Genomic DNA, 56,955 nt, shown 5'->3' with positions numbered 1-56,955 from the left:
GTATGCGATTTTCGTACCGCCGTTTTGCGTGGCATCGTCCATTGCACAAGGCTCATCGTGGAAGCCGTGCCTTGTCAAGCACTTGACGCCATCGGCGAATGCGCGGACCATCTGCCGCAGCCAGTGACGTCGATGGGACTTGCAGGGAGGCAAGGGCGATGGATGACGGCGGATCGTCCTATCGGGGCCCGGCGCGCCTGCTGCACTGGCTGGTGGCCCTGCTTGTCTTCGCCATGATACCCGCAGGGCTTACCATGGCCGGCGACGACGTGTCGCGAAGCCTTCGCGACATGCTGTACCTCTTTCACAAGAACACCGGGGTACTGATCCTGCTGCTGGTGGCAGCCCGGCTGGCCTATCGGGTTGCCCGCCCCGCGCCGCCACTGCCCGCCTCCATGCCGGCATGGCAGGTGGCCGCGGCCCGCGCCAGCCACGGCGCACTCTATACCCTGCTCGTCGTCATGGGTCTCAGCGGCTACACTTACGTCAAGGCAGGCGGCTACCCGGTCGAGGTGCTGGACGCCTTGGGCGTCCCTTCCCTCGTACCCCGCTCGGACGCCATTTCAGGCGTGGCGGAGTCCGTTCACGTCTCGGCCTGGATCGTACTGGTGGCGTTCATCCTCGTCCATGTGGCCGCCGCGCTCTACCACGGCATCGTGCGGCGCGACGGCGTTCTATGGCGGATGCGCCCATGGTGATGCGGCGTCAGCGCAGGTCCGGGCGCGCGGCCTCCAGTGTGCCGCCCGTCGCCTGCGCCGCGGCGTCGAACTGATCGCCGAGGTTGCGGCGCGTCGTCGGATCCACCACGGCGATCGGAACGCTGATCGCAGCCGAGGCGGTCTGTCCCACGGCCTGCGTGGCGCCGACCGCCACCGCTCCGATTGCCTCACCGACACCGACGCGGGAATCCGTCACGGTCTGACCGTTGACGAGCCGCTGGCCGATCAGTTGCACCACCTGCGGGCTCTGGGCGAAGCGCGAATGGTTGAGGAAGTCCGCCGATCCTTGCCCGGTCAGGTCGTAGACGTCGATGCCGGCCAGCTCGAACTCCGTTCGGTAGGGTTCCTCCGCCGGGTTTACTGCGCCCAGCCGTCCGCGATTGCCCGAGATGATCCGGCTGACGGCGAGCGCCTTGTCGTCCGTCGAGACGAAGACCGTGAACTTCGGGCGGTACGCACCGAACTGTATCCATTGTTTGCGGAAGACGTCGATATCGATGTCCGGCGAAGCGAGAATGACGTTCTTGATCTTCGGCGCAATCCGCCCATCGCGGATGGCCATCTGGCGAAGCGCCTCGACGGCAAGCCACGTTCCCATGGAATGCGCCATGATGGTGATTTCGCCGACATACCTGTCGTTCGATAGGGCCTTCATCAACTGCTCCAGCGAGTCGCGGGAAAAGTTGGTGCTCTCCTTGTCGTAATTGTAGCCGAAGACGCTGGCGCGGGACGGCCATGTGAACAGGACGGGCGTTACCTGCGACCGGGAATCGTGGACGATCTGGGCGTAGCGGTAGACCGAGTCCTCGAAGCGGTTGTTGAATCCGTGCACGAAAACCATGACGTGCCGGCTGGGCCCCAGATTTTCATGCATCCAGCCCCGGCTTTGTTCGATCGAAAGCCGGTCCGCCTTGACGATCGCGAAGTCCGTCGCCGGATTGGCGGGCAGGCGGCGGGGCCATTGCACCTCCCCGATGCGTCTGCGGTTATCCGGCGGGATGGAGATTTCCATGTCGGTGAGGCTCAGATCGGGTCCGCGCTCGCCGGAAAACAGGAAAGCCGGATCTTCCACCGCCTCGCGTGTGGTGGCCACCAGCATGTCCACCTTGGTCGCCCCGTAATCGGCGGGGTTGGCGGAAATCGGCGCCAGGACCCCTTCGGGACCGCCGGCGCAGCCCGCCAGTACCATCAAGGAAAACAGCGCCGAAAGGCGCGTCGCACTGTGGCGGATGGTCTGCACGCGTATCGTCCCCTCGTCTTGCGGCGGGCGTCAGCCTTTCGGTTGGCCCGGCATCGTATCGAAGGCGACGACCGCGCGCGTGCCGACGCCGGTTTCGGCGTAGACGAGCTTGCTATCCAGGCTGCGCGTCAGCGCCACGATGATCCGTGCGCCGAGGCCCGTGCCCTGGATCTGCCCTTCGCCACGCCAGCCGATCCCGTCATCCTCGACCGACAGTTCGGCCATCCCCTCGGCCGTCTTCGTCAGTCTTACGCGGATATCGCCCTTCTTGTCAGGATAAGCGTATTTGATCGCGTTCGTCATCAGTTCAGTCGCGATGACGCCGATCGACACGGCCTTGTCCGGTGAGACGGTCACCGGATCGGCCTCGAAGCGGATCGGCATCTTGTGCTGCTCGTCGGCCGTGGACAGGGTAAGCTCGCCCACCAGCCGGCCGAGATAGGTCTTCAAATCCACGCTGCGGACATCTTCGGACGTGTAGAGGCTGCGGTGCAGATTGGCGATCGCGGTGATGCGCGCCTGCACCTCGGTCAGTGCCTCGCGTATGGCCGGGTCCTCGGTGCCGTTGGTCTGCATGCGAACGAGAGATCCGACAAGCGCAAGGCTGTTGGCGACCCGGTGGTTCACCTCGGCCAGCATGGCCACGGCGCGGTCGCGGGCCTCGCGCACTTCCTGCTCGGCCCTCTCCTTGGCGCGCCTCAACGTCGCCTTTTCCACCGAGGCTCGAATGGCGTTGGCCAAGAGCAGCTCGAACTCCGACCCGACCGTCTTGACGACGTAATCCACCGCGCCCGCCTTCAGCGCGTCGACGGCGATGGACAGCTCCGTCGATGCCGTCACGTAAACCGCCGGAGGCGCGTTCTCCATGGCGCTCATGTCGCTCAGAATATCCAGCCCGGACCCCGAGCCGAGGTCGTGATCCAGGATGACGGCGGAAAAGTCGCGATCGTTCAGCAGTTGCAGGCCGGTGGCGGCGTCGGCAGCATGCACCACGGATATGCCATGGCGGCTCAGCATCCGCTGGGCAAGACGGCCGGCCACGACATCGTCGTCGATGTACAGAACTGTGACACCGGCCTCGCCCGGCTGGCTCCCGCCCGCAGCCATCGTCATTCCGTTTCCGGCACCTGCATCACCGAGAAGAACAGGCCGAGCTGCCGGATGGCGTTGGCGAAGCCTTCGTAATCCACCGGCTTGGTAATGTAGACATTGGCGCCGAGATCGTAGCAGCGCTGGATCTCCCGGCTGTCGTCGGTCGTCGTCAGCACGATGACGGGCGAAAGCTTGGTATGCGGGTTGGCCTTCACCTTCTCGAGGATGTCCACCCCGCCCATGTCCGGCAGGTTCAGGTCCAGAAGGATCAAAAGGTGCCGTCCGGCGCTGTCCTCGCCCGAGCCGTCTGCGCCGAACAGAAACGACAGCGCATCCGTGCCATTGCCGAACGGCAGGATCTCGTTGTTGACGCCGGCACGCCGGATGTTCTTCTCGATCAGCCGGGCGTGGCCCTCGTCGTCCTCGATCATGACGATCTGGACAGGCTTTGCGGTCCTGCTCACGATTCCATGCTCCGCTTCACGTTTGAAAGATTGGCCGGCAGGACGAGCGTGAAGGTCGAGCCCGTGCCGAGTTCAGATTTGAGGCCGATGTCCCCGCCCAGGTTGCGCGCCAGCGTCCGCACATGCGCCAGCCCGATCCCCTCACCCGCAGTATCCTGTTTTCCCGACCGTCGGAAGAGCTCGAACACCCGTTCATTGTCAGCCGGCGAAATGCCCCTTCCGTTGTCCTCGACCTCGATCACGACGCGGCCGTAGGAATCGTTCCGTGTACGGACGGATATCCGCAGAGGGCGCGACGGCTCGCGATACTTGATTGCGTTATCAAGCAGGTTTCCAAGGATCTGATCAAGCGAAAGACGGTCGGTGACGATGGACTTCGCCTTGACGTCGGTTTCGATCTCGCCGTCATTCTCGGCACTTTGATGGTGCACGGCATTGGTCGCCGTTTCCACCAGGGCACGCAGATCCACCCTTTCGGGCTTCAGGCTGCGCCGCCCTTCCCGCGATATCTTCAGGATGGCGTTGATGAGGCCGTCCATCTTGCGGGTCGACGAGCGGATGAAGGATATGGCCTCCGGTACTTCCTGTTCGATCGCCTCTTCGGCCTGGCGGCGCAGCGTATCCTCGCCGGGTGGCAGGCTGGCCATGTAGTCGCGCACCGGCGCAAACGTCGCCTCGAGCTCGCTCGTGAAACCCATGATGTTCACAAGCGGTGCGCGCAGATCGTGCGTCACGATGTAGGCGAAGCGCTGGATCTCCTCGTTCGCCTTGATAAGGTCGGTCGTGCGCTCCTCGACCCGGGCTTCCAGAGCTGCATTGGCGGACTCGATTTCGGCGCGGGCTTCGGCGACTTCCCGCGTATAGCGCAGGATGGTCCAGGCGGCGGCGGCCGCCATCAGGACGATGGCGAGTGCGCCGACCACCGTCACGTGGCGCAAGGTGGACCCGATGCTTTCCTGCCGCTCGATGCCGGCCCGCAACTGCGCTTCCGTCTGATCGAGAATCGTGCCGAGCTGGCTGCGAATCTCGTCCATGAGCGCAAGGCCCGCGCCGCCGGCCACCTCCGCGACGGCCGCGTCGTACTGGCCGTCGAGCGCAAGCGAAACCGTCGAATCGAGTTCCGCCGTCTTGGCCGTGACACGCTGGCTCAGCTCCGACAGGTCCACGCGACCGCCCATCATCTGGTCCATTGCCACCTGCAACTGCTCGAGCCTCGGCGCGATGGCCCCGACCTGCTCGCGATAGGGCTCCAGGTAGCGCTGGTCCCGCGTCAGGAGATAGCCGCGCTGCCCCGTTTCGGCATCGATGATGCGGGACAGAAGGTCGGCCGCCGCGCTGCGCACCGAGCGCGTCATGACCACCTTGTCGAAATTCTGCTGGGTCAGCCGCGTCAGGTAGAGCGAACCGCCGACGATCGTCAGTAGCAGAAGCAGCGCGGCAGCCAGGAAGGCGAATGTGCGGGCATAGAACTGCTTCTGGGTGATCGCCATCGGAACCAAGTCATTGTTGCAACGATGCACTCAATGCCGCAGCACGGGGTGAACCACAATCAGGAATTTGCCCGGCGGCGTCGGCACGGTGGAAAACCCACCGAGGTGGATTGACAATGACTGCCGCATAAAACAATCTGTTGTGGTCACGGTCTTCCACAGACACAAGATATGGAAGCTAAGAGGGAATTCGGTTCTCCACGCAGGTGGTCAATCCGAAGCTGCCCCCGCAACTGTAGGCGGGTAGTCCGCACCCAAACGCGCCACTGGAGCCTCGCTCCGGGAAGGCCGGGTGCCGGGCGACGACCCGTAAGCCAGGAGACCTGCCGTGTCGACGAACCTTTCCCTGGGCGGGGTGTCCCGGCGGATCGTGTGGCTTGCCCGGCGTCTTGCGGCGCCGGTATGCAGCACGTGTCCGCCTGGCCTGTCCATACTCTTCGACAGGAACAGCCGATGTCACTTTCCGCAGAATTCCCGACAGTCCGACCGGGCTCAGAGGTTCAGGCCAGTCCCCTGCGCGTCGTCAAGCGCAACGGCCAGAGCGACGTCTTCGATGCCGGCAAGATCAGCGTCGCCGTCACCAAGGCGTTCCTGGCCGTCGAGGGCCGCGAGGCCGCCGGTTCGTCGCGCGTTCACGACACCGTCGACGAGCTGACGGACCAGGTTGCCTCGGCGGTGCAGCGCCGCGCCGGCCGCGACCATGTCATCCACATCGAGGACGTGCAGGACCAGGTCGAGCTGGCGCTGATGCGCGGCGGCCATCACAAGGTGGCCCGAGCCTATGTCCTGTACCGGGAAGAGCGCGCCAGGGCCCGACAGGAAACGCAGGCTGCGCCTGCCGCACCGGCGATCATGGTGCGCGAGCCGGATGGCGGCGCCACGCCGCTCGACATGGACCGCCTGTCGGCCGTCGTGGCCGAGGCGGTCGAAGGCCTGCCGGGTGCGGATGCGGCGCGGATCGTCAGCGAAACCCGGCGCAACCTCTATGACGGCATCTCGCGTGAGGAGCTGTCCGACGCCCCGATCCTGGCGGCGCGGGCGCTGGTCGAGACCGATCCGGACTATGCCTTCGCCAGTGCCCGCCTGTTGATGGACAAGCTTCGGGCCGAGGCGCTCAGCTTCGTCAACGGCGCGCGGACAAACGCCACCGCCGCCGACATGCAGGCCGCCTATGCGGACTACTTCCCGCGCTACCTTGCCCGCGGTGTCGAGGAACAGTTGATCGACCCCGAGCTAGCGCGCTTCGACATTGCCGTTCTCGGCGTGGCGCTGAAGCCGGAGCGCGACAGGCAGTTTCAGTTTCTGGGTCTGCAGACGCTGTACGACCGGTATCTTCTGCACAGCGACGGCACGCGCTTCGAGCTGCCGCAGGCATTCTTCATGCGGGTGGCCATGGGCCTTGCCGTGCGCGAAACCGACAGGGAAGCCCGCGCCATCGAGTTCTACGAGCTTCTGTCCAGTTTCCGCTTCATGGCGTCGACGCCGACGCTGTTCAATGCGGGCACGCCGCGCCCGCAATTGTCGTCGTGCTTCCTCACCACCATCGGCGACGATCTCAGCCATATCTTCAAGGCGGTGCGCGATAACGCCCTTCTGGCGAAATATTCCGGCGGTCTCGGCAACGACTGGACGCCGGTGCGGGGCCTTGGCGCGCATATTCGCGGCACCAACGGAAAAAGCCAGGGCGTTGTGCCCTTCCTGAAGGTGGCCAACGACACCGCCATCGCCGTCAACCAGGGCGGCAAGCGCAAGGGGGCGGTTTGCGCCTACCTTGAAACCTGGCATGTCGACATCGAAGAGTTCCTCGATCTGCGCAAGAACACCGGCGATGACCGCCGCCGCACGCACGACATGAATACCGCCAACTGGGTGCCCGATCTGTTCATGGAACGGGTCGAGGCCGATGCGGAATGGACCCTCTTCTCTCCGGATGAGGTGCCCCACCTCCACGATCTGTACGGCGCGGAGTTCAAGGCGGCGTATGAGGCCGCTGAGAACGATGCGGCAAGCGGGCGCCTGCGCGTCCATCGCAAGGTGCGCGCCGTCGAATTGTGGCGGCGCATGCTGACCATGCTGTTCGAGACGGGGCATCCGTGGATCACCTTCAAGGATGCGTGCAACATCCGCTCGCCGCAACGCCATGCCGGGACCATCCATTCGTCCAATCTGTGCACGGAAATCACTTTGAACACGTCCGCCGACGAAGTGGCGGTCTGCAATCTCGGGTCGGTCAACCTCGTCGCGCACCTGTCCGATAACGGGCTCGACGCGGACCTTGTCGCCGACACCGTGCGCACCGCCATGCGGATGCTGGACAATGTGATCGACATCAACTTCTACACCATTCCGGAAGCACGCCGCTCGAACCTGCGGCACCGCCCGGTGGGCCTTGGCCTCATGGGTTTCCAGGATGCGTTGCAGGCGCTGCGCATTCCCTATGCCAGCAAAGCCGCGGTGCGGTTTGCCGACGAAAGCATGGAGTTGATCTCCTGGCACGCCATCGCCGCCTCCAGCGACCTGTCCGCCGAGCGCGGGCGCTACGAAAGCTATGAGGGCTCGCTCTGGTCGCAGGGCATCCTGCCGATCGACTCCCTGCCCCTTCTTGGCGAGGCGCGCGACGCCACTTTCGACAGTTCGGCGCGGCTGGACTGGGATGCCCTGCGCCAGAAGGTTCGCACCCAGGGCATGCGGAACTCCAACTGCATGGCCATCGCGCCCACGGCCACGATTTCCAACATCTGCGGCGTCTCGCAGTCGATCGAGCCGACCTACCAGAACCTGTTCGTCAAGGCGAACATGTCGGGCGATTTCACGGTGGTGAACCCCTATCTCGTCCGCGACCTGAAGGCGCGCGGCCTGTGGGACGACGTGATGATCTCGGATCTGAAATATTACGACGGCTCGCTCGGGCCCATCGATCGCGTGCCCGACGACCTTCGGCACCTGTATGCCACGGCCTTCGAAATCGAAAGCCGGTGGCTCGTGGAGGCCGCGGCGTGCCGCCAGAAATGGCTGGATCAGGCGCAGTCGCTGAACCTCTATCTGGCAAACCCGTCGGGCAAGGCGCTGGATTCCCTCTACCGCTCCGCCTGGAAGTCGGGCCTCAAGACGACCTATTACCTGCGCACGCGCTCGGCCAGCCATGTGGAGAAGTCGACGCTGACACGCAGCGACGGAAAGCTGAATGCGGTTGCCGTGTCTGCGCCGATGGCCTGCGCCATCGACGACCCGGACTGCGAAGCCTGCCAATAACGTCTTTCTGCCAGACACTTGGGATAAAAATCTAATGCTCGACTTTATCGAACGAACGGACTCCGCTACGGCCGAGTCCGCCACCGGCCTCGGCCAGATCGACCGCACGGGTGGCCGCGTCGCCGTCGACGAAAAGCGGATGATCAACGCCCGCGCCGACGTCAACCAGCTCCTGCCGATGAAATACCGGTGGGCCTGGGAGAAGTATCTGGCGGCCTGCAACAACCACTGGATGCCGACGGAAGTGTCCATGCAGGCGGACATCGCGCTTTGGAAGTCGGCCGACGGGCTGACCGACGACGAGCGGCGGATGATCAAGCGCAACCTCGGATTCTTCGCGGCATCCGAGTCGCTGGTCGCCAACAACATCGTCCTGGCCATCTACCGCCACCTGACCAATCCGGAATGCCGGCAGTATCTGCTGCGGCAATCCTTCGAGGAGGCGATCCACACCCATACCTTCCAGTATATTGTCGAAAGCCTTGGCCTCAACGAGGGCGAGTTGTTCAACATGTACCGCGAGGTGCCCTCCATCACCGACAAGGCGGCGTGGGCGCTGGCCTATACGCAGAGCCTTGAGGACCCGGCCTTCCGCACCGGCACCGAGGAGACCGACCGCGCGCTCCTGCGCGATCTGGTGGCCTTCTACGTCGTCTTCGAGGGGATGTGGTTCTATACCGGCTTCGCGCAGATCCTGTCGCTGGGGCGGCGCGGCAAGATGGTGGGCATCGCCGAGCAGTATCAATACATCCTGCGCGACGAGAGCCTGCACCTGAATTTCGGTGTCGACGTCATCAACCAGATCAAGGTGGAGAACCCGCATCTCTGGACGGACGCCTTCCAGGAGGAAGTGCGCGGGATGATCCGCGGCGGCGCCGAACTGGAAGCCGCCTACGGCCGCGATACGATGCCGCGCGGCATGCTGGGGCTGAACTCTGGCCAGTGCGAAAGCTACATGCGCTTCATCGCCAATCGGCGCTGCGCGCAATTGGGCCTGGAGGCGGTGTTCGCACCGACCGAAAACCCGTTCCCCTGGATGAGCGAGGCCATGGACCTCGGCAAGGAGAAGAACTTCTTCGAGACCCGCGTCATCGAATACCAGAATGGCGGCGCGCTGAGCTGGGATTGAGAAATCTTCGACGGACTGCCCAAAAGCCGCCCGTCGAGGCGGCCTTACGGCACGAAGTAGAAGTTGACGAGGTGGAAAAACAATGGCGCGGCGTAGGTTACGGAGTCCATCCGGTCCAGCGCCCCGCCATGGCCCGAGATCATCGTGCCCCAGTCCTTGGCGCCCATGGACCGCTTGACGGCCGACAGCACCAGCCCGCCGCAGAAGCCCGCCAATACGATGGCCAAGGCCAGCCCGGCTGCCTGCAGCGGCGTAAACGGCGTTGCCCACCACAGGCATGCGCCTAGAAGCGTAGCCGTGGCGCCGCCACCGACGAAGCCTTCCCAGGTCTTGTTGGGGCTGACGACCGGCGCAATCGGGTGGCGGCCGAACAATTTGCCGAACACATATTGCAGCACGTCGCTCGCCTGGACCACGAAGATCAGGAAGAACAGCAGAAGCACGTTGCGCCCTTCGAACCCCGGTATCTTCAGCAGCAGCAGCGCCGGCGCATGGCTGATGCAATAGACGGTCAGCATCAGGGCCCATTGCACCTTGGCGCTGCGTTCCAGGAAACCGTCCGTTTCGTGCCGCAGAACGGCCAGTGCCGGGAGGGCCAGAAAGGCATAGACGGGGATGGCGATGGAAAAGAGCGTCTGCCAGTCGATCCCGATCAGGATGTATTGTAGCGGCAGGAACACGTAGAAGGCCGCCGCCAGCGCCGCATGATCGGCCGGCCGCGTCGGCGTCAGCGATATGAACTCGCGCAGGCAGTAGAAGGACGTCAGCGCGAACAGGACCAGCGTGACCGCCTTGCCGAAGAAGAACGCGATGGCCAGCACGGCGACCATCAACCACCAGGCGCGGATGCGCTTGTTGAGATTGTCCATCGTTGCGATGGCGCTGGCCCCGCTGGCCCGCTGCGCCAGCATCTGCCCGACCACCGTTGCCACCGCCAGAAGGATGACGAGGCCGAGAAGCAGCCAGAGAAGCGTCCTGTCCATCACCTGTCCTCCGCCAGCGCCACGACGGCGCCGCGTGCACGTTCGAGGAACGTGTCCTTGTCTTCGTTTTCGATCCGCTCCAGCGGCGCGCCGAACCGGACCCGGCACGAGATGGGGACCGGCAGGAACGCCCCGCGCGGAAAGGCGCGGGATAGGTTTTCCAGATAGACGGGTATCAGTTCCGCTTGCGGATAGGCCTGCGCCAGCCGGTAGAGGCCGCTCTTGAACGGTCCGGGCAGGCGCTCCGCGCCGCGCGTCCCCTCTGGAAAGAGAATGAGGGAGTGGCCTTTGGCAAGTTCCGCTTCCAGCGGAGCCAGAACGTCCGCGCCCCCACGCCTGTCCACCAGCACCGAGCCGAGAACGCCGAGCGAGATAAAGCGCGTGAGGCGATTGCGCCCCCAGTAATCCGCCGCCGCGACGGGATGGGTGCGCGGCCGGTAATGTTCCGGGATCGCAGCCCACAGAAGCACCGTATCCAGATGGCTGCCATGATTGGCGAAATAGATGCGCGAGCGGCCCGATGGCAGGGAGCCCACCCATTCCGGCCGCCCGCCCACCAGAAAGCGCGCCAGTCCGACGACGAGCGCTCCGATCATCGCGGCTGCCCGTGCAGCATCGCCGATATCCGGTGCAGCCGCCGGATGCAGGTGACGGCCGTGCCGAACAGGATCACCACCAGTGCGATCTGGATGGCGTAGAGGGTGCCTGCGAAGCTGATCTCGAAGAAGCCGACAACGCATCCCACCGTCAGCGCGGCCATGCGATGCTGCTTGGCCATCGGGCCGCGATAATCCTGCCCGAAACCGAGCGAGGCGCCGAAGGCCCGGATATAGGCCGTACCGACCGCGCCCAGCGCCGCCAGGTAGCCAAGCTCCGGCATCAGCGCCGCATAGCCGCAGCCGATCAGGAATGCGGCATCCTCCAGCCTGTCCGGCGCCTCGTTGTAGAGGGCCCCGGACGGAGAATGCCGCCCGCCCTCCACCGCAACCATGCCGTCCATCAGATTGCAGAGAAGGCGAAGCTGGATCATCAGGACGGCCAGCAGAAACAGCCAGGCATGCAGCGGCGCAAGCGACAGGGCGAAACCGCCGATCAGGGCAAAACCCATCCCCGCCACGGAAATCGTATTCGGCGTGACCGGTGTTTTCAGAAGCAGCCTGGCAAGCGAGCCGGCCCATGCCGTCTGCCGTGAGGCCAGCGGCCGCCTGTCGCCGGAATCATCAATCATCGGTAGCGCCCCTCCGCATCGACCCTCCCCTGACACTATCGTGATTCTACACGTGATTGACACCAGTGGTTCGGCCTCGATCGAGGAACGAATGCGCGGGATCGCCTGTTTTAGAACCGTGTCAAACAGGAGGCATCCATGACCCTTTCTCCACCCGTCGCATACCGGGACGATGTCGAGGACATTCTCGAGGGAGAGGACGAGACGGTCGCATCCATCAACAAGACATTCGATCATGTTCTGGAAACCACGGCGACCGACTATGGACGCGCCGTCCGTGCGGTGCATGCCAAGGCCCATGGCATCATCGAAGGGCGCATGACGGTGCTGGACGGCCTGCCGCCGGAGCTTGCGCAAGGCCTGTTCGCGACATCCGGAACCTATCCCGTCATCCTGCGCCTTTCCACCAATGCCGGTGACATACTGGACGACGCCATCTCCCTGCCGCGCGGTCTGGCGATGAAGGTCGTGGGTGTGAAGGGCGAGCGTCTGGCCGGTGCCGAGGGCGAGACGCAGGATTTCGTCATGGTCAACGGCAAGGTCTTCCAGGCCAAGACCGCAAACCAGTTCCTGCGCAGCCTGAAAGGGCTGGCGCTGACCACCGACAGGCTGGACGGCACGAAAAAGGCCGTGTCCACGATATTGCGCGGCGTCAGCGCAGCCTTGAAAACCCTTGGCGTCGAGAGCTCGGCGATCAACTCTTTGGGCGGGGCACCGAATGTCGATCCACTCGGCGAGACCTACTACAGCGTCACGCCGTTCAGGTATGGCGACTACATCGCCAAGTTCAGCCTGGCGCCGGTTTCCGACGACCTGCTGGAGTTGAAGGGCAATATCGTCGATACGGACGGACGGCCCGACGCCATCCGGGAGACCGTGCAAGCGGAAATGAAGACCCGCGCGCCGGTCTGGGAGTTTCGGGTGCAACTTTGCCGCGATCTCGACAAGCAGCCGGTCGAGGATTCGACCAAGGCGTGGACCGAGGACGAGGCTCCCTTCGTCACCGTTGCGCGCATAGAGGCCGGCCCGCAGGACAGCTGGTCGGATGACAAGGTGGCGTCGGTGGATGCCGGAATGCGCTTCAGCGTGTGGACCGGTCTGTCCGCGCACCGGCCCCTCGGCAACATCAACCGCGCCAGGCGCCTTGCGTATCTGCATTCGTCGGAATTCCGCCAGAAATACAATCGCTGCCCCATCCACGAGCCGACAAAGCTGTAGATTCTTCGTGAGTCCGTTGACGCACGGTTGATCGAAACGGTACGTCCCGTCCTATCGGGAACGGGATGTACTGACCGGCGTGGCCATTAGCTTATTCCTGCTGTTCGTTGTTTCAGGCGCAAGTTTCTGGCTGCTTCGTCTCGTGTCCGCACGGCTCGGTGCGGTGGCGGCACTCGTCCCGTTTGCGCTGTTCGTCTGGTACGGCGCCTACCTGCCCGGCATCGGCAGTGATTTCGAAGTTACCCAGACCATTGCCTGGGTGCCGGCGCTGAATGTCGATCTGGCGTTCCGGCTGGACGGTTTCTCCCTGCTGTTCACGCTGCTCGTCACCGGTATCGGTACGCTCGTCGTTCTCTATGCCAACGCCTATTTCGCCGATGCGCCGGCCCCACGCCGCGCCGGTTTCATCGCGCTGATACTCATGTTCATGGGGGCGATGCTGGGCACCGTATGGTCCGATAATCTCATCGGCCTCTATGTGTTCTGGGAGCTGACGAGCCTTTTCTCCTACTTCATCATCGGCTTCGACTCGAGCAAGAAGGATGCGCGCAAGGCGGCGCTGCAATCGCTCATCGTCACAGCCGGCGGCGGGCTTGCGCTTTTCGGCGGTATCCTCCTGATCGGGCTGGAACTCGACACTTGGTCTTTGTCGGAGATTGCCGTGCGGGGGCCGGAGCTGGCCGCCTCGCCACTGGCCCCGGCCATCCTGGCGCTGGTGCTGATCGGCGCGTTCACCAAGTCGGCACAGTTTCCCTTCCACTTCTGGCTGCCCAACGCCATGGCGGCGCCCACGCCGGCCTCTGCCTTCCTGCATTCGGCCACAATGGTGAAGCTGGGGGTCTATCTGCTGGCGCGGCTGGATGCGCCCCTGTCGTCCATGCCGGCCTTCGGACCGCTGCTCGTCGCCTTCGGCGGGCTGACCCTGCTCATCGCCGGCCTGCGCGCGCTGATGCAGGGCGGCTTCAAGGCGATTCTGGCGCAATCCACCGTCGGCTCGCTCGGCTTGCTGGTTCTGCTTATAGGCCTCGGGGGCGAAGCCGCCAGCGTCGCGGTGGTGACGTTTATCATTGCCCATGCCCTGTACAAGGCGGCGCTCTTCTTCTGTGCCGGCACGGCCATCCACGCCACGCACCAGCCCGATGTTCTGGCCATGCACCGGCTTGGCAAGGGCCTGCCGCTGACGGCAACCGCCTGCGTGCTCGCGGCTCTCGCGATGGCCGGCCTGCCGCCACTCTTCGCTTTCATCGCCAAGGAAACCATTTTCGAGGCGATGCTGGACGATGGCGCCAGCGCCATGCTTCTGGCGGCCGTGGTTGTGGGCAATGCCGCCTTCGTCATGATCGGCATGACGGCTGCCCTGCGCCCGTTTTTCATGGGATCGGGCGCGCCGTCGAAGATCCATCACGCGGAGTCGCCCGGCCTTGTCGCAGGACCGCTGGTCCTGGGGCTCGGCGGCGTCCTGTTGGGCCTGTTTCCGGGCATCGCCATGCCGCTGACGAATGCGGCGGCAACCGCCATTACAGGCGCGCCGGTCGATTTCCCCCTGTATGTCTGGCACGGCTTCACCCCGATGCTGATGCTCAGCCTTGCCGTGGTGGGGCTGGGAGCGGTCCTGTTTTTCGCCTGGCCGTTGGCGCTGCGCACGATCGGCCGAAGCCACCTATTGGCGACGCTTCTGGGCGATGCCGGCTACAATAGGGTTTTCAATGGTACGCTGGCCTTGGCCGGCGCCTGCACGCGCTTCCTGCAGAATGGCGACCAGCATCGCTATACCGCAACCGTCATAAGCACAGTTCTGGCCGTCGCCGCCGGGGCAATTGCCCTCAAAGCCCCCGCCCTGCAACTGGACCTGTCCCTGGATGGGTTCCGCCTCGCCCCGGCGGCCGTGCTGGTGCTGATGGTGGCAGGCGGCATCGTCGCCGCCAAGGTGCGTTCGCTGATGGCATCCGTCGTGTCCATGGGGATGATCGGCTTCGGCTCGGCGCTGATCTTCCTGATGAACGGCGCGCCGGACCTTGCCCTCACCCAGTTCTCGGTCGAGGTGCTGGTGGTGCTGATCCTGACGGCGCTTCTGCTTCGCATGCCCGCCCGCACCGCCGCCTCACGTACCATCGCCGAGCGCCGCCTGGATGCGGTCCTGTCCATCGCTTTCGCCGGCCTCGTCTTTACCGGCCTCGTCGCCATGACGGGCGCACCGCTGGACACGACCCTGTCGGAGTTCTACGGGCGGACCTCCTATGTGGAAGCCTATGGCCGCAACGTCGTCAATGTGATCCTGGTCGACTTCCGGGCGCTGGATACGATGGGCGAAATCGCCGTCATCGGCTTCGCCGCCATCGGCGTATGGGGCATGCTGCGCGTCCGCGCTACACGCAGCGGAAAGCGCCCCACATGAACTCGCTCATCCTGTCGGCGCTGTCGCGCATCCTTTTCGCCGTTATGTTCGGCGTCTCGCTGTTCATTCTCTATCGCGGACACAACTTTCCTGGTGGCGGCTTCGTCGGCGGGCTTGTCGCGGCTTGCGGCTTTGCCGTGCTGGCGCTGGCCAACGGCGCGGCGGCGGCGCGCCACGCGCTGCATTTCCACCCTATTGCCCTTGCCGGCTGCGGCCTCGTCATGGCGGTCGCCAGCGGATTGCCGGGCCTCGTCACCGACCGATCCTTCCTGACGCATTGGTGGCTGCATATCGGCAGCTTCCACACCGGTACGGCGCTGATCTTCGATATCGGCGTCTATCTGGTCGTCATCGGCGGCGTCATGGCCATGGTGCTGCGCTTCTACGAGGAAACGGACGCATGAACCTCACCTTCGCGCTGGCCATCTCCGCGCTGGCAGGCTGCGGTGTCTACATGCTCCTGTCGCGCCACGTCATCCGCATCATCATCGGTGTCGCCATCCTGTCGGCGGCGATCAACCTGGCGATCCTGTACAGCGGACGCATCGCCAGCGCCCTGCCGCCCGTCATTCCGGCCGATATCGCCGAGCTGGGCCTGGATACGGCCAATCCGCTGCCGCAGGCGCTGATCCTGACGGCGATCGTCATCGGATTTGCCCTCACGGCCTTCGCCTCGGCGCTGGCGCTGCAGTTGTTCCGATCCAACGCGACGCTCGATACGGACGACCTCGCCGATGCCGAACGCCTCGGCAATCCCTTCACCGACAAGGACGACCGGGCGTGAGCGGCTGGCTGATGGCAAATGCCGTCCTCTGGCCGGTTCTGGCACCCATCGCCACGGCCGGGCTTGCGGCCCTGTTCTGGAACTTCCGGAAAACCCAGAAGGCCGTGTCGTGCGCCGGCACGCTGCTGACCTTCGCTGCCGGGCTGTATCTCCTTGCGCGCGTCGATGCCGAGGGTGTCGTCGCCGTGCAGTTCGGCGCCTGGGCGGCCCCCTTCGGCATCACCTTCGTGGCCGACCGGCTTGCGGCGGCCATGGCGGCCATCACCGGGCTGATGGCTCTGGCCACGATGATCTTCGGCGCGGCCGACATCCGCCGTCGGGAAGAGCGCGCCGGCTTCCATCCGCTGTTTCACGGCATGCTGGCAGGGGTCAACGGTGCGTTCCTGACAGGGGATATCTTCAACCTCTATGTCTGGTTCGAGATCATGCTCATCACGGCGATGGGCCTTCTCGCCATCGGCCGCACACGGGCCCAACTGGACGGGGTCTTCAAATACGCGGTCCTGAACCTCTTCTCGACGCTGCTGTTCCTACTGGCCGTCGGAATGCTCTACGGTGTCGCCGGATCGCTCAACATGGCCGACATCGCCCTGCGCCTGCGGGAGCAGGAGCCGTCGCTGACGCTCGTCATCGTCGGCGTTCTCCTGTTCTGCGGCTTCGGCATCAAGGCGGGCTATTTCCCGCTCTTCTTCTGGCTGCCGGCCTCCTACCATACGGCGTCCGTCACGGTGGCGGCCATCTTCGCCGGCCTGCTCACCAAGGTCGGCGTCTATGCCTGCTTCCGCGTCTTCACGCTGGTCCTGCCCATGGAAACGTCCGGCCTTGCACCCGTCATGGCGTTCATCGCAGCCGGCACCATGCTGTTCGGCGTGTTCGGCGCGGCGGTGCAATGGGATGTGCGGCGCATCCTGGCGTTCCACATCGTCAGCCAGATCGGCTACATGCTGCTGGGGCTGGCGCTGGCCACCCCCGCAGCCCTTGCCGGCGGCATCTTCTACATCGTCCACCACATCATCGTTAAGGCCAATCTGTTCCTGCTAGCCGGGGCGATCCATCGCGGCTCCGGCAGTTTCGACCTGCGCAAGGGTGGCGGCCTTCTGAAAAGCCATCCCGCTCTGGCCGTCCTGTTTTTGATACCGGCGCTGTCGCTGGGTGGCATCCCGCCTCTGTCCGGCTTCTGGGCGAAGTTCATGGTCATCGACGCCAGCCTCGATGCCGGCGCCTGGTGGCTGGCTGGGCTGGCGCTCTTCGTCGGTTTGCTGACCCTCTATTCCATGAGCAAGATTTGGGCGGAGGGGTTCTGGAAACCGGCGCCGCAATGGCACAGGCGCAGGCGGACGATCCCGCCGGCATTCTATGCCGCGATCGCCCTTCTGGCCGGTCTTACCGTCGTCATCGGCCTGTTCGCCCAGCCCTTCGTTGCCTATGCGCAGGCTGCCGGGCAACAGCTCGCGGATCCGACGCCCTATATCGAGACGGTCTTGGGAATGAGGCTCGGCTGATGGCAAATTCCATGATCTCCCGCGCCGGTGCCGGCATGGTTCTTTCCGTCGTGTTCTGCCGCGAGTTGATCACCTCGTCCTATGCGGTGGCGCGCGCCGCTTTTGCCCGCGTTCCGCAAACGCGCTCGGCCATCGTGGCGGTTCCCGTCACGCTCAAAACGGACCTCGGCATCGCCACGCTCGCCAACATGGTTACCCTGACCCCGGGCACCTGCTCGCTGCATGTCAGCGACGATCGCAAATGGCTCTACGTCCACGCTCTCGACGCGCCCGATCCGGAAAGCGTCGTCAGTTCGATCGTCTCGACCTTCGAGGACCGGATACGGAAAATGGAGCCATGATCGAACAGCTCGACCAGATCCTCGACATCGTGGATGGCGTCCTGATCGCCGCCCTCGTCGTACCCCTGGCAATGACGTTCTGGCGCATGGCGCGTGGACCCGGCTTTGCCGACCGGTTCATCGCCGTCGACATGCTGACGGGCATCGCCATAGCGGTCGCCGCCCTGACCGCCAGCCTTTCAGGCCGGCGCGAGTTTCTCGACGTCGCCGTGGGCGTCGCGCTGATCTCCTTCGTGGCCACATGCGCCTTTGCCGCCTTCCTGGAGCGGAGACGCTGATGGAAACCACGCTGCTGCTCGCCGCCGTCATCTTCAAGCTCGTCGGGGTCGTCTTCATCTTCGGTGCTGCGGTGGGCCTGATCCGCTTCCGCGATCCGTTCCAGCGCATGCACGCGGCTACGAAGGCCGGCACGGTCGGCGCCATCTTCACCGTCCTCGGCACCATGTGTTCATTGCAGAGCGTCGGCCCGACGCTCATCGGCCTGTTCATCATCGCGTTTCTGCTTCTGACCGTCCCGGTGGCCGGGCATCTGCTGGGCCGGGCAGCCTACATGTCCGGCGGCAGCATCGACGGGCTGGACGGCGAAGACGCGCTGCGCGGTGTACTGGAGCGTCAAGATCTTCCGCTGGAAGATCGGATCACGCCCCAAACACGGCATCCTCAAGTAAATGTGAGCCGGGAAAGTTCGGATCGGTAATCGGAATCTGCAAGGATTGCTGTGCATTTCAGTCCTGGGAGGGGATTCTGTTGCCGCAATCCGCGTTATTCATCATGGCGCTTCTGCCGATCGCCATCGTTCTCGTTCTGCTTGTCATCATGCGGCGCTCGGCAAAGCTGTCGATGCTGGTGGCATATCTGGTGACCGTCGTTCTGGCGGTTGCGGTATGGGGGCTCGACTTTTCCGTCGTCGGCGGCGCAACCGTGAACGGCCTCGTCACCGCGCTGACACTGCTGTTCATCATCTTCGGCGCCATCCTCGTGCTGCAGACCGTGCAGGAAAGCGGCGCGGTCCGCGCGATCCGGCAGGGCTTTACCGATCTATCGCCCGACAGGCGCGTTCAGGCGGTCATCATCGCCTGGCTGTTCGGCTCCATGATCGAAGGCGCCTCCGGCTTCGGAACGCCGGCCGCCGTGGCAGCGCCCCTGCTGGTGGCCATCGGCTTCCCCGCGATGGCGGCGGTTCTGGTCACGCTCATCATCCAGTCGACGCCGGTATCCTTCGGTGCGGTCGGCACCCCGATGCTGGTTGGCGTTCATACGGGGCTGGCCAACAACGAAGGCGTCGCGGCCAGCATCGCCCCCATGGGCCTGCCGGAATACATCGTGCAGGTGGCGGCCAATGTGGCGCTGGTCCATGCGCTGGTCGGGTTCATCATCCCGCTGATCATGGTGGGCATGATGACGCGCTTCTTCGGCGAAAACCGGTCCTTCCGCGAAGGTTTCGCCATCTGGCCCTTCGCCCTGTTCGGCGGCTTTGCCTTCGCGGTGCCCTACTATCTTGTCGCACTGCTGCTGGGGCCGGAATTCCCGTCGCTCCTGGGTGGCCTTCTTGGCCTTCTGATCGTCATCCCCGCTGCCCGGCGCGGCTTCCTGCTGCCGAAGACCACCTTCGAGTTTCCCAAGCGCACAGGGTGGAACGAAAGCTGGTTCGGCTCCATGACATCGTCCGAGCTGGGAACCGCCAAAAGTGGCGAGGGCACTCAGATCGGCCTGTTGCGGGCATGGTCGCCCTATGTTGTCATCGCCGCGCTGCTGGTTGCCACGCGCACCATCGCCCCGCTGAAAGAGGCTCTGACATCGGCGGCGGCAACCCTGTCCCTCACCGACATCTTCGGCTCGGGCATCGAAGCCAGCGCTCAGCTTCTATATTCGCCGGGATCGATCATGATCCTGACGTCGCTTATCGCCTTCTTTATCTTCGGCATGAGCGGCAAGGCGTATGGCCGGGCGTGGAGCAATTCGGCGCGCACCATGGTGGCGGCAGCCCCGGCGCTGCTGATCGCCGTTCCGATGGTGCAGGTGTTCCTGAGCACCGGGCGCGGCGACCTTGAGTCCATGCCGCTGGTGCTGGCGGAAACCATCGCCACCGTCACCGGCTCTCTCTGGCCGCTCTTCGCACCGCTGATCGGCGCGATGGGCGCCTTCATCGCCGGCTCCAACACCGTGTCCAACATGATGTTCTCGCTGTTCCAGTTCTCGGCGGCGGAGCAGATCGGCCTGACCGGCCTTGGCACCATCGCGGTCGTCACGCTGCAGGCGGTGGGCGGCGCGGCCGGCAACATGATCTGCGTGCACAATGTGGTCGCAGCCAGCGCCGTGGTGGGCCTGACCGACCGGGAGGGCGACATCATCCGCATGACGTTGATCCCGATGGCCTATTACACGCTGCAGGCAGGCCTGATCGGCATGGCCCTCATCAGCGGCGGTATCTGGTGGGTGCTGGCGGCCGCCTGGCTTGCCGTCGTGCTGGTGGCGATGTTCGCCAATCGCGGTGCGCCACTGCACGTCAGCCGCGCTACCGCCTGACCGCCGTCTCATGCGTGGCCGGGCTTCGGCTCGGCCACCCTGTAGCCGACGCCCGGCTCCGTCATGATGATGGATGGGCTTGCCGGATCGGCCTCCAGCTTGGCCCGCAACTGGCCGATATAGACGCGCAGATACTGCACGTCGCTTTCATGCGCGACACCCCAGACATGCTTCAATATCTGCCTGTGGGTCAGCACCTTGCCCGCATGGCGCACCAGATAGGCCAGCAACGCAAATTCCCGCGGGGTAAGCTTTACCTCCGTTCCCGCGTTGGTCACGCGGTGGCGCGGCAGATCGATCACGAGATCGTCGAGCTGCAGGAGCGGCGCTTCCTCCGGACGCGTCGCGGTATGACGCAGCGCCGTCCGGATACGCGCCATGAGTTCGCCGATCCCGAACGGCTTGTTGACGAAATCGTCGGCGCCGAGGTCCAGTGCCTCGATCTTCTCGGCTTCCCGGTCGCGCGCGGACAGGATGACGATGGGCAGGGCCGTCCAGCCGCGGAGCTGTCCGATGACGGCCTTTCCGTCCATGTCGGGCAAACCCAGGTCCAGGATGACCAGGTCGGGGTGCTGCGTTGCCGCCAGAAGGACAGCCTGGCGCCCGGTGGTGGCGGCAACGACGTCGTAGCCGGCAGCCGTCAGCGTCGGCTGCAGAAATCGATGGATGGCCGGTTCGTCGTCCACCAGCAGAATCCGGACGCGGCTCATGGCGTATGCACCCTTTCGTCGATGGGCATGCGCAGCGCAAAGCGCGCGCCCGTGCCTGTCGGCTCCAACGTCGCGCTGCCGCCATGGGCCTGCATCACGCCGCGTGCGATGGCAAGGCCCAACCCCGCGCTCTCGCTGCCGTCGGCTGTACGCGTGGCGCCACCGCTGACGAATTTATCGAAGATGCGCTCGGCCATGTCCGGCGCGATTCCGGGCCCGTCGTCGGCAACGGTCATGATGATATCGCGCCCCTCATGCGTCGCCTGCAGCACGATGTGCGCAGTTTCACCGGCATGGCGTAACGCGTTGCCAAGGACATTGCCCACCGCCTGCTCGAGCAGGCTCTGGTCTGCGTAGGCCAGTGGCAGGCCGGGCGGCACGCAGACCAGCATGGTCTGCACAGCGCCGCGCCTGCGCGCGGCGGCAACCGCCCGGTTGAGGATATCGGCGATATCCACCCAGTCCCGGCGAAGATCGAGCGAGCCTGCCTCCAGCCGCGTGATCGCAAGGAGGTTGCGCACCATGCCATCCAGATGGCCGGCCTCGTCCCGGATCTGGCCAAGAAGGTCCGCCTGCGTGGCGGCATCCATATGGCTTCCGTAGTCCAGAAGGCTGGTCGCCGATCCAAGGATCGACGATAGCGGAGTGCGGAAATCATGGCTGATCGAGGCCAGCAGCGTATTGCGGATACGCTCCGTCTCGGCCTCGGCCTTCGCATCGCGGATCTCGGTCGACAGCCGCGCCCGGTGCAGGGCGGCGGCTACCTGCTCGCCCAGCGTCTGCAGCAGGATCTGCCCCTCCCCATCCAAAGGCGCTGTCGCAGGGTCGTGTTCGATGCCGAGAACGCCGACACGCCGGCCATCGGCATTGAGCGGATGGAAGAGCCAGTTGCATCCGGGCAAGGTCTCGGTGCCAGATCCCGCCGGTTCATCATGCTCGAAGGCCCATAAAGCGGCCATTCTGGACGGCATGTCCAACCTGTCTTCCGGCGGCCAGGCGGCGACAATGGAAATGCCGCCATCATCGTCCGGCCCAAGCAGGATGGTTGTACGCTCCAGCGCCGCATGAACCTCGTAGACGGCGGCCTCACCCACCGATTCCGGGTCGGGCAGCGCGGAAAGCCGCCGCGTAACCTGGTACAGCCGCCGCGCGGCCCGCGTGCGCCGCACGGCAGAGCGGTTCTGCTCGCGCAGGCGGCCGGCCAGCGTCGCCATGCTGACGGCGATGATCAGGAAGATCGCCAGCGCCAGAAACTCGTGCGGGCGCGCGATCGTCAGCGTTCCGGTCGGCTGGATAAAGACGAGATTGTAGGCCAGGAACGACAGCAACGAGGCGAAGATCGCCGGAAGGACACCGTGGCGGATGGCCGGAATGACGACGGCCAGAAGATACAGCATCGACAGGTTCGGCAAATCCACGACATGGCCGACGCCGACGCCTGCCAGCGTTGCCAGCAGCACGCAGGCCGCGGCGACGAGATAGCCTCCCGAAGGTCCAAGATCTGGTCGAACGAGGCGGCGGGGTACGGAGGCTGTCGGCGCGCTCGTCAACACGTGGACGGCAATGCCCTCGGCCCGCCCGACGAGCGCTTGCGCCAGGGTTGCCCGCGGCAACAACGCGGCAATGCCGGGCCGGCGCGCCTTGCCGACGACGATCTGGGTAACGTTCTGCACCCGCGCGAATTTCAGGATCGTGCCGGGAAGATCGGTGCCGACAAGGTTGACCGTCTGGGCCCCAAGGTCTGCCGCCAGCTTCATGGCTCCGTCTATGCAGCGGCGCTGCTCGTCGCTCCATTGGTGGCCGGGCCTGTCGATGGTGACGGCAAACCAGTGTGCCCCGAGAAGATCGGCAAGCCGCTTTGCCTCGCGCACCAGCCCCTCGGCCGCGACATCGCCGCCGATCGCCACCAGCAGGCGCTCACCGGCCGGCCAGGGCCCCTCGATGGCGCTTCCCTGCATACGCTCGATCAGGTCGCTGTCGACGCGCGAGGCAACCTGCCGCAACGCCAGTTCGCGCAGCGCCGTCAGATTGTTCGGCCGGAAGAAGCTCTGCTTGGCGCGGGTTGCCGTATCTTCCACATAGACCTTGCCCTCGCCCAGCCGCCGGATCAGCTCGTCCGAGGGAAGATCAACCAGCACGATCTCGTCCACCGCCTCTATGCGGCTGTCGGGCACCGTCTCCCGCACGCGAACCCCGGTAATGCGCTGAACCACATCGTTCAGGCTTTCGACGTGCTGGACATTCATCGTCGTCCAGACGTCGATGCCCGCCTTCAGGCAGTCCTGCACATCGCGCCACCGCTTCGGATGGCGGCTGCCCGGCACGTTGGAGTGCGCATACTCGTCAACCAGCAACAGTTGCGGCCGGCGCTTCAGGGCGGCATCCAGGTCGAATTCGGGTATCAGCCGCCCGCGATAGGCGATGCCCTTGCGCGGGATGATCTCCAGCCCCGCCAGCAGAGCCTCGGTCTCGGGCCTGCCATGCGTCTCGACCACACCGATGGCGACATCGCGCCCGGCAGCCACGGCGGCGCGTGCGGCCTGCAGCATCGCATAGGTCTTGCCGACGCCGGGTGCGGCGCCGAGAAAGATGCGCAACCGGCCGCGCCCCTCGCGCTCGGCATCGGCCAACAACGCGTCGGCCGATACCCTGGGCCCGTCATCATCCACCATCGCGGCCTGCCGCCATTTCGTCCAAAGCCAGATTGACCGATAGCACGTTCACGCGCGGCTCTCCCAGAAAGCCGAGGGTGCGGCCCTCCTGCGCGCGGTCGATCAGCCGTAGCACGTCTGTGCGCTCCATGCCCCGGGCCTCGGCGATGCGCGCCGCCTGCAGGCGCGCGTATTGCGGCGATACATGCGGGTCGAGCCCGCTTGCCGAAGTCGTCGCGGCATCGGCCGGGATGGTCGATACCCCGTACTGAGCCTGCAGTGCCGCGCTGTCGGCGCCGAGCCTTTCCTGCAGGCGCGCGCTGGCAGGACCGAGATTGCTGCCGCCGGAGGCCGAGGCGTCGTAGCCGCCGGCGGCCGCCGACGGCCTCGGATGCAGGTAGCCCGGGCCGCTGAAGGCTTGCCCGACAAGGGCGGAGCCGACGATACGCCCGTCGCGCTCCACCAGGCTGCCGGCCGCCTGCTGCGGAAAGACCGCGCCGGCAAAGCCCGTCATGGCGAGGGGGTAGACAAGTCCGAGCATCAGGGTGAACAGCGCGACAAGCGTCGCGGCGCTGCGAAGATTGGCAATCATGGCCCTGGCCTCCTTATGCCATGCCGATGGCCGTGACGGCCATGTCGATGAGTTTGATGCCGATGAACGGCGTCACGAGGCCTCCTGCACCGTAGATGGCCAGATTGCGCGCCAGCGCCGAGGAGGCGCTTGCCGCACGATAGGCCACGCCGCGCAGGGCAAGCGGTATCAGCGCTATGATGATCAGCGCGTTGAAGATCACCGCCGACAGGATGGCACTCTGCGGAGACGCCAGCCCCATGACGTTCAGCACCCCGAGTTCGGGAATCGCCGCAACGAAGAGGGCCGGAATGATGGCAAAGTACTTCGCCACATCGTTGGCGATCGAAAATGTCGTCAAGGCACCGCGCGTCATCAGCAACTGTTTGCCGATGCCCACGATCTCGATCAGCTTGGTGGGGTCGGAATCCAGATCCACCATGTTGCCGGCCTCGCGGGCTGCCTGCGTACCCGTCTGCATGGCCACGCCGACATCCGACTGCGCCAGCGCCGGAGCATCGTTGGTGCCGTCGCCGCACATCGCCACAAGCCGCCCCTGCCCCTGCTCGGCGCGGATATAGGCCAGCTTGTCCTGGGGCGTCGCCTCGGCGATGAAATCGTCGACGCCGGCTTCCGAAGCGATCGCGGCCGCGGTGACCGGGTTGTCGCCCGTCACCATGACCGTGCGGATGCCCATGCGGCGAAGCTCGGAAAACCGATCCTTGATGCCGGGCTTGACCACGTCCTTCAGGTGGATGACGCCGACGATGCGCGGCCCGTCGGCCAGCGCCAGCGGTGTGCCGCCCGAGCGCGCAATGCGCTCCACCGCCGCGTCGAAGCCATCGGGCGCGGGCATGGCCCCGGCCTCCTGCCCTACGAAGGCGCGGATGGCGTCGACCGCGCCCTTGCGAATGCGCCGTCCGTCCATATCGACGCCGGAAAGGCGGGTTGCCGCACTGAACGGGACGAAGCGAATTGCCGGATCGTCCGGGCGGTCGATCGCCACGTCATGAGCCTGCCGGGCCAGCGCCAGGATGGAGCGCCCCTCCGGCGTTTCGTCCGCAAGGCTGGCGAGGCTGGCAATCTGTGCCGCCTCGCGCGGCGATGCACCGCCCAAGGGCACGAACTCGGCCGCCATACGGTTGCCGAACGTGATCGTTCCCGTCTTGTCGAGAAGCAGGGTGTCGACATCGCCGGCTGCCTCCACCGCCTTGCCGGACATGGCCAGAACGTTGTGCCCCAGCAGCCTGTCCATCCCGGCGATACCGATGGCCGAAAGGAGCCCGCCGATGGTCGTCGGGATCAGGGTGACGAGCAGTGCGACAAGGACCGGAACGGAGACGAGGACGCCGGAATAGGAGGCAAACCCCGCCAATGTCACGACAGCCACCAGGAAAATCAGCGTCATGCCGACCAGAAGGATGGTCAGTGCCAGTTCATTCGGGCTCTTCTGGCGCTCCGCCCCTTCGACCAGCGCGATCATCCGGTCCAGGAAGGAAGAGCCGGGCGCAGCGGTGATCCGCACCACGATCCAGTCGGAGACCACGCTCGTGCCGCCGGTCACGGCCGAGCGGTCGCCGCCGGACTCGCGAATGACAGGTGCGGATTCCCCCGTCACCGCCGCTTCGTTGACCGAGGCGATGCCGTCGACGATCTCGCCGTCTCCGGGCACCAGCTCCCCGGCCTCCACAAGGACGTGATCGCCAGGCTTCAGGTCGAGCGCCGAGACCATGTCGAAGGCGGTTCTGTCGGCCGCATTGGCAAGGCGCTTCGCCATCGTATCGGTACGCGAGCGGCGAAGACTATCGGCCTGCGCCCGGCCGCGCCCTTCGGCTACAGCCTCGGCGAAATTGGCGAACAGAACGGTGAACCACAGCCAGGCAGCAATCTGCCCGGTGAAAGCGATGGCATTGCCGGCGCTTATGTCACGCAGGAGAAGCAGCGTCACCGCAAAGGCCACGACCTCTGTCACGAAGATGACGGGGTTGCGGATCAGCGCAGCCGGGTTCAGCTTGCGGAACGCTTCCAGCGCCGCCTGCATCAGAAGGTCCGGCTGGGCAATGGATATGCGAGCTCTTGAAGGCATTGTCGGGTGCTCCGTTGCGCCTTTGTCAGAAGGTCTTTCCGGCCGACATCTGGACCTGTTCGGCAATCGGGCCGAGCGCCAGCGCGGGAAAGAACTGCAAACCGCCAAGGATGAGGATGACGCCGGCCAGAAGGCCGGCAAACAGGAGGCCATGGGTTGGGAATGTGCCCGCCGAAGGGGCCAGCCTGGGCTTTGCCGCCAGCCGCCCTGCCATGGCGATGACCGGCACGACATAGGCGAACCGACCGAGAAGCATCGCCAGCGCCAGGGTGGTGTTCCACCACGTATTGTCGGCACCGAGCCCGGCAAAGGCCGAGCCGTTATTGCCCGCGGCGGAGGCGTAGGCGTAGTAGATTTCCGACAGGCCATGGGGGCCGCCATTGTTGAGCGTCGCCAGCGCGGTGGGCGTGACGGCGGCCAGGGCCGCAAAGCCCAGCATCGTCGCCGGCAGCACGATGATGGCGAGGACGGCCAGCTTCATGTCTCCGGCATCGATTTTCTTGCCGAGATATTCCGGCGTGCGGCCCACCATGAGGCCGGCGATGAAGACCGCGATGATGGCCATGACCAGCATGCCGTAAAGGCCGGAGCCGACACCGCCCGGCAGGATCTCGCCCAGCATGATCAGCGCCATGGGCACCATTCCGCCGATGGGGGTGAACGAGTCGTGCATGGCGTTGACGGCGCCATCCGACAGGCCGGTCGTGACGGCGGCAAACAGTGCCGAAGCCGCAATGCCGAAGCGGACCTCCTTGCCCTCCATGTTGCCGCCCGCCGGGTCCAGCCCGGCCGCGGCCAGCATGGGCGTTCCGGCACTTTCCGCGTAATAGGCGATGCCGATGCCGGCAAAGAGCAAAAAGCCCATGACGCCGACGAGCACACGCGCCTGCCGCTTGTCGTCGATCATGCGTCCGAAGGCGAAGACCAGGCCAAGCGAGACGACGAGCATCTGCCAGATGGTCAGGACATTGGTCAGCGGCGACGGATTCTCGAACGGATGGGCGGCGTTCGCGTTGAAGAAGCCGCCGCCATTGGTGCCGAGCTGCTTTATGGCAAGCTGCGACGCGACGGGGCCCCGCGCGATGACTTGCGTTCCGCCCTCCAGCGTGGTGGCCGACACGGAGCCGACCAGCGTCTGCGGCGTGCCCAGGTAGATCTGCGCCGCCGCCGTCACGATGGCGAGCGGCAGCAGCACGTAGAGGACTGCGCGGATGACGTCGACATAGAAGTTGCCGACGGTCGGGACGCTGCCGCGCGCAAAACTTCGCACCAAGGCGAGCGCCAGCGCGATGCCCGTCGCTGCGGACAGAAAATTCTGGACCGTCAGCCCGGCCATCTGGCTGAGATCGCTCATCGTGGCTTCGCCCGAATAGGACTGCCAGTTGGTATTGGTGACGAAGGACACCGCTGTGTTGAAGGCAAGGTCCGGGTCGAGCCCCGGAAAGAGCGATTGGTTGAACGGCAGCACGCCTTGCAGGCGCAACAGCGCGTACAGGGCAACAAACCCGACAAGGTTGAAGGCGATCATCGACAGCGCGAAGGCAAGCCAGCCCTGCTCTTTGGCCGGATCTATTCCGGCCATGCGATGAATGACGCCTTCGACTGGCGCGATAATGGGTGACATGAAGGTGCGCTCGCCCGCGAAGACACGGGCCATGGAGCGACCGAGAACAAGGGCCGAGATCACGCACAAGGCAAGGATGGCGATGATCTGCGCCCAACCGACAAGCGTCATGGTTTGGATTCCCGCAGAAGACTGGTTTGGATCAGAAGCGCTCGGGCCGCATCAGTGCGTAGCCCAGATAGACAGCGACGAAGATGGCGGTGATGCCGCCCACGATGAGGTCGAAGCTCGTCATTGCGATGCCAGCGCGCGGGCATAGTCCGCAAGGACGACGAAGGCGCCGATGCCGATGCCAAGGTAGAGAAGGTCCAACATTGCGGGCCCCTCCTTTCAGGGCCGCAATCCAAGTGAGCCATCGCGCATAAGTTTTCGATCCGGAAGCGCCCCCGCAACCATAAGGATTGCATAAGGGCCGCCGCGCTGGGTCCAACGCTTGACAAGCCCCGATGCCTCGCCTCCGATCTGCAACCTGTGGCTGATGGCCGAAACGGGAGGTATCGAATGCCTGCGAAACTCAGGACGCTTGTTCTCGTCTCCGCGATCACGGTCGCCATCGCCCGGCCATGGCCATCCAACGCCGCCTCGCCGGCGCCTGTGGAGGGGGATAACGGCATGGTCGTTACCGCCCAGCATTTGGCATCGCAGGTCGGTGTCGATGTGCTGCGGCAGGGCGGCAACGCGGTGGATGCGGCCATCGCCGTCGGCTATGCGCTGGCGGTCGTCTATCCCACGGCAGGCAATCTCGGCGGTGGCGGCTTCATGACGATCCGCCTTGCGGACGGCAAATCCACCTTTCTGGATTTCCGCGAGCGCGCACCGAAGGCAGCCACGCGCGACATGTATCTGGATGCGTCCGGCGAGCCGGTCCCCGGCGCCAGCACGGATACGTATCTTGCCATCGGCGTTCCCGGTTCGGTCGCCGGTTTCGAGGCCGCGCGCGAGACATACGGCACCTGGGAACGCGAGCGGCTGATCGCCCCGGCCCTGCGGCTTGCCCGGGAGGGCTTCGTGCTGGAGCCGGGCGACATCGCCTCCTTTGCCGACGGCAACGACATGCTGGCCCAGGACCCGGCCGCCGCCGGCATATTCCTTCGGGATGGCCAGCCGCTGCAGCTTGGCGACACGCTGGTTCAGAGCGACCTTGCCACCTCGCTGGAGGCCATCTCGCAGGGCGGCGCAGACGCGTTCTACAAGGGCGAGATCGCGGACCTGATCGTCAAGGCCAGCCAGGCGAACGGCGGCATCCTCGCCAAGCCCGATTTCGAAGAGTATCGCGTCCGCGAGCTCGAGCCTGTGGAATGCAGCTATCGCGGCTACGACATCGTGTCGTCACCGCCGCCCTCCTCCGGCGGCCTGGTCATCTGCGAGATCCTCAACGTGCTGGAGGGCTACCCGATCTCCTATCTCGGCTACGGCTCGGCCGAGACGACGCGGCTGATGGTAGAAGCGATGCGCCATGCCTTCGTGGACCGCAACACTGCCCTGGGCGATCCGGATTTCGTCGACAACCCGGTCGAGAAGCTGACCAGCAAGGCCTATGCGGAAGAAATCCGCGCCCGGATCGATCCCTACCGCGCCGGCGTCAGCGAGGATCTGCGACCTGCCGGGTCGAGCGAATCGACTGAGACCACGCATTACTCGATCATCGACAAGGACGGTAACGCGGTTGCCGTTACCTATACGCTGAACGGCTCGTTCGGCACGGGCAAGGTGGCCGAAGGAACGGGCATCCTCCTGAACAACGAGATGGACGACTTCACCTCAAAACCCGGCGTGCCGAACCTCTATGGCCTCGTCCAGGGCGAGGCCAATGCCATCGAGCCCGGCAAATCGCCTCTGTCGTCGATGAGCCCGACCATCGTTTCCCGCGACGGCAAGCCCTTCATGGTGATCGGCAGTCCCGGCGGCTCGCGCATCATCACCATCACCCTATCGGCGATCATGAACGTCATCGACCATGGCATGGATATCCAGCAGGCGATCGACGCGCCGCGCATCCATCACCAATGGCTGCCGGACAGCGTCGCCATGGAGCCCTACGCCCTGTCGCCGGATACGTTGAGGCTGCTGGCCGGCATGGGCTACCGTGTCGGCATCGACCCGGACTGGACCATCTGGGGCGAAGCGGCCGGCATTCTGGTGGGCGGACGCGACCTCGAGGAGATCGAGGCCGGCACCGGCACGGCGCGCTACTATGGCGCCATCGACAGCCGCGCCACGGCCGGCGCGGCCATCGGCTACTAGAAGGCCTGGCGGTACAGGCGCAGCGCATCCGCCTCGGTCACCTCGACGGGATTGTTGGCAAGAAGGCGCGTCTGCTTCATGGCGTCGGCCGCCAGCATGGGCAGGCTTTCCTCGCCGATACCGGCATCGCGCAGGCGGCGCGGTGCCCCGGAAGCATTCATCAGCGCCTCCATCGCGTCGACGAACCCTTGCGCCCGTTCCGCCACATCGCCGCGGGACGCCCCGCCGACCACATCATGCAGTTCGGCGTACAGCGGCGCCGCCGCCTGCATGTTGAAGGCCAGGACGGGGCCCAGCATCAACGCGTTGGACAGGCCGTGCGGAATGTGGAAATGCCCGCCCAGCGGATAGGCCAGCGCATGGACCGCGGCCACCGGCGCATTGGCGAAGGCCTGTCCGGCCAGGTTTGCCCCCAACAGCATGGCCTCGCGCGGCCGCCGGGCCTGCCCGTCGCGGCAGGCATCGGCAAGGTTGCCGGACAGAAGGCGCAGCGCCTCGCGCGCCAGCGCATCGGATAATGGATTTTTCCGATGGCGCGAGGTGTAGGCCTCGATCGCATGCACCATGGCGTCGATGCCGGTGGCGGCCGTATGAAGCGGCGGCAGCCCCACCGTCAGCTCCGCATCCAGAAGCACCAGATCCGCGTAGAGCTGGGCGGAAACGACACCCATCTTGGTCGTCTCGCCGGTGGTCAGAATGGTGATGTTGGTGGCCTCCGACCCGGTGCCCGCCGTGGTCGGCACCTGCGCCAATGGCACTCTGTGGCCGACCACCTTGTCGATGCCGTACATCTCGGCCAGCGGCTGGGAGGAACCGATCATCACGGCGGCCAGCTTGGCGACATCCATGGAAGACCCGCCGCCGAGGCCCACCACCAGGTCGCAACCCGCCGCCCGCGCCGCGTCGACGCAGGCCATCAGGACGGATTCCGGCGGGTCGGCGACGACGGCATCGAACACCGTGACGCGGAAGCCGGATTGATCCAGTGAGCGTTTGGCCGGCTCCAGCACACCGGCGCGGTGCAAGCCGGCATCGGTGACCAGCAGGAGGTTCCGCTCCGGCCGCCAGTCGGCCAGAATGGCGCCAAGACGGCGCGCGCCACCCCATTCGGCCAGCATCGACGGCACGGCGCGGAAGGAGAAGGGCAAGACGCCCTCCTCCGCCCGGATGGTGTCAGACGGCGCTGCAGACATATTTCATCTCGAGATACTCTTCTATTCCGTGGTGCGACCCTTCCCGGCCGAGCCCGGACTGTTTGACACCGCCGAACGGCGCGACCTCGTTGGAGATGATGCCGGTATTGTGCCCCACGATGCCGTATTCCAGGGCTTCGGCCACGCGCACCGAGCGCGAGAAATCCCGTGTGTAGAAATAGGCGGCAAGCCCGAAGATCGTGTCGTTCGCCATGCCGATCACCTGTTCCTCCGTCTCGAAGGGAAACAATGGCGCCAGCGGGCCGAACGTCTCTTCATGCGATACGCGCATGTCCTGCGTAACGCCGGTCAGGATACCCGGCTCGATGAACAGGCCGCCAAGCCGCTTGCCGCCGGACAGGAGCGTAGCGCCCTTGGAGACGGCGTCCTCTATATGCTCCTCCACCTTGCGGAGCGCCTTTTCCTCGATCAGTGGGCCGATGGCGACACCCGGTTCGGTGCCGTTGCCGACCTTGAGCGTGGCAACCTTTGCTGCCAGCTTCTCGGCGAACGCGTCGTAGACGCCCTTCTGCACGTAGATGCGGTTGGCGCAGACGCAGGTCTGCCCGGCATTGCGGTATTTGGACAGCATGGCGCCCTCCACCGCGGCATCCAGATCGGCATCGTCGAAGACGATGAAGGGTGCGTTGCCGCCAAGTTCCAGCGACATGCGCTTGATGGTCGGCGCACATTGCTCCATCAGCAGGCGCCCGACCTCGGTAGACCCCGTGAATGACAGCTTGCGCACGGTTTCGCTTGCGGTCAGCACCGCCCCGATCTCTCGGGCCTTGCCGGTCACGATCTGCAGCACGCCGGCCGGAATGCCCGCCCGCACCGCAAGCTCGCCCAGCGCCAAGGCCGTCAGCGGCGTCAGGTCTGCCGGGCGCACGATCATGCTGCAGCCGGCCGCCAGCGCGGGGGCCGCCTTGCGGGTGATCATCGCAGCCGGGAAATTCCATGGCGTGATCGCAGCGGTCACGCCGACCGGCTGGCGTATGACCGTGATCCGCCGGTCTGATGCCGGCGCCGGTATGGTCTCGCCGTAGACGCGCTTGGCCTCCTCGGCGAACCATTCCACGAAGGACGCCGCATAGGTGATCTCGCCCTTGGCCTCGGCCAGCGGCTTGCCCTGTTCCGCCGTCATGATGGCGGCAAGGTCGTCGGCATTGGCGATCATGAGATCGAACCATTTGCGCAGGATGGCGGCGCGCTCCTTTGCGGCCAGCGCCGCCCAGCCCTTCTGCGCCCTGGCGCTTGCTCCGATCGCGTCTTCGATTTCACCGGCCGACAGAACGGGAACATGCGCGACGGTGGACCCGTCGGCCGGGTTGGTCACCGCGATGGTCTCGCCGCCGGCCGCATCGCGCCAGGCGCCGTCCACAAGGCATTGCTGCTTCAGGAGACCGGGGTCTGAGAGCCGGAGGGAAGCCGCACCGGAATTGCTGGACGTCGACATGTTTGGAACCTGCGGTTTTATCGTTCGATACGACGGACACTAGTGCTATGGCGGCGGCGTTGAAAGTCAGGATCGCCAGGCGGCACGGGCAAATGCAGATTGCATATCTTTTGTCCACGCTCATCCGGTAATCAATTTTTCATCGCACCGGCCTTGATTTGAAAGGGCTGTCGCGACAATGATTATGTGTAGACATAAGCAATCGAAGATTGGGGTCCCCATGGTCGCACGATACGGAATTCTGGCAGGGCTTCTCGCATCGTTGGCGGCTGCGCCGGCAATGGCGCAGACCGACGTCAATCTCGGCTACTCCGGTTGGACGGGCTTTGCGCCGCTGACGCTGGCAAAAGAGGCCGGCATCTTCGAGAAGCACGGGCTGAATGTCACCCTGTCGAAGATCCCGCAGGCCAGCCGTCATCTTGCGATGGCCTCGGGCGACATTCAGTGCGCCGCAACCACGGTGGAAACCTGGGTCGCGTGGACGGCGAACGGCGTTCCGGCAACGCAGATCTTCCAGATGGACAAGTCCTACGGCGCCGATGGCATCGCGGTCCGCGGCGATGTCGCCGATTTCGCTGCCCTCAAGGGCAAGACGGTGGCCGCCTCCGCGCCTGGCACATCCCCCTACTTCCTGCTGGCCTGGATGCTGAAACAGAACGGCATGACGATGCGCGACGTGCGGATCGTCAACATGGAGCCGGGGCCCGCCGCGCAGGCCTTCGTTGCCGGTCAGAACGACGCCGCGATGACCTACGAGCCCTATCTGTCGACGGTGCGCGATGCGCCCGATTCCGGCAAGATCCTTGCGACGACGCTCGATTACCCGGCCGTCATGGACACGGTGGGCTGCACGCCGGCCTTCCTCCAGGAAAACCCCGAAGCCGGCAAGGCCCTGGCCGACAGCTACTTCGAGGCGCTGGAGATGATCGCGGCAGACCCTGACAAGGCCTATGAGATCATGGGTGCCGACGTGAACCAGACGGGCGAGCAGTTCGCGAATTCGGCCCAGTATCTGCGCTGGCAGGACAAGGCCGCCAATGCGACCTTCTTCGAAGGTGAGTTCAAGACATTCTCGCAGGCTGCGGCAGACCTGCTGCTGGAGATCGGCGTCATCCGTGAAAAGCCCGATGTCGCGACCCTCTACGACGATCAGTACATCAAGTAGTTGTATCTAGCGCCGTCAGGATCATGATGCTTCGTCCGTTCAAGCCGGTCGGCGCCACAACGCGCGTCGTCCTTGGCATATCCTTCTTCGTGGCCTTCGTTGCGCTCTGGGCGGTGGCAACGCTGGGTGGCTTCGTCTCGCGCACCTTCCTTGCCGATCCGCTGACCATGCTGGCGGATGGCTGGAACCTCCTGCAGCGCGGCTTCCTCTACGATATCGGCATGACGGTATGGCGCGTCGTCGGCGGCTTCGCCGTCGCCGCCGCGCTGGGCGTTCCGATCGGCATCGCGATGGGCGCCTACAAACCCATCGAGGCGCTGCTGGAGCCGTTCGTCTCCTTTGCCCGCTATCTGCCCGCTTCGGCCTTCGTGCCGCTGCTGATCCTGTGGGCGGGCATCGGCGAGACGCAGAAGCTTCTGGTCATCTTCATCGGCGCGTTCTTCCAGATCGTGCTGATGGTTGCGGGGTCGGTGGCCTCGACGCGGCAGGACCTTGTGGAGGCGGCCTATACGCTGGGCGCGCGCGACAGGGGTATCGTCGCGCGCGTGCTGATGCCGGCCAACGCCCCCGATATCGCAGAGATCCTCCGCCTGGTGCTGGGCTGGGCCTGGACCTACGTCATCGTGGCGGAGTTGATCGGCGCATCTTCCGGCATCGGCTACATGATCATCAACAGCCAGGCACTCATGGCAACGGGGCAGATCATCTTCGGCATCATCGTCATCGGGATCATCGGCCTCATCTCCGATTTCCTGTTCAAATCCTTTAACCGGTGGGTCTTCGCCTGGAGGTTCGCATGAGCGAACTGATCATCGACGGCGTCGGCCGCGTCTTCCCCGGCGTGCGGGGCGGTGCGCCGGTTACGGCGCTGCAGCCCACAAGCCTGACGGTGCCGGCCAACGACTTCGTCACGATTCTTGGCCCATCGGGCTGCGGCAAGTCCACGCTCCTGCGCATCGTTGCCGGGCTGGATCGGCCGACAAGCGGGCGCGTAACGCTGGATGGTGCCGAAATCCACGGACCGGGCCCCGACCGCGGCATGGTCTTCCAGTCCTACACGCTGTTTCCGTGGCTGACGGTGGAGCAGAACATCGGCTTCGGACTGCGCGAAAAAGGCGTGCCGGAAGCCGAGCGCCGCGAGATCGTTGCCCAGTATATCGCCGATGTCGGCCTGAAGGGCTTCGAAAACCACTGGCCGAAGCAGCTTTCGGGCGGCATGCAGCAGCGCACGGCCATCGCCCGCGCGCTGGCCAACGACCCCAAGATCCTGCTTCTGGACGAACCCTTCGGCGCGCTCGACAACCAGACGCGCGGCCTGATGCAGGAATTGCTTCTCGGCATCTGGGAGCGCGAGCACAAGATGGTCCTGTTCGTGACGCACGATATCGAGGAGGCAATCTTCGTCGGCTCTCGCGTCGTCACCATGTCGGCGCGCCCGGGCAGGATCAAGTCGATCATCCCCGTGGACCTGCCGCATCCGCGCCATTACACGGTGAAGTCGAGCCCCGAGTTTTCAAGCATGCGCGCCCGCCTGACCGAGGAGATCCGGCAGGAGGCCATCCTTGCCGCGGCTGAACGTTGAGCGCCCCGTCGCCCGGGTGATTGACAGAATGTCGACAGGCGGCTAAAGCTCGAATTGCAGACGAAGATATAAGACCATCTGCATGATGGTCTTCGCTCGTCCAAAACTTGCCCCGATCATTATGTGGATGTGTCTGTTACTCTGGGAGGAGTAGTAGCATGCACGGGAGCAAGTATGCCCTGCGGGGCATAGACGACGTTATTTCATTCATCGACAAGAGCGACGGTATCCGCGGGCGCGCCGGCCTTATCTGGTGGCTTGCGCTTGGCGGCCTGTTTCTCGATGCCTTCGCCAACTCGGCGCTCAGCGCCGGGCTCGGGCCGATGACGCGGGACATGGGGCTGGACGCACGCGAGGTCGCGCTGATGACGTCCTTCGCCTCCTGGGTCGCGATCGTGTTCAACCCGATCGGCGGCTGGATGGCCGACCGCTGGGGCCGCATGCGCCCTCTCGTCTTCGCCAAGCTCCTCGCCCTGGTCGGCGCCGTGCTGGTGGCGACGGCGCAGAGCTACGAGATGATCATCTTCGGCCGGTTCTTCGTCGGCGCGGCCTACGGCATCGACTTTGCTATCGCCATGGCCGTACTTGCCGAATTTACCCCGGCCCGGCTGCGCAGCCGCCTGAACACCTGGCAAGGCATCTGGTATCTTGCGGTGTGCACGAACATCCTTCTGGCAATGATGTTCTATAGTTGGGATGTGGGCGACACGATCTGGCGCTATTCCGTAGCGGCCACCGGCATCTTCGCCTTCGCGATCATGCTGCTGCAATTCGCCTTCATGGTGGAAAGCCCGATCTGGCTGGCGCGCAAGGAAAGGCTGGACGACGCCGCCAGGGCCATGAGCCGCATCTACGGCCTTACCTTCGCCGCGGCGCCGCTGGCCGAGCGCCTGCCGGTCGTCAACCAGGCGAAACGCGGTTTTCGCAACATCGCGCTGATCTTCCGGGGCGTCTACCTGCCGCGCACCGTCCTGGCCGCGACGGTTCAGATCGGCCAGTCTATCCAGTATTTCGCGGTCGGCTGGTATCTGCCGCTCATCAGCGCATCGCTGTTCGGCACCGATTTCATCAACGCCATGCTGGGGACGCTCGTCTTCAACGTCTTCGGCATCGTCGGCGGGTTCATGTCGCCGACCATCGGACGGATTCTCGGCCTGCGTCGCGCGTCGGCCATCGGCTTCGGCGCCGTCTTCTGCATGCTGGTCATCATGGGGCTGTTCCACGACACGATGCCGGTCTGGCTGGCGGTCATCGTGCCCTCGCTCTTCATCCTGTTTCACTCCGGCGGGCCCGGAGCCAACGGAAAGAGCCTGTCTTCCCTGTCCTTCCGCAGCGAGCTGCGTGCCGGCGCAAACGGCATCATCGGCGCGATGGGGGCCACCGGCGCGGCCATCGGCCTCCTCGTCTTTCCGATTTTCCGGGAGACGTATGGGCTGGGAACGACGTTCCTGATCCTGTCGGTGGTTCCGCTTATCGCCTGCATCATCTGCAGCGTCATTCGGTGGGACCCGACCCGCACCTCCGTCAATCCGGACAACGAGCCGGGTGCACCGCAGTTCGCCGGCGATTGAGGGAGGCCCGATGACGATGCTGCAGCAGGCCATACTGGCGATAGACGAAGGCACGTCCGGCACGCGGGCTGCCCTGGTGCGGGCGGATGGCGGGGTTACCACCCCCGCCTATGCGCCACTGAAAGTGACGACGCCGCGCCACGGCGTCGTCGAACAGGACGCCGATGCACTTCTGGAAACCACCTTGGCGATGTGCCGGAAGGTCGTCGCCGCGGCGCCGGCCGAAGGCGCCGAGATCGTCGCGCTGGCGCTGACGACGCAACGGGCGACGGGTGTTCTTTGGGACACCCACACCGGACGCTCTCTCGTTCCAGCCATGGTGTGGCAGGACACGCGCTTCTGCGAGGAGCTCAAGGCGCTTTCGCCGCGCTGGGATAAAGAGTTGATCGAGCGCGCCGGACGCCCCATCGGTGCGCGGGCCATCTACCTCTGGGCCGTGCGCCACATGCGCGACACGCCGTGCGTAGCGGAGGCTCTGAACCAAAAGCGCCTTGCCTTCGGCACGGTCGACAGTTGGCTTCTGTGGCATCTTTCCGAAGCGCGGAGGGTCGTGACGACGCCCACCAATGCCACCTCCTGCGGGGCCTATGACCTGCGCAAGCACAGCTACATCGGCGATTGGCTGGACGCCCAGGAGTTTCCGCAAGAGCTGCTGCCGACCCTTATGGAAGACGCGGACGAGTTCGGACATACACGCAGCGACCTGATCGGCATCCGCATCCCGATCATGGCGTCCATGGGCGACCAGCTCGCGGGTCTTGTCGGCCTTGGCTGCCATGACAGCGGCCAGGCCATGTGCGTCCATGGAACGGGTAGCTTCGTCGATCTCGTGATCGGCCAGGAGCGCCCGGCGCAGCCGGGCGCCGTCGAGGCGACGTTCACGATGACCGCCTGGCGCAAGGGTGGACGTTCGGACTTTGCGGTTGAGACCTACGCGGCAACCACCGGCTCCGCGCTCAACTGGCTTTGCGCCGACATGCGCTGGTTCGACGATGCACGTCAGATCAGCGCTCTGGCAGCCGAGGCCGGCGGGGCGCGCGGCATCTGCTTCATGCCGACGCTGACGGGGCTGCGACAGCCGGTCATGGTGCCGGCCGCGCGGGCCTCACTGACCGGGCTTTCCATGACCCATACGCGTGAAGAGCTGGCCTATGCGGTTCTGGAAGGCATCGCGCAGTCGGTCGTCTCATGTGTGGAAGCAGACGAGCTGGTGGCAGGCAAGCGCATGCATGAGCTGGTTGCGGGCGGCGGCCTTTCGTCGTCCGACCCGCTGCTGCGCATGCAGGCCGATCTTGGCGGCGTCCCCGTGCGTCGCATGCCCGACGCAGAGCGCGCCAGCCTGCGCGGCACGGCTTTCATGGCCGGCGCCCGCGGGCTCATGTGGAGCGATCTTTCTCAAGCCCGCTCCACCCTGCCGCCGGGCGAGACGTTCGAACCTTCTTTGTCGGAAGACGAGCGTCTGTCGCGGCGGGCGGGATGGCACGCAGCCATCTCGGACGAGATCGGCCGCACGCGAGCCGGCGCCTATGACAACCGCCTGCCCTTGCCCGGCAGTGGCGGGTGACACATCGATGAGGTCTCCCATGTTTCGACTTCCCGGCCGACGCGCCAGCCGCGACCGCGAAAACCTTGCCCGCACCGAGCCCCTGCGGCTTGTCCGCGCCGAGCAGGAAGACAGGCTTGCCGACGAGACGTTCGACATTCTCATCGTCGGGGGCGGCGTAACGGGATGCTATTGCGCCTTCGACGCGGCGCTGCGCGGCTATCGCGTGGCGCTGATCGAGAAAGACGACTTCGCGTCCGGCACCTCGTCCAAATCGTCCAAGATGGTTCATGGCGGTTTGCGCTACATCGAGCAGGGCAATCTGGGGTTGGTCCGCCATTCCCTGCTGGAGCGGCAGAGGCTGCGCCGCAATGCCGGGCATCTGGTGCAGCGGTTGCCATTCCTGTTCCCGATCCTGGAGCGTGACGGCATCTTCGATGCGCGGATGGCCAAGGCGTTCGAGGGCCTGCTCTGGAGTTACGACCTGGCCGGCGGGTGGCGCGAGGGCATCCTTCATCAGCGGCTAAGTGCTGCCGAGGTGCTGTCGCACTGCCCGACCTTCCGCGACGACCAGTTGCGCGGCGGCTTCATGTACTTCGATGCGCGGGTCGATGATGCGCGGCTGACGCTGGCGCTGGCACGGTCTGCCGCCCATCATGGTGCGGCCATCCTCAACCATGCGCGCGTCATGGAGCTGACGCGCAATGGCGGAAAGGCGGACGGCGCGGTCGTGGAAACCGAATCCGGCCGCGAGATCCGCGTGCGGGCGAAGGCCGTCATCATGGCGACGGGCGTCTGGATGCGCGACTGGATGGCAGCCGGCGAAGACGAGCGGCCGCTCCATGTCCGGCCCGCCAAGGGCGTGCATGTCGCCATTCCCTGGCTGAAGGTCCGCAACGACTGCACCGTGACGATCCCCGTTCCGGGGCGCAGCCGCCGGGCCACCATCACCCGGTGGGGCAACGTTTCCTATCTCGGCACCACGGACGAGGACTATAAGGGCAGCCTCGATGACGTTCATTGCACGCGTACCGAACTGGACTTCCTTCTGGAAGGCGCACGTTCGGCGTTGAAGACGGACATTGAGGTCAGCGACGTCGTCGGCAGCATCGCCGGCTGCCGACCGCTCGTTTCGTCTTCGCCGGGCGGCAGCACGATGGATGTCAAACGCGATCATACCGTGCATGTCGGCAAGGACGGTGTCGTTTCCATCGTCGGCGGCAAATTGACGACCGCCCGCCACATGGCCGCTCAGACAGTGGATGCCGTGGGCAGCGTGCTGGGCGAGAGGCGCAGATGCACCACCAAGAAAGCCTGGCTGCTTGGCGCGGCCGGCTACGACGCCCAGGCAATCGTCGCCTCCGGCGGCATGGCGGCCCATCTGGGAGAGCGCTACGGCACCGAAGCCCGCTTTGTCAGCGACCTTCTGGCCGATGACGCGGACCTCGCCGCGCCCATCGTCGAAGGACTTCCGTTCACGCAGGCCGAAGTCCTGTACGCCGTCCGGCACGAGATGGCGGCAACCGTGGACGATGTCCTGTCGCGGCGCATGCGGGCCCGCCTGATGGCGCGCGACGCCTCGGGCCGGGCGGCTGCCCGCGTCGGCGAGATCATCGGGCGGGAGCTGAAGCTTTCGTCCAACGAGATCGCCAGTCAGATCGCCGGATATGAAGCAGCGATCGCCAAAGAAAAATTCATACTTACGGGAGACTATTGATATGATGAGCAAGGAAGCGGTCCGCCGCGGATACAATCGTGGCAACTACGTCGTCGGCGCGCCGACGCAGCCGCATTATGCCAAGTCAATCGAGACGATCGGCGCTTCCGCTGGGCTTGCCCGCAATGCCGTGGAGGTTTCTGAGGCCGTTATTGCAGAGCTGCGGAGCGCGTCGGAGGAGGTCCTGACCACGCGCGACGATCTCGTCGTCAACACGCGTGACTGGTGGGCCGGCACCATGATCGCGGAAACGGACGGCACCCCAGCGGCAGTTGACGGCGTCTTCGTGCGCGTCTCGACGGTGGAGCAGGTGCAGGCCGTCACGATGATCGCCCATCGGCATCGCCTGCCACTGACCGTCTCTGCCGGCCGTAGCAATGTGACGGGCGCTGCCCTGCCGCTGCGCGGCGGCATCGTGCTGGACGTCTGCGACATGAACCGCCTGGTCGGGTTCGATGCGGACAGCCAGATCGTGGAGGTGGAAGCCGGGATGTTTGGCGACGTCTTCGAGGAGACGATCCAGAAATCCTACGGCATGACCATGGGCCACTGGCCGTCCTCCTTCGGCATCAGCACGGTGGGCGGCTGGGTGGCATGCCGTGGCGCGGGGCAGTTGTCCACGCGGTACGGCAAGATCGAGGACATGGTCTACGGGATGGATGTCGTTTTGGCCGATGGCACGCTGGTTACGCTGGGCGGCTATGCCCGCGCGGCCATCGGCCCGGATCTGCAACAGCTTTTCATCGGCTCGGAGGGTACGCTCGGCATCGTGGTGCGCGTCCGCCTGAAACTGCATCGCCTGCCCGACTACAGCCGCGCGATCGCCTACGGTTTCGACAGTTTCGCAACCGGTCTCGAAGCCTGTCGCCAGATCATGCAGGGCGGCGCCAACCCGGCCGCGTTACGCCTCTACGACGCGCTGGAAAGCGGCGTGCAGTTCGAGGAACCGGAGCTCAACGTGCTGCTGATCGCCGATGAAGGTGCGCCGGAAATCGTCGATGCCGTGATGGCCATCAGCGAGCGGGTCTGCGCCGGCCTTGGCCGCAAGCTGGATGGCGACGCCATCTTCGAACGGTGGCTGGACACGCGCTATCTGACCGGCAAGAGCGCCGAAGGGTTCAAGCGCAGCCCAGGCTTCGTGGCCGACACGCTGGAGATGACGGGCTGCTGGAAAGACCTCCCGAAGATCTACGACGAAGTCGTTGCGGCCATCAACGCCGTTCCGGGCACGTTGGCCGGCTCGGCGCACCAGTCGCATGCCTATATCGACGGGGCGTGCCTGTACTTCTCGCTGCGCGGCGACGTGGATGTCGAGCGCCGTGGCGCCTGGTATCGCGCTGCATGGGATGCAGCCAACGCCGTTCTCGTCCGGCATAATGCGGCACTCAGCCACCACCATGGCGTCGGGCTCTTGCGCGCGCCCTACATGCGCGACAGTCTCGGCAGCGCGTTTCCGATTCTGGAGGCGGTGAAATCTGCGCTCGATCCGGACAATCTGCTGAACCCGGGCAAGCTCGGCCTTTCGCCGGATATGCCGCGCGACGCGGAGAGGTAATCTTGGCCCTGGACAGAACCATCGGCGAACGACTGTTGCGCCATCCGGTCATCGCGACACTCTACGGCACGGAGCAGGTGGACACGTTCCTGGCCAGCCGTGCCGAGATCGGCATCGTGGCCAACATATCGCTGCGCCATGTCGCCGAGCTGGTGCGGACATTGACCCGGCGCAACAAGCTGATCGTGCTGAACATCGATAGCTGCGAGGGTTTGTCCCAGGACAAGGGGGCGATCGAGTTCCTGTCCGAAGCGGGGATATCGGTTCTTCTGTCCACAAGGGTCCCGACCATCCAGAAGGCCGCGCAATGCGGCCTTCTCACCATGCAGAAGGTGTTCGTCACGGACCGGTCCACCTGGCCGCGCAGCGTCAAGGCCGTCTCCCAGAGCAGCCCCAACCTCGTGCAACTGATGCCGGCGCCCATGCTGGCGCATATTCCGGCGGACGATCGGAAGCGGATGCCGCCCGCGGTGGCCTCCGGATTCATCTGCACGCAGGCCGACGCACAGGCCGCCTTGAAGCGGGGCGCGGTTGCGGTTTCCTCCAGCAATGCCGCGCTGTGGAACATGGAGCGGCCGGCATTGTGACAAAACCCGCACAGGCGGTGGACATCCGACATTGTGGCCGAAATTTGATATTCAAACTCTGCGGGTAGCCGCGTAAACAGGAGCGGAATTGTCCAGTTTCCTGCGCGGAGTACACCATGCGCCTCGTCCATCGATTGTCCATTCTGGCGGCTTCGGTCGCACTTCCCCTTTCGGCGCACGCACAATCCACCGTGACGCTCGATACGGTCGTGGTCGAGGGCGCTGGTGGCAGCGGCACGGGCGGCACGTTCGGCACGGCAACGGGCCCGGTCGATGGCTATGTCGCGACGCAGACGCAGACCGGCTCCAAGATTTCGACACCCCTGATCGAGCTGCCGCAATCCATCTCGGTCGTCACCACGCAGCAGATGGAAGATCGCGGCGTGCAGAATATCGGCGAAGCGCTCAACTACACGTCCGGTGTCGTGACGCAGCCCTTCGGCAACGACCCGCGCTTCTTCGCGCCCATCATTCGCGGCTTTGCGGCGACCGACAGCCTCTACATCAACGGTTTCCGCTTCATCCGCGACTTCGGCGCGCTGGCCTTCGAGCCCTACGGCTTCGAACGTATCGAGGTGTTGAAAGGCCCGGCCTCCGTCCTGTACGGACAGGGCGCACCCGGCGGCATCATCAACCTCGTGCAGAAGCGCCCGACCTTCACCGAGTTCCGCAACGTCGAGGCCGAGATCGGCAATAACAGCCGCTACGTCGCCAAGTTCGATGTCGGCGGCGTCTACAACGAGGATGTCAGCTATCGCATGGTCGGCCTTGGCCGCCTGTCGGAAACGCAGATGAACTACGTCGACGACGATCGCGTCTACCTTGCTCCGTCGATCAGCTTCCGTCCCGATGCCGACACCAGTTTCACGCTGATGGGCAGCCTGCAGTACGACAAGGCGGATTCGCCGGTCGGCCTGCCGCAGGCCGGCACGCTGGACGGCAACCCCTATGGTCGCATTCCGCCGAGCCTGTATCTGGGCGAGCCTGACTTCAACGATTCCGAAAGCTGGTTCGGCACCATCGGGTACGAGTTCAGCCATCGCTTCAACGAGGCGGTCGAGTTTCGCCAGAACGCCCAGTACACCCGGCTCGACTTTAACTACCAGAACCTCTATTTCTCCGGCCTTGGCGCCGACAATTTCACCGTTGCGCGCAGCCCCTCCGTACAGGACGAGCTGACCAACAGCTTCGGCATCGACAACCAGGTCGAAACCAGGTTCGAGACCGGCGCCCTGCAGCACACCGCGCTGATCGGGCTGGATTACCGGCAGAACAATCTGGACCGTTCGTCGAACTTCTCCGGCACAGCGCTGCCCATTAACGCCTTCGACCCGGTCTACGGCACGCCCGTCACCGTCAACCCGGACGGCGCCAACCTCACCAATGTCGACCTAAAGCAGACCGGCATCTATGCGCAGGATCAGATCCGTTTCGACCGTCTGGTCGTCACCGCCGGCCTGCGCCAGGACTGGTCGGACCTGTCCAATGCCGGCGGCAGCGTCGATGACGATGCGCTGACCGGGCGCGCCGGCGCGGTCTATCTGTTCGACAACGGTCTGGCACCCTTCATCAGCTACGCGACCTCGTTCAACCCGATCACCGGTGAAACCTCCGATGGCGCGCTGTTCAAGCCGTCGGAAGGCAAGCAGGTGGAAGGCGGCATCAAGTATCAGCCGGCGGGCTGGAACTCCTTCATCACCGCATCGCTGTACCAGATCGAGCAGACCAATGTGGTCGCCAACCAGGCCGTGCCGGATGGTGGATCGCTGGTGCGTGAAATCACCCAGACAGGCGAGATCCGCTCGCGCGGCTTCGAACTGGAGGCAACGGCAAGCCTGACCGACGGGCTGAGCCTCGTTGGCAACTACACCTACTCCGACGTCGAGATCACACAAGGCGACGATACCGTCGTGGCCGGCATCATCACCGCCACCACGACGGGCAATCGCCCGGCCAACGTGCCGGAACATGCGGCTGCCCTCTGGCTGGACTATGCGTTCCAGCCCGGGACGGTCCTCGAAGGTGTTTCGCTGGGTGGCGGTGTCCGCTATATCGGCTCGCGCTTCGGCAACAACGCCAACTCCATCGACCTGCCGTCCGCAACGCTTGTCGACCTTGCGATCCGCTACGAGAAAGATGATTTCAAGGCCGCTCTCAACGTCAACAACGTGGCCGATGAAGAGTATGTCGCAAGCTGCAATTTCGGCTGCTTCTACGGCGAAGGCCGCAGCGTCATCGCGTCTGTCGCCTACAAGTGGTGAGGTAAGGCATGACCGCCGCGCTTGACCGGCGCGGCTTCATGGCCGGCCTGGCAACCCTTGCCCTGGTGCCGCCCGGTGCGGCGGCAACCGTGCCCGGGCGCATCGCCGTACTGGACTGGGCGCTTCTGGAAACGATCCTGGCGCTCGGCGTTACGCCGGTCGCCGCCGTCGAGCTGGTTCTCTTCCGGCGTCTGGCGGTGGAGCCGGACGTCCCACAAAGCGTCATCGACCTCGGATTGCGCGGCTCGTTCAACCTCGAGCTTCTGTCGAGCGTCCACCCGGACCTCATCTACATTTCCCCCTTCAATGCCTGGGCCGAACCGCAGATCGCGCGGATCGCGCCCATACGCTCCTATCCCATCTTCGGCGGCGGGCAACGGCCGCTGGACCTTGTGGAAGCGGCGATGCAGGGCATGGGGGAAGATCTTCAGCGCACGCAAGCCGCGACATCCTATATCGCGGGCACGAAGGCGCTGATCGCAGCCAGCCGGCACAAGCTTGCGGTCCACGCCCAAAGGCCCGTCTATCTCGTCAATCTCGGCGATGCCCGGCATGTGCGGGTGTTCGGGCCGGATTCCCTGTTCGGCAGCGTCATGGCCGATATCGGTTTTACCAACGCCTTCACCGGCAACACGCGCTATGCCGCCTCCGCCCCCATCGGCATCGAGGCGATGGCAGAGCGGCCGGATGCCATCATCGTGGTCGTCGGCCCGGTGCCGCCGGACGCCGCGGCCGCCTTGCCGCACAGCGCCCTATGGAACGCCATTCCAGCGGTTGCGGCCGGGCGCGCCCATATCCTGCCCCCGATGAACGCCTTCGGCGGCCTGCCGACCGCCCGGCGGTTCACGCGGCTGTTCGAGGCGGCACTGTCCGGGACCTGGGGATGACGCGCAGCCCGGACGACACGCCGCTGACGCCCATGCCCTGGCTTGCCGCCGGGGCCCTGGCGCTTGCCCTGTTTCTGCTGGAGGCCGTGCCGGCATGGCGCGCCGCGCAAGCCGGCGGCTTCGAGGCAATCTTGTTTCATGCCACGGTGCTGCCGCGCGGTGCCATCGCACTTCTGGCGGGTGCGGCGCTGGGCCTGTCCGGCCTGCTGCTGCAACGTGTGTTGCGCAATCCCATCGCCGATCCTTCCACGCTCGGTGTCGCCGCGGGCGCGCAACTCGCCCTGACGCTGGCGACACTCTATCTGCCGGCTGCACTGGCCACGGGGCGCGAAGCGGTGGCCTTTGCCGGCGGAAGCCTGATGCTGGGGCTGATCGTGGCGCTCAACTGGCGGCGCAAGCTGGAGCCTGTCGGCACGGTGCTGAGCGGCCTGTTGCTGTCACTGGTCGTGGCCTCTCTCAGCGCGGCGCTGACGCTCGCCAATGGCGACTATGTCATATCGCTGTTCATTTGGGGCGGCGGGACACTGTCGCAGGAAAGCTGGTTGCCGTCGATCACGCTGGGCATCCGCCTGGCGGTCGGCGTGGTGCTTGCGGCACTGATGCTGCGGCCCTTGACGGTGCTGGGCCTTGCGGAGGAAAGCGCCCGCAGCCTGGGCGTCGGCGTCGGAGCCACACGCCTGGCCGCACTGGCGCTGGCCGTCTTTTTGGCAAGCTCCGTCACCGCGCTCGTCGGCATCATAGGCTTCATCGGCCTTGCCGCTCCGGCGCTGGCCAGGGCCTGCGGTGCGCGCACGCTGCGCCAGCAGCTTCTGCTTTCGCCGCTGGCCGGCGCATTGCTTCTGTCCATCGCCGACGGGCTGGTTCTCGCCATGACGACGGGTGGACGGGACCTTCTGCCAACGGGCGCGTTCACGGCGCTGATCGGCGGCCCGATCCTTCTGTGGGCCCTGCCCCGGCTGCGTCTTGGGCTGCAACCGGCCGACACCGGCATGGAGCGGCGCCGCAGCCCGCACCCGCAAGCCATGCTGGCCACACTGGCTCTCGTGCTTGTTGCCGTCATCGCCATATCCCTGTGCGTCGGGCGCACCGGTACCGGCTGGGCCTTTGCCACCGGCGACACGCTGTTTGAGCTTCTGCCATTCCGCGCACCGCGCCTTGCGGTCGCGGCAGGCAGCGGCGCACTGCTGGCGCTGTCCGGCTACCTCCTCCAGCGCATTACAGGCAACCCGATGGCAAGCCCGGAGGTGCTGGGCATCAGTTCCGGCGCCGGCCTCGGCCTCGCCGCCGTCCTGATCATGGTGGAGATGCCTTCGCCATCTCTGCGCTTTGCGGCAACGCTTTTCGGCTCCGCTTTGGCGTTACTGGCCATCCTGTATTTCGCGGCCCGCAATGCCGGGGGCCCGGAGCGGCTGCTGCTGGCCGGCGTCGCCCTCGGCAGTTGTACCGGCGCGGCGGTAACCGCCGTCATTTCCGATGGCGGGCCCGAGGCGATGCAGATGCTGGAATGGCTCAGCGGCGCGATCCAGTCGTCGACGCCGATGCAAGGCGTCGCCGCCGTCGCCAGTGCGCTTCTGCTGTTGCTGCCGCTGCCGTTCATCGCCCGGTGGTTGGCAATCCTGCCATTGGGGCGGGCGGGTGCAACCGCCCTCGGAATGCCGGCCGGGCGGGCCACAGGGTCCATGCTGGTGCTGGCCGCCCTCGCCTCCGCAGCCGCCACGCTGCATGTCGGCCCGCTATCCTTTGCCGGGTTGATCGGGCCGCATATCGCACGGCGCATGCGCTTTTCCCGGCCGCTGCAGGAGGCGGCCGCCGCATTGATGATCGGCGCGATCATGCTGGCGGGAGCCGACTGGCTGGCCCGCATGATCGGCTTTCCGTACCAGATGCCGGTAGGCCTCTTCGCGTCGCTGATCGGCGGGGTATATCTGGTGGCGCTGATAAGCCGAAGGTGAAGCGGACGCTTCATGGGACTCGCGCTACAATCCGCACATGAATCGAGAAATGCAGGAGGACACACCCATGCCGATGAAGGCTTCCGAATTGATGGTTTCGCCCATAACGACCATAAAGCCGGATATGCCCGTGGCCGATGTGGCGGCGATCCTTCTGGACAATGGGTTCAATTCGCTGCCGGTGGTCGACGATGCCGGCAACCTCATCGGCATCGTCACCACGACGGATCTGATCGTACGCCGCAGCATCGATACGCTGCTGCCGGCCAACTGGTGGTCATGGGATCGCAAGAACCCGCGCGAGATGCTGGAGCATTACATCCGCAGCCACGCCAATGTCGCCGGCGACATGATGTCGTCGAAGGTCCGCACCTTGCCGCTGGACGCCGATATGGCCGATATCGTTGCGGAGATGGTCGCCCGCAAGATCCGCTCCATCGTGATACTGGACAAGCTGCGCCCGGTCGGCATCGTCACCCGATCCGACATTCTGAAGGCGATACACAAGGCCGGGCGCCGCGCACCCGAACCGATCTCCGACGAGGAGATCCGCAGGCGCCTGATGGAAGATCTGAGGCGCCAGCCCTGGTTCTATCTGCGGGACGAGAACGTACGGGTGGAGGACGGGATCGTCTACTACAGCGGCAACCTGTCCAGCCAGCGCGAGCGTCTTGCCCTGCGTCTGGCGGCCGAAAGCATGGCCGAGGTGCGCGGCATCGAGGATGCCACCCGCGTGGACGTGTCCTGGAGCTGACGGTCCTTTGCGATGGACGGGACGGTCCGCCTTGATCTAAGCTCCCTCGCGGGAGAAACTGTCAGGGGAGCGTGCCGTTGGGAGGCGGCGCGGATCACACATCGTCTCCGGATCGAAACATGCACGCGAGATCGAGCTTGCCAGCCGCGGCCATGCAACGGGCCGGGACGGCTTCGTGGTGGAATCCTGGCAGCGCTGCCTGATACGGCACGGCCTGGACCCCGCAGCCGCCTGCGAAGCCGTCATCGTGCCGCAAACCCGGCTGAAGGAACATCGGCAGCAATCCGAAGAGCTCGTCCATATCGCGCGGTCCGGGCTGGAACGCCTCTATGCGCAGGTTGCCGGCCAGAATTACGTGCTGCTTCTGTCCGACATGCAGGGCGTGACGGTGGAGTTCATGGGCGATCCGCATTTCGACCATCGGCTGCGCCGCGCCGGGTTGTATCTTGGCTCCGAATGGCTTGAGGAGCGCGCCGGCACCTGCGCTATCGGCGCTTGCCTGGCCACCGGCGAAGCCCTGACCATCCATCAGGACGACCATTTCGACCTGACCCATACGCCGCTGTCCTGCACTGCCGCGCCGATCTACGATGGGCTGGGCGGCCTGGCCGCCGTCCTGGATATTTCCCTCTTGTCGTCACCGACGCCGAAGGTCAGCCAGAACCTGGCGCTGCACCTTGTCACGGCCACCGCCCGGCGGATCGAGCTGGCCAATCTGATGGCTTCGCAGCGGCGCAACTGGGTGCTGCGCTTTTCTCAATCGCCGGAGTTTCTGGACGTCGATCCGGATGCCGCCATCGCCGTGGATGCCGCCGGCCGCGTCTGCGGCATGACGCATCGCGGAGCCAGCCTTCTCGGCGCCAGCATCGGCCAGGCTGGCGCTGCCTTGCCGGGCCTGATCGGGGAAAGGCTCGACCGGTTCTTCCACATCGGAATAGACGGCCTGCCGGATCTGACGCGGGACAGGCCGGCCCACGAACGGCTGTTGCGCTGCCGCGACGGCAGCATCGTCTTCGCCCATGCGATAGAGCCGCCGACGCGGTGGAAATCGGCCGCCTCGCCCGCCCAGAGCGCCCCGCCGGCCCGGCAGGCGGCCGCCTCCGCGCTGGACGGCATAGGCGGCAGCGATGTGCGCATAGACAGGCTGCGCGCCGTGGCCCGGCAACTGGCCCCATCGACGCTGCCCATCCTGCTGCAGGGAGAAACCGGCACCGGCAAGGAGGTGCTGGCCGCCGCCATTCATGCCGCCTCCGGCCGCCAGGGGCGCTTCATCGCCATCAATTGCGCCGCCATCCCGGAGGGCCTGATCGAATCCGAGTTGTTCGGCCACGCCGCCGGCGCCTTCAGCGGGGCCGGCAAGGCGCGCCGCGGGCTGGTGGAAGAGGCCGATGGCGGAACGCTGTTTCTGGACGAGATCGGCGACATGCCGCTTGCCCTGCAGAGCCGTCTGCTGCGCGTGCTTTCGGAAAAGGTGGTGCAGCCCGTTGGTACATCCGACACAAGAAGCGTAGATATCCGCATCCTGTCGGCGACCAACCGAAACCTCGCCGACCTCGTTTCCGCCGGCCGGTTCAGGCAGGATCTTCTATACCGGCTCAACGCCGCCGCACTGGACCTTCCCCCATTGCGCGAGCGGACAGACTTCGACTGGCTGGTTACGCGGCTGCTGGGCCCGGCGGCACCACGCCTGTCCAATGCGGCACGAGAGGCACTGCGCCGACATGATTGGCCCGGCAATATCCGGGAGCTGGCTAACGCACTGGCCTATGCCGGCACTGTCGCAGAGGCCGGCGAAATCGGCATCGAAGATCTTCCGCCGTCCTTGGCGCAACGCGCTGGCGTCCATTCTGCCGCGCCACAGGACGAGGCGCAGCGCCTGTACGCCACACTGCGAGATACGGGCTGGAACATCTCTCTGGCATCGCGCTCCCTTGGTGTGGACCGAACGACCCTGCACCGCCGGATGCGGCGCCTTGGGGTAGCGCGGCCGCACTAGCGGCGCGTCGTGTTGCGCAACAGGTGTGGCGTCCTGCAACGGTTTTGCGATGCCGCCAGCGCAAAGAGCCCGCCTTCTCTGCCGGACAACGCTTTGGCATGCCGCTTGCAACGTCTTTGCGGCAATCGGGACCGGCTATAAGGGCCGGCCATCAAGCGGCAACGACCGCACTGAATTGGAGGAGATGACTATGCTGAACGACAGCCCCGCAACGCGGGTGGACAGCGTTCTTGCCAAGCTTGGAGCGGCGCTGGAGAAAGGCGATATCGACGCCGCCGTCAACCTGTTCCAGATGGACTGTTACTGGCGGGATCTCGTCGCCTTTACCTGGAACATCGATACGGCGGAGGGGCATGACGCGATCCGCGACATGCTGAAGGCCCAACTGCCCACCATCCAGCCGAGCGGCTTCGTGCAGGACAGCGAATGGGAAGCCTCGGAAAACGACGGCGTAACCGACGGATGGTTCGCGTTCGAGACGAAGGTGGGGCGCGGCGTGGGGCATGTGCGCATCCGCAGCGGGCTGATATGGACTCTGCTGACCACGCTGACCGAACTGAAGGGCCACGAGGAGCCGAAGGGGCTCAAGCGCCCCATGGGTGCGGAGCATGGGCACGACCGCAACCGCAAGAGCTGGGCCGAGCGCCGGGCAAAGGAAGTGGAGACCCTCGGGCGCCAGGTGCAGCCGGATGTCCTCATCATCGGTGGCGGGCAAGGCGGCATCGCGCTCGGCGCCCGGCTGCGGCAGCTCGGCGTGCCCACGTTGATCGTGGAGCGCAACGAGCGGCCGGGCGATAGCTGGCGCAAGCGATACAAGTCGCTGTGCCTGCACGACCCGGTCTGGTACGACCATCTGCCCTACATCCCCTTCCCCGACAACTGGCCAGTCTTCGCGCCCAAGGACAAGATCGGCGACTGGCTGGAAATGTACGCGAAGGTAATGGAGCTCAATTACTGGGGCTCCACCACGGCAAAGAGCGCCCGGTACGACGAAGCGGACGGCACCTGGACGGTCGTCGTGGAACGCGACGGACAGGAAACGACCCTCCGTCCCAGGCAGCTCGTTCTGGCCACGGGCATGTCCGGCAAGCCGAATATCCCACGCTTCGACGGCCAGGACCTGTTCCGGGGCGAGCAGCAGCATTCGTCGCAGCACCCCGGCCCGGATGCCTACAAGGGCAAACGCGTCGTCGTTGTCGGCTCCAACAATTCGGCGCACGATATCTGCGCCGCGCTTTGGGAAGCCGGCGCCGACGTAACCATGGTCCAGCGCTCGTCCACCCACATCGTCCGCTCGGACTCGCTGATGGAGCATGGGTTGGGCGATCTCTATTCCGAGCGCGCATTGGCCAACGGCGTCACCACCCGCAAGGCCGATCTGATCTTCGCCTCCATTCCCTACCGGATCCTGCACGAGTTCCAGATACCCATCTACGACAAGATCCGGCAGCAGGACGCCGATTTCTATGCGGCGCTGGAGAAGGCCGGCTTCATGCTGGATTTCGGCGCGGACGACTCCGGCCTCTTCATGAAATATCTGCGGCGCGGGTCCGGATATTACATCGATGTGGGCGCCTGCGATCTCGTCATCGACGGATCCATCAAGCTGAAGTCGGGCTCCGACGTGAGCCATCTGACAGAGGATGCGGTGGTGCTGAAGGACGGCACCGAACTGCCGGCCGATCTGGTCGTCTATGCCACCGGCTACGGATCGATGAATGGCTGGGCTGCGGACCTGATCTCGCAGGAGGTGGCCGATGCGGTCGGCAAGTGCTGGGGCCTTGGCTCCGCCACTCCGAAAGACCCCGGCCCATGGGAAGGCGAGCAGCGCAACATGTGGAAGCCCACCGCGCAGGAAGCCCTATGGTTCCACGGTGGAAATCTCCACCAGTCGCGGCACTACTCTCAATATCTGGCGCTGCAATTGAAGGCGCGTCAGATTGGCCTGGAAACGCCGGTATACGGCCTGCACCCTCCCCACCACGTCGCCTGACGCGGTGAAGCAGGTCATAGCCGCCTGCCGTGCCAAAGGGCGCGGCGGGCGGCTTTACCGCGCCTGGCGTGTCAGCCGGCCACGCCCTTGGAAATCGGCGCCTGGAAGGTCAGCCCCAGATCCCACGGAAAGAATATCCATGTGTCCTGCGACACTTCCGTAATGAAGGTATCTACCAGCGGGCGGCCCTTGGGTTTGGCGTAGACGGTGGCGAAATGGGCCTTGGGCAGCATCGAGCGCACCAGTGCCGCCGTCTTTCCGGTATCGGTCAGATCGTCGACGATCAGCACGCCGTCGCCGTCGTCGCCCGTCAGGTCCGGCGATATGCCCTTGAGCACCTTCAACTCGCCCTGTGTCTCGTAGTCGTGGTACGACGCCACGCATACGGTTTCGATCAGCCGCGTGCCAAGCTCGCGCGCGATGATGGCGGCCGGCACCAGCCCGCCGCGCGTGATGCAGACGATGGCCTTCCAGTCGTCACGCACCCCGGCCAGCCGCCAGGCGAGCGCGCGCGCATCGCGGTGAAACTGATCCCACGAAACGGGAAAGGACTTTTCGCTCGTCATGTCTGCATGGCTCCGATCTTTCCAAGGGCGATGCGATAGCCCGGTTGCGCGCCTACCGCAAGCACGGGCGGGACATCACGTGGAGCGGCTGGCCGCCAGGTCTGCCAGCATCGCCTCGACCTCGCTCCGCGCGCGCGAAAGCGCCTCGCCATCACGAGACCGCACGACAAGTTCGGTGCTGTAGCGCGCGCCGTCGAACTTTGGGTACGAGCCGATGACGACATCGGGATGCCGCTTCTGGATCTCGCCCAGCGGGCCGCCGATATCGCCCTCGCCGAAGGGGCATTCCACCGCCGCCGACAGCACGACCGGGCCTTGCGGCAGGCCGGCGACGATCTTTTCCAGCATGGCCTGGAAAACGGCCGGCACGCCGGCGAGCACATAGACATTGCCGATATGAAAGCCCGGCGCCACGGAAACGGGATTGTCGATCAGGCTGGCGCCCTCCGGCGTCCGGGCCATGCGCTTGCGCGCCTCGGTAAACTCCATTCCCCGCGCCTCGTAATGCTTCGCCATCAGGGCATAGGCCTGCGGGTGATAGCCGATCGGCGCCTCGAAGGCGGCGGCGATGGCATCGGCCGTCATGTCGTCATGGGTGGGGCCGATGCCGCCCGAGGTGAAGACATAGTCGTAGCGGGCGCGCAAGGCGTTGACGGCGGCGACGATCTCTTCCGGCTCGTCACCCACGATGCGAACCTCCTTGAGGTCGATGCCGGCCATCGTCATGACATCGGCCAGGTGCGCGATGTTCTTGTCCTTGGTCCGGCCGGACAGGAGTTCGTCTCCGATCGCAAGCATGGAAGCAGTCTGGGCCATCGCCGGAATTTCCTTTCCCGCCGGGTCAGGCGGTCAACCGCTGTAGACAGTGCGTCTCTGCATCCCGCCTAACGCATGTCTGTGCAATCACGTATCTATACGGCCAGCAACAACGGCCTCCGGGCCAACCGAAGGGAAGATGCATGACCAAGGTTCTGGTACTCTATTATTCCAGCTACGGCCATATCGAAGCCATGGCGCGCGCCGTGGCCGAAGGCGCTGCCAGCGCCGGTGCCGAAGTGGACATCAAGCGGGTTCCGGAAACCGCGCCGGCCGAAGTCGTCGCCGGCGCCGGCTTCATGACGGATTCGGCGCACCCGGAGGCAAAGCCCGAAGACCTTCCCGCATACGACGCCATCATCGTCGGTGCCCCCACCCGCTTCGGCAATCCGAGCTCTCAGATGCAGTCCTTCTGGGACAGGACGGGCGGCCTTTGGGCAGCCGGCAAGTTGTTCGGCAAGGTTGCCGGCGCCTTCACCTCGTCGGCGACCCAGCATGGCGGCAACGAGGCGACCCTTCTGTCGATGCACAAGACCTTCCTGCATCACGGCCTGGTTGTCGTCGGACTGCCCTATGCCTTCGCCGGACAGATGGCGCTGGATCAGATCGTCGGTGGGTCGCCCTACGGCGCAACGACCATCGCCGGTGGCGACGGTTCCCGGCAGCCCAGCGAAATCGAGCTGGAAGGCGCCCGCTTCCAGGGCCGCCATATCGCGGAGATCGCCGGCAAGATCGCCGGCTGAACGCACACCGCCGACACAAAGCAGAAAGGCCGGCACGCGCCGGCCTTTTTCATGCCTGCCGCACTCAGCCGCAGTCAGACGAATGGGTAGGCGTCGGGTTCGAAGCGCGGGGAACGGCTCGTGGATTCGTCCCGCTCCAATGCGTGCAGAAGATTTTCCAGGGCGCGATTGCTGTCCTGCAGCCGCAGAATCAGGCCGGATGCGCTTTCCGAAGCGAACCCTCTTTCGGAGATGAAATCCTCCGGCACGGCGCCGGAAAACGCAGGACGGTCACTGCCAGTCATGGTCGTCTCCCTCGCTTGCCCCCGACACCCTCTACTACTGATTGTAGAGGCCAATGCGGCGAAAACACAAGCACCGAAACCTGTCCTCGCGTCTTTTTTACAGGCCGCCGAATGATGACACTTTCATAAACCGATTATAATTTTTCTGGCCCATGTATATCCATGTTTCAGTTGCGCCGATCTACGTATAATTCCAGTGTTGTTCACTTCCGCGGCCTGCCCCTGCAGTGCCCCGTAATCAATTTTTAACCGCCGCAAGCTGTCCGGAGTTTTGTCGGCCATCAGACATTCGATGATGGGGTGCGACAACCTGTACAGGCCAATCGGTCCGATTGCATTACCAACGGATACAATTTGCGAGAGGTCGTCGGGCGTTTCCTTTTCAAAGGCAGAAATCGGTTGCGCTGTGGCGCGAGATTTCATAGAGCTTCGCCCGTCGGAGCGTAGCGCAGCCTGGTAGCGCACCTGAATGGGGTTCAGGGGGTCGGAGGTTCGAATCCTCTCGCTCCGACCATCCAAGCACTTGTACAGCCTGAAGACACGGGTCACAGACCGTACCTAAGACATGGGTGACAAGCTCGTGCCCTATGGTTGTCGCAGTGCGCAAGAACGCATTGCATCGTGCGCGCCACCGGTTCGTAACCGGATTGCTGTTTAACGCTTCCTGGGCAGTACCCAGGGCCGTTGCATAGCCTCACTTGTGCGTTCGTTTCTCCCCAATATCGGCTGAAGTCAGCCTAAGTCAGCTTAGCAACGACCGTTGAATGACACGTTAAATGATTTAGGTCATATCTTTCTCGGGCGGCAGTGCCGATGGCCTGAGGGATGTATGGGTAGGTTTCACGATCAGAGCGGACGGACCAGCGGTCCGCCGTCAGGGGATCAGACATCCTCCATTGTCCGCAGTGACGAGATCGGGCCGAACACGGCTGTGCGACTTGATGATCTCGAAGTCTGGAGGCCGGCCGGTGACGCTGCCGTGCCAGATACGGCCCATGGCGCTCCGTGGTCACGCTTCTGCGCTAGACAGATCGACATGCTTATCTGGCCGCTGGTATCTTCCGCGACGATCTTCATGACAACGCCATTCATTTCGACCCAACTGGCTGACACGCTTCAGAACGCGAGCTCGCACTCCCTCGGCACTATGTGCCTAGCACTCGGCGTCTTCGCCAATGCGTTGGTCATCACCGTGTTTGGAAACTCGATCGGGAAGGCGTTGTTCGGCCTTCGCGCATACCCCATCGATCCGCAGCGCAAGCAGGGTTTCGCCTGGAATCTGAACCGTGAATTCCGTGTCCTTTTCTTTGGACAAGCGTTCGGTATGCTCGTCATCGGGATCATCACGATGGTCATGAATTACAAGGAGGTGACGGCAAACCGCCCAGCCCGCTACGATCGCGGCTTTGCCAGGATGGACATGAACCCTATCCACGAGGGGCGCCGGAAGGCAGCAATGCTCTTCACGCTGGCGCTTTACGTCGGCGTCATGTGGCTGGCATTCGTACTAACCGAAGTATAAAGGCAGGACCAAAGGTCGTAGCGATGGGCCAATCCGCTGACTGACCAGCCGCGTTGATACCTGACGTGACAACGCGCGGGAGGCGCCAAGTTCAAAGGGCCTGCTTATCCCGACGCGAAGACCGACGGGGTCGCAAGCTATCCAGCGCATCGGCGTTTGCGCGTCCCCATTCGTAGAGTTTCTCGACAGGCTCGACGAAGCGCTGTCCAAGCTCGGTCAGCCTGTACTCCACCGCCGGCGGCACCGTGCCCTGCTCATGGCGCGTCAGAAGGCCGCTTTCCTCCATCTCGCGCAGCGTCTGGGTCAACATCTTCTTGGAGATGCCGGGCAGGCTGCGCAAAAGAACCCCGGTGCGCACCGTGCCGCCATGGCGCACATGAAGCGTATGCAGCACCATGCTGGTCCACTTGGTGGAAAAGAGTTCAAGCACTCGGCGCGGCGCGCAGTCCTCGCGCCATTCCTGGTCGGGCGTTCCCGGCTTCATGGGTAGATACCTTCTGGTTCCTACGTCCCCAAATGGTGCCGTCTGGACAGGTTCCGCAAGCCATCCTAGTTCCCGCTGC

Annotated in this window: 50 protein-coding genes, 1 tRNA gene and 1 riboswitch (1 of these 52 cut by a window edge); of the genes, 30 read left to right on the top strand and 21 right to left on the bottom strand. The window is 64.9% G+C overall.

Annotation, left to right across the window (positions count from 1 at the left end; all coding sequences use genetic code 11):
* Window positions 1–42: the start of a CDP-alcohol phosphatidyltransferase family protein gene (locus tag AUL31_RS13885; protein WP_060607641.1), read on the bottom strand. Its footprint begins 714 nt before the window's first position; 42 of the gene's 756 nt are visible here — the first part of the coding sequence; the start codon lies at window positions 40–42; the stop codon falls past the left edge of the window.
* A 116-nt stretch (window positions 43–158) separates the two neighbouring features.
* Here AUL31_RS13885 and AUL31_RS13880 point away from each other — a divergent pair, with 116 nt between their 5' ends.
* On the top strand, window positions 159–698 hold the full coding sequence (locus AUL31_RS13880; protein ID WP_060607637.1) for a cytochrome b: 540 nt from the start codon (window positions 159–161) through the stop codon (window positions 696–698).
* A 7-nt stretch (window positions 699–705) separates the two neighbouring features.
* Here the strand turns inward: AUL31_RS13880 and AUL31_RS13875 are convergent, their stop codons facing one another.
* The 4 genes from AUL31_RS13875 to AUL31_RS13860 all read right to left on the bottom strand — a co-directional run bounded on the left by AUL31_RS13875 (window position 706) and on the right by AUL31_RS13860 (window position 5,005).
* Complete coding sequence (locus AUL31_RS13875) at window positions 706–1,908, bottom strand: alpha/beta hydrolase (RefSeq protein ID WP_143190255.1); 1,203 nt, start codon at window positions 1,906–1,908, stop codon at window positions 706–708.
* A gap of 81 nt (window positions 1,909–1,989) precedes the next feature.
* Entirely contained in the window at window positions 1,990–3,072 is a 1,083-nt protein-coding gene (locus AUL31_RS13870) for a sensor histidine kinase (RefSeq protein WP_306302615.1), read from the bottom strand.
* Window positions 3,069–3,482, bottom strand: a complete 414-nt coding sequence (locus AUL31_RS13865; RefSeq protein WP_060607634.1) for a response regulator — start codon at window positions 3,480–3,482, stop codon at window positions 3,069–3,071. Before AUL31_RS13865 ends, AUL31_RS13870 begins: the two co-directional genes overlap by 4 nt.
* 29 nt (window positions 3,483–3,511) lie before the next feature.
* Window positions 3,512–5,005 carry a sensor histidine kinase gene (locus AUL31_RS13860; protein ID WP_060607626.1) on the bottom strand — a complete coding sequence of 498 codons (1,494 nt, stop codon included), beginning with the start codon at window positions 5,003–5,005 and terminating at the stop codon, window positions 3,512–3,514.
* A gap of 132 nt (window positions 5,006–5,137) precedes the next feature.
* Window positions 5,138–5,350, top strand: a riboswitch (cobalamin riboswitch).
* A 108-nt stretch (window positions 5,351–5,458) separates the two neighbouring features.
* Here AUL31_RS13860 and AUL31_RS13855 point away from each other — a divergent pair.
* Window positions 5,459–8,257 (top strand): ribonucleoside-diphosphate reductase subunit alpha, encoded by a 2,799-nt coding sequence (locus AUL31_RS13855; RefSeq protein ID WP_082646947.1) that lies wholly within the window; start codon window positions 5,459–5,461, stop codon window positions 8,255–8,257.
* A 34-nt stretch (window positions 8,258–8,291) separates the two neighbouring features.
* Entirely contained in the window at window positions 8,292–9,386 is a 1,095-nt protein-coding gene (locus AUL31_RS13850) for a ribonucleotide-diphosphate reductase subunit beta (RefSeq protein WP_060607619.1), read from the top strand.
* A 44-nt stretch (window positions 9,387–9,430) separates the two neighbouring features.
* Here AUL31_RS13850 and AUL31_RS13845 read toward each other — a convergent pair whose 3' ends face one another.
* The 3 genes from AUL31_RS13845 to AUL31_RS13835 are packed head-to-tail and all read right to left on the bottom strand — an operon-like array spanning window position 9,431 to window position 11,597.
* Complete coding sequence (locus AUL31_RS13845) at window positions 9,431–10,369, bottom strand: phosphatidate cytidylyltransferase (RefSeq protein WP_060607618.1); 939 nt, start codon at window positions 10,367–10,369, stop codon at window positions 9,431–9,433.
* The gene (locus AUL31_RS13840) at window positions 10,369–10,965 is read right to left on the bottom strand and encodes a lysophospholipid acyltransferase family protein (RefSeq protein ID WP_060607615.1); all 597 of its coding nucleotides are present in this window, start codon (window positions 10,963–10,965) and stop codon (window positions 10,369–10,371) included. The genes AUL31_RS13845 and AUL31_RS13840 overlap by 1 nt, the downstream gene beginning before the upstream one ends.
* Window positions 10,962–11,597: a CDP-alcohol phosphatidyltransferase family protein gene (locus AUL31_RS13835; RefSeq protein WP_060607613.1), complete on the bottom strand. Its 636-nt coding sequence runs from the start codon at window positions 11,595–11,597 to the stop codon at window positions 10,962–10,964. The genes AUL31_RS13840 and AUL31_RS13835 overlap by 4 nt, the downstream gene beginning before the upstream one ends.
* Before the next feature lie 138 nt (window positions 11,598–11,735).
* Here AUL31_RS13835 and AUL31_RS13830 point away from each other — a divergent pair, with 138 nt between their 5' ends.
* The 9 genes from AUL31_RS13830 to AUL31_RS13790 all read left to right on the top strand — a co-directional run bounded on the left by AUL31_RS13830 (window position 11,736) and on the right by AUL31_RS13790 (window position 20,363).
* Window positions 11,736–12,815, top strand: coding sequence for a catalase family protein (locus tag AUL31_RS13830; protein WP_060607610.1), 1,080 nt, complete (start codon window positions 11,736–11,738; stop codon window positions 12,813–12,815).
* Between the two features lie 79 nt (window positions 12,816–12,894).
* The gene (gene mbhE / locus AUL31_RS13825; protein WP_073469273.1) at window positions 12,895–15,210 is read left to right on the top strand and encodes a hydrogen gas-evolving membrane-bound hydrogenase subunit E; all 2,316 of its coding nucleotides are present in this window, start codon (window positions 12,895–12,897) and stop codon (window positions 15,208–15,210) included.
* Window positions 15,207–15,614, top strand: coding sequence for an MnhB domain-containing protein (locus tag AUL31_RS13820; RefSeq protein WP_060607607.1), 408 nt, complete (start codon window positions 15,207–15,209; stop codon window positions 15,612–15,614). Before mbhE ends, AUL31_RS13820 begins: the two co-directional genes overlap by 4 nt.
* Window positions 15,611–15,994, top strand: a complete 384-nt coding sequence (locus AUL31_RS13815; RefSeq protein WP_060607604.1) for a sodium:proton antiporter — start codon at window positions 15,611–15,613, stop codon at window positions 15,992–15,994. Before AUL31_RS13820 ends, AUL31_RS13815 begins: the two co-directional genes overlap by 4 nt.
* Window positions 15,991–17,496, top strand: coding sequence for a Na+/H+ antiporter subunit D (locus AUL31_RS13810; RefSeq protein ID WP_060607601.1), 1,506 nt, complete (start codon window positions 15,991–15,993; stop codon window positions 17,494–17,496). The genes AUL31_RS13815 and AUL31_RS13810 overlap by 4 nt, the downstream gene beginning before the upstream one ends.
* Window positions 17,496–17,837: a Na+/H+ antiporter subunit E gene (locus tag AUL31_RS13805; protein WP_060607600.1), complete on the top strand. Its 342-nt coding sequence runs from the start codon at window positions 17,496–17,498 to the stop codon at window positions 17,835–17,837. The genes AUL31_RS13810 and AUL31_RS13805 overlap by 1 nt, the downstream gene beginning before the upstream one ends.
* Entirely contained in the window at window positions 17,834–18,115 is a 282-nt protein-coding gene (locus tag AUL31_RS13800; RefSeq protein WP_060607599.1) for a monovalent cation/H+ antiporter complex subunit F, read from the top strand. The genes AUL31_RS13805 and AUL31_RS13800 overlap by 4 nt, the downstream gene beginning before the upstream one ends.
* Window positions 18,115–18,534, top strand: coding sequence for a monovalent cation/H(+) antiporter subunit G (gene mnhG, locus AUL31_RS13795; protein WP_060607597.1), 420 nt, complete (start codon window positions 18,115–18,117; stop codon window positions 18,532–18,534). Before AUL31_RS13800 ends, mnhG begins: the two co-directional genes overlap by 1 nt.
* 74 nt (window positions 18,535–18,608) lie before the next feature.
* Window positions 18,609–20,363 (top strand): L-lactate permease, encoded by a 1,755-nt coding sequence (locus AUL31_RS13790; RefSeq protein WP_060607594.1) that lies wholly within the window; start codon window positions 18,609–18,611, stop codon window positions 20,361–20,363.
* An 8-nt stretch (window positions 20,364–20,371) separates the two neighbouring features.
* On the opposite strand, the gene AUL31_RS13785 is transcribed toward AUL31_RS13790, so the two are convergent.
* From AUL31_RS13785 to AUL31_RS20020, 6 genes are read right to left on the bottom strand one after another with little or no spacing between them, the layout of a single operon-like run.
* Window positions 20,372–21,073, bottom strand: coding sequence for a response regulator (locus AUL31_RS13785; RefSeq protein ID WP_060607590.1), 702 nt, complete (start codon window positions 21,071–21,073; stop codon window positions 20,372–20,374).
* Complete coding sequence (locus AUL31_RS13780) at window positions 21,070–23,745, bottom strand: sensor histidine kinase (protein ID WP_060607587.1); 2,676 nt, start codon at window positions 23,743–23,745, stop codon at window positions 21,070–21,072. Before AUL31_RS13780 ends, AUL31_RS13785 begins: the two co-directional genes overlap by 4 nt.
* Window positions 23,735–24,316: a potassium-transporting ATPase subunit KdpC gene (gene kdpC, locus AUL31_RS13775; protein ID WP_060607582.1), complete on the bottom strand. Its 582-nt coding sequence runs from the start codon at window positions 24,314–24,316 to the stop codon at window positions 23,735–23,737. Before kdpC ends, AUL31_RS13780 begins: the two co-directional genes overlap by 11 nt.
* Before the next feature lie 13 nt (window positions 24,317–24,329).
* Window positions 24,330–26,381 (bottom strand): potassium-transporting ATPase subunit KdpB, encoded by a 2,052-nt coding sequence (gene kdpB, locus AUL31_RS13770; protein WP_060607580.1) that lies wholly within the window; start codon window positions 26,379–26,381, stop codon window positions 24,330–24,332.
* A 25-nt stretch (window positions 26,382–26,406) separates the two neighbouring features.
* Window positions 26,407–28,116, bottom strand: coding sequence for a potassium-transporting ATPase subunit KdpA (gene kdpA / locus AUL31_RS13765; protein WP_060607578.1), 1,710 nt, complete (start codon window positions 28,114–28,116; stop codon window positions 26,407–26,409).
* Between the two features lie 31 nt (window positions 28,117–28,147).
* On the bottom strand, window positions 28,148–28,240 hold the full coding sequence (locus AUL31_RS20020) for a potassium-transporting ATPase subunit F (protein ID WP_073469275.1): 93 nt from the start codon (window positions 28,238–28,240) through the stop codon (window positions 28,148–28,150).
* Window positions 28,241–28,506: 266 nt separating this feature from the next.
* Between AUL31_RS20020 and ggt the strand changes: the two genes are divergently transcribed.
* Window positions 28,507–30,249, top strand: a complete 1,743-nt coding sequence (ggt, locus tag AUL31_RS13760) for a gamma-glutamyltransferase (RefSeq protein WP_060607573.1) — start codon at window positions 28,507–28,509, stop codon at window positions 30,247–30,249.
* Here the strand turns inward: ggt and AUL31_RS13755 are convergent.
* On the bottom strand, window positions 30,246–31,442 hold the full coding sequence (locus AUL31_RS13755; protein WP_082646946.1) for an iron-containing alcohol dehydrogenase: 1,197 nt from the start codon (window positions 31,440–31,442) through the stop codon (window positions 30,246–30,248). The two genes, ggt and AUL31_RS13755, sit on opposite strands and share 4 nt — an antisense overlap.
* Window positions 31,423–32,898, bottom strand: coding sequence for an NAD-dependent succinate-semialdehyde dehydrogenase (locus tag AUL31_RS13750; RefSeq protein ID WP_060607569.1), 1,476 nt, complete (start codon window positions 32,896–32,898; stop codon window positions 31,423–31,425). Before AUL31_RS13750 ends, AUL31_RS13755 begins: the two co-directional genes overlap by 20 nt.
* A 220-nt stretch (window positions 32,899–33,118) precedes the next feature.
* Between AUL31_RS13750 and AUL31_RS13745 the strand changes: the two genes are divergently transcribed.
* The 14 genes from AUL31_RS13745 (at window position 33,119) to AUL31_RS13680 (ending at window position 52,461) form a co-directional block, all read left to right on the top strand.
* On the top strand, window positions 33,119–34,063 hold the full coding sequence (locus AUL31_RS13745; RefSeq protein WP_060607565.1) for an ABC transporter substrate-binding protein: 945 nt from the start codon (window positions 33,119–33,121) through the stop codon (window positions 34,061–34,063).
* A 26-nt stretch (window positions 34,064–34,089) separates the two neighbouring features.
* A complete protein-coding gene (locus AUL31_RS13740) occupies window positions 34,090–34,863 on the top strand; it encodes an ABC transporter permease (RefSeq protein ID WP_060608114.1) in 774 nt (257 codons plus the stop codon).
* A complete protein-coding gene (locus AUL31_RS13735) occupies window positions 34,860–35,645 on the top strand; it encodes an ABC transporter ATP-binding protein (protein ID WP_060607561.1) in 786 nt (261 codons plus the stop codon). The genes AUL31_RS13740 and AUL31_RS13735 overlap by 4 nt, the downstream gene beginning before the upstream one ends.
* A 158-nt stretch (window positions 35,646–35,803) precedes the next feature.
* Complete coding sequence (locus tag AUL31_RS13730) at window positions 35,804–37,216, top strand: MFS transporter (protein WP_060607556.1); 1,413 nt, start codon at window positions 35,804–35,806, stop codon at window positions 37,214–37,216.
* 10 nt (window positions 37,217–37,226) lie between these two features.
* Window positions 37,227–38,780 carry an FGGY family carbohydrate kinase gene (locus AUL31_RS13725; RefSeq protein WP_060607553.1) on the top strand — a complete coding sequence of 518 codons (1,554 nt, stop codon included), beginning with the start codon at window positions 37,227–37,229 and terminating at the stop codon, window positions 38,778–38,780.
* 19 nt (window positions 38,781–38,799) lie between these two features.
* Window positions 38,800–40,476 carry a glycerol-3-phosphate dehydrogenase/oxidase gene (locus AUL31_RS13720; RefSeq protein WP_060607549.1) on the top strand — a complete coding sequence of 559 codons (1,677 nt, stop codon included), beginning with the start codon at window positions 38,800–38,802 and terminating at the stop codon, window positions 40,474–40,476.
* A 1-nt stretch (window position 40,477) separates the two neighbouring features.
* The gene (locus AUL31_RS13715; RefSeq protein ID WP_060607546.1) at window positions 40,478–42,031 is read left to right on the top strand and encodes an FAD-binding oxidoreductase; all 1,554 of its coding nucleotides are present in this window, start codon (window positions 40,478–40,480) and stop codon (window positions 42,029–42,031) included.
* Window positions 42,032–42,033: 2 nt separating this feature from the next.
* Window positions 42,034–42,618 (top strand): glycerol-3-phosphate responsive antiterminator, encoded by a 585-nt coding sequence (locus tag AUL31_RS13710; protein WP_200801676.1) that lies wholly within the window; start codon window positions 42,034–42,036, stop codon window positions 42,616–42,618.
* A 116-nt stretch (window positions 42,619–42,734) separates the two neighbouring features.
* The gene (locus AUL31_RS13705; RefSeq protein ID WP_060607541.1) at window positions 42,735–44,879 is read left to right on the top strand and encodes a TonB-dependent siderophore receptor; all 2,145 of its coding nucleotides are present in this window, start codon (window positions 42,735–42,737) and stop codon (window positions 44,877–44,879) included.
* Between the two features lie 8 nt (window positions 44,880–44,887).
* Window positions 44,888–45,766, top strand: coding sequence for an ABC transporter substrate-binding protein (locus AUL31_RS13700; protein WP_060607538.1), 879 nt, complete (start codon window positions 44,888–44,890; stop codon window positions 45,764–45,766).
* On the top strand, window positions 45,763–47,718 hold the full coding sequence (fhuB, locus tag AUL31_RS13695) for a Fe(3+)-hydroxamate ABC transporter permease FhuB (protein ID WP_060607534.1): 1,956 nt from the start codon (window positions 45,763–45,765) through the stop codon (window positions 47,716–47,718). The genes AUL31_RS13700 and fhuB overlap by 4 nt, the downstream gene beginning before the upstream one ends.
* 67 nt (window positions 47,719–47,785) lie before the next feature.
* On the top strand, window positions 47,786–48,472 hold the full coding sequence (locus AUL31_RS13690; protein WP_159439805.1) for a CBS domain-containing protein: 687 nt from the start codon (window positions 47,786–47,788) through the stop codon (window positions 48,470–48,472).
* Between the two features lie 100 nt (window positions 48,473–48,572).
* Window positions 48,573–50,468: a sigma-54-dependent Fis family transcriptional regulator gene (locus AUL31_RS13685; protein WP_060607528.1), complete on the top strand. Its 1,896-nt coding sequence runs from the start codon at window positions 48,573–48,575 to the stop codon at window positions 50,466–50,468.
* 190 nt (window positions 50,469–50,658) lie between these two features.
* A complete protein-coding gene (locus tag AUL31_RS13680; protein WP_060607526.1) occupies window positions 50,659–52,461 on the top strand; it encodes an NAD(P)/FAD-dependent oxidoreductase in 1,803 nt (600 codons plus the stop codon).
* A gap of 71 nt (window positions 52,462–52,532) precedes the next feature.
* Here the strand turns inward: AUL31_RS13680 and gpt are convergent, their stop codons facing one another.
* A complete protein-coding gene (gene gpt, locus AUL31_RS13675; protein ID WP_060607523.1) occupies window positions 52,533–53,027 on the bottom strand; it encodes a xanthine phosphoribosyltransferase in 495 nt (164 codons plus the stop codon).
* Between the two features lie 75 nt (window positions 53,028–53,102).
* Window positions 53,103–53,843: a competence/damage-inducible protein A gene (locus AUL31_RS13670; RefSeq protein ID WP_060607521.1), complete on the bottom strand. Its 741-nt coding sequence runs from the start codon at window positions 53,841–53,843 to the stop codon at window positions 53,103–53,105.
* A 143-nt stretch (window positions 53,844–53,986) separates the two neighbouring features.
* On the opposite strand from AUL31_RS13670, the gene wrbA reads away from it, so the two are divergent.
* The gene (wrbA, locus tag AUL31_RS13665) at window positions 53,987–54,586 is read left to right on the top strand and encodes an NAD(P)H:quinone oxidoreductase (protein ID WP_060607517.1); all 600 of its coding nucleotides are present in this window, start codon (window positions 53,987–53,989) and stop codon (window positions 54,584–54,586) included.
* Window positions 54,587–54,660: 74 nt separating this feature from the next.
* On the opposite strand, the gene AUL31_RS13660 is transcribed toward wrbA, so the two are convergent.
* Together AUL31_RS13660 and AUL31_RS20350 are read right to left on the bottom strand one after the other, a co-directional pair.
* Window positions 54,661–54,870, bottom strand: a complete 210-nt coding sequence (locus AUL31_RS13660; RefSeq protein ID WP_060607514.1) for a hypothetical protein — start codon at window positions 54,868–54,870, stop codon at window positions 54,661–54,663.
* Between the two features lie 123 nt (window positions 54,871–54,993).
* The gene (locus tag AUL31_RS20350; protein WP_143190226.1) at window positions 54,994–55,293 is read right to left on the bottom strand and encodes a hypothetical protein; all 300 of its coding nucleotides are present in this window, start codon (window positions 55,291–55,293) and stop codon (window positions 54,994–54,996) included.
* A 14-nt stretch (window positions 55,294–55,307) separates the two neighbouring features.
* Here AUL31_RS20350 and AUL31_RS13655 point away from each other — a divergent pair.
* Window positions 55,308–55,384: transfer RNA gene (locus tag AUL31_RS13655), tRNA-Pro, on the top strand.
* A 315-nt stretch (window positions 55,385–55,699) separates the two neighbouring features.
* Window positions 55,700–56,392, top strand: coding sequence for an RDD family protein (locus tag AUL31_RS13650; protein WP_060607511.1), 693 nt, complete (start codon window positions 55,700–55,702; stop codon window positions 56,390–56,392).
* A 91-nt stretch (window positions 56,393–56,483) separates the two neighbouring features.
* On the opposite strand, the gene AUL31_RS13645 is transcribed toward AUL31_RS13650, so the two are convergent.
* Window positions 56,484–56,876: a winged helix-turn-helix transcriptional regulator gene (locus tag AUL31_RS13645; RefSeq protein ID WP_060607509.1), complete on the bottom strand. Its 393-nt coding sequence runs from the start codon at window positions 56,874–56,876 to the stop codon at window positions 56,484–56,486.
* Window positions 56,877–56,955: the final 79 nt, after the last annotated feature.

It is taken from the genome of Aureimonas altamirensis, assembly GCF_001463885.1.
In the GTDB taxonomy this organism is placed as follows: Bacteria; Pseudomonadota; Alphaproteobacteria; order Rhizobiales; family Rhizobiaceae; genus Aureimonas; species Aureimonas altamirensis.
The sequence above is the reverse complement of the archived record's forward strand: the minus strand, read 5'-3'. Positions and strand labels throughout refer to the sequence as shown.

Excerpts from the sequence above, each read along its gene's own strand:
- AUL31_RS13880 (WP_060607637.1), top strand. The coding sequence starts at position 159 with ATGGATGACGGCGGATCGTCCTATCGGGGCCCGGCGCGCCTGCTGCAC.
- AUL31_RS13875 (WP_143190255.1), bottom strand. The coding sequence starts at position 1,908 with ATGGTACTGGCGGGCTGCGCCGGCGGTCCCGAAGGGGTCCTGGCGCCG.
- AUL31_RS13870 (WP_306302615.1), bottom strand. The coding sequence starts at position 3,072 with ATGACGATGGCTGCGGGCGGGAGCCAGCCGGGCGAGGCCGGTGTCACA.
- AUL31_RS13865 (WP_060607634.1), bottom strand. The coding sequence starts at position 3,482 with ATGATCGAGGACGACGAGGGCCACGCCCGGCTGATCGAGAAGAACATC.
- AUL31_RS13860 (WP_060607626.1), bottom strand. The coding sequence starts at position 5,005 with ATGGCGATCACCCAGAAGCAGTTCTATGCCCGCACATTCGCCTTCCTG.
- AUL31_RS13855 (WP_082646947.1), top strand. The coding sequence starts at position 5,459 with ATGTCACTTTCCGCAGAATTCCCGACAGTCCGACCGGGCTCAGAGGTT.
- AUL31_RS13850 (WP_060607619.1), top strand. The coding sequence starts at position 8,292 with ATGCTCGACTTTATCGAACGAACGGACTCCGCTACGGCCGAGTCCGCC.
- AUL31_RS13845 (WP_060607618.1), bottom strand. The coding sequence starts at position 10,369 with ATGGACAGGACGCTTCTCTGGCTGCTTCTCGGCCTCGTCATCCTTCTG.
- AUL31_RS13840 (WP_060607615.1), bottom strand. The coding sequence starts at position 10,965 with ATGATCGGAGCGCTCGTCGTCGGACTGGCGCGCTTTCTGGTGGGCGGG.
- AUL31_RS13835 (WP_060607613.1), bottom strand. The coding sequence starts at position 11,597 with ATGATTGATGATTCCGGCGACAGGCGGCCGCTGGCCTCACGGCAGACG.
- AUL31_RS13830 (WP_060607610.1), top strand. The coding sequence starts at position 11,736 with ATGACCCTTTCTCCACCCGTCGCATACCGGGACGATGTCGAGGACATT.
- AUL31_RS13820 (WP_060607607.1), top strand. The coding sequence starts at position 15,207 with ATGAACTCGCTCATCCTGTCGGCGCTGTCGCGCATCCTTTTCGCCGTT.
- AUL31_RS13815 (WP_060607604.1), top strand. The coding sequence starts at position 15,611 with ATGAACCTCACCTTCGCGCTGGCCATCTCCGCGCTGGCAGGCTGCGGT.
- AUL31_RS13805 (WP_060607600.1), top strand. The coding sequence starts at position 17,496 with ATGGCAAATTCCATGATCTCCCGCGCCGGTGCCGGCATGGTTCTTTCC.
- AUL31_RS13800 (WP_060607599.1), top strand. The coding sequence starts at position 17,834 with ATGATCGAACAGCTCGACCAGATCCTCGACATCGTGGATGGCGTCCTG.
- mnhG (WP_060607597.1), top strand. The coding sequence starts at position 18,115 with ATGGAAACCACGCTGCTGCTCGCCGCCGTCATCTTCAAGCTCGTCGGG.
- AUL31_RS13790 (WP_060607594.1), top strand. The coding sequence starts at position 18,609 with ATGGCGCTTCTGCCGATCGCCATCGTTCTCGTTCTGCTTGTCATCATG.
- AUL31_RS13785 (WP_060607590.1), bottom strand. The coding sequence starts at position 21,073 with ATGAGCCGCGTCCGGATTCTGCTGGTGGACGACGAACCGGCCATCCAT.
- AUL31_RS13780 (WP_060607587.1), bottom strand. The coding sequence starts at position 23,745 with ATGGTGGATGATGACGGGCCCAGGGTATCGGCCGACGCGTTGTTGGCC.
- kdpC (WP_060607582.1), bottom strand. The coding sequence starts at position 24,316 with ATGATTGCCAATCTTCGCAGCGCCGCGACGCTTGTCGCGCTGTTCACC.
- kdpB (WP_060607580.1), bottom strand. The coding sequence starts at position 26,381 with ATGCCTTCAAGAGCTCGCATATCCATTGCCCAGCCGGACCTTCTGATG.
- kdpA (WP_060607578.1), bottom strand. The coding sequence starts at position 28,116 with ATGACGCTTGTCGGTTGGGCGCAGATCATCGCCATCCTTGCCTTGTGC.
- AUL31_RS20020 (WP_073469275.1), bottom strand. The coding sequence starts at position 28,240 with ATGACGAGCTTCGACCTCATCGTGGGCGGCATCACCGCCATCTTCGTC.
- ggt (WP_060607573.1), top strand. The coding sequence starts at position 28,507 with ATGCCTGCGAAACTCAGGACGCTTGTTCTCGTCTCCGCGATCACGGTC.
- AUL31_RS13755 (WP_082646946.1), bottom strand. The coding sequence starts at position 31,442 with ATGTCTGCAGCGCCGTCTGACACCATCCGGGCGGAGGAGGGCGTCTTG.
- AUL31_RS13750 (WP_060607569.1), bottom strand. The coding sequence starts at position 32,898 with ATGTCGACGTCCAGCAATTCCGGTGCGGCTTCCCTCCGGCTCTCAGAC.
- AUL31_RS13745 (WP_060607565.1), top strand. The coding sequence starts at position 33,119 with ATGGTCGCACGATACGGAATTCTGGCAGGGCTTCTCGCATCGTTGGCG.
- AUL31_RS13740 (WP_060608114.1), top strand. The coding sequence starts at position 34,090 with ATGCTTCGTCCGTTCAAGCCGGTCGGCGCCACAACGCGCGTCGTCCTT.
- AUL31_RS13735 (WP_060607561.1), top strand. The coding sequence starts at position 34,860 with ATGAGCGAACTGATCATCGACGGCGTCGGCCGCGTCTTCCCCGGCGTG.
- AUL31_RS13730 (WP_060607556.1), top strand. The coding sequence starts at position 35,804 with ATGCACGGGAGCAAGTATGCCCTGCGGGGCATAGACGACGTTATTTCA.
- AUL31_RS13725 (WP_060607553.1), top strand. The coding sequence starts at position 37,227 with ATGACGATGCTGCAGCAGGCCATACTGGCGATAGACGAAGGCACGTCC.
- AUL31_RS13720 (WP_060607549.1), top strand. The coding sequence starts at position 38,800 with ATGTTTCGACTTCCCGGCCGACGCGCCAGCCGCGACCGCGAAAACCTT.
- AUL31_RS13715 (WP_060607546.1), top strand. The coding sequence starts at position 40,478 with ATGATGAGCAAGGAAGCGGTCCGCCGCGGATACAATCGTGGCAACTAC.
- AUL31_RS13705 (WP_060607541.1), top strand. The coding sequence starts at position 42,735 with ATGCGCCTCGTCCATCGATTGTCCATTCTGGCGGCTTCGGTCGCACTT.
- AUL31_RS13700 (WP_060607538.1), top strand. The coding sequence starts at position 44,888 with ATGACCGCCGCGCTTGACCGGCGCGGCTTCATGGCCGGCCTGGCAACC.
- fhuB (WP_060607534.1), top strand. The coding sequence starts at position 45,763 with ATGACGCGCAGCCCGGACGACACGCCGCTGACGCCCATGCCCTGGCTT.
- AUL31_RS13690 (WP_159439805.1), top strand. The coding sequence starts at position 47,786 with ATGCCGATGAAGGCTTCCGAATTGATGGTTTCGCCCATAACGACCATA.
- AUL31_RS13680 (WP_060607526.1), top strand. The coding sequence starts at position 50,659 with ATGCTGAACGACAGCCCCGCAACGCGGGTGGACAGCGTTCTTGCCAAG.
- gpt (WP_060607523.1), bottom strand. The coding sequence starts at position 53,027 with ATGACGAGCGAAAAGTCCTTTCCCGTTTCGTGGGATCAGTTTCACCGC.
- AUL31_RS13670 (WP_060607521.1), bottom strand. The coding sequence starts at position 53,843 with ATGGCCCAGACTGCTTCCATGCTTGCGATCGGAGACGAACTCCTGTCC.
- wrbA (WP_060607517.1), top strand. The coding sequence starts at position 53,987 with ATGACCAAGGTTCTGGTACTCTATTATTCCAGCTACGGCCATATCGAA.
- AUL31_RS13660 (WP_060607514.1), bottom strand. The coding sequence starts at position 54,870 with ATGACTGGCAGTGACCGTCCTGCGTTTTCCGGCGCCGTGCCGGAGGAT.
- AUL31_RS20350 (WP_143190226.1), bottom strand. The coding sequence starts at position 55,293 with ATGAAATCTCGCGCCACAGCGCAACCGATTTCTGCCTTTGAAAAGGAA.
- AUL31_RS13650 (WP_060607511.1), top strand. The coding sequence starts at position 55,700 with ATGGGTAGGTTTCACGATCAGAGCGGACGGACCAGCGGTCCGCCGTCA.
- AUL31_RS13645 (WP_060607509.1), bottom strand. The coding sequence starts at position 56,876 with ATGAAGCCGGGAACGCCCGACCAGGAATGGCGCGAGGACTGCGCGCCG.